Genomic DNA, 40,386 nt, shown 5'->3' with positions numbered 1-40,386 from the left:
CGCAGCCGCTCCCCTCGCCGCGCCACCACACCAGCCCTCCCCCTACCCCCCGCGCCCTCGCCGCGCCGCCGCCCCGCCCCCCCCCGCCCCCCCACCCCCCCCCCCCCCCCCCCCCCGCCCGGCTGCGGTCAATTCACGGCCGGCTTGGCCTGCTTCCCGCAGAACGCCGACTCCAGCGCGCCGCCCAGCGCCTTCAGCACCCCGCTGCTGTTCGACGCGTTGGCGACGGCCGTGAGGCTGCGCCCGCCGTCCTTCGTGGCGAACGCGTAGGTGTAGTAGCCCTGCACCGCCCCCGTGTGCCCGTACACCGACAGCCCGCAGGACAGATCGCGCCGGCGCAGTCCGAGCCCGTACGACGTCGTGCTGTCCACCCTGTTGAACCGCTCCATCTCGGCGAGCCGCGCGGCGGACAGCAGCCGGCCGCCGAGCAGCGCGCTGTAGAACGTGTCGAGGTCCTGCGCGCTGGAGATGATGGCCCCCGCGCTCTGCGCCCAGGACACGGTCTGCCGGGTGGCGTCGATCAGCCGGGCGCCCGAGCCGTTGTTGGTGAGGTAGCCGCGCGTGTACCGGCCGGGGATCGCGGTGTCCGGGTGGACGTAGAAGGTGTCCTTCAGCTTCAGCGGCTGGAAGATGCGCTGTTCGTACGCGGTCCGCACCGGCTGCCCCGTGAGCTTCTCGATGAGCATGCCCGCGACGACGAAGTTGGTGTTGGAGTACGAGTACGCGGCGCCCGGCGCGTTGGTGCGCGGCCGCTTCAGCGACAGGGCGACCAGATCGCGGTAGCTGAAGACCTTGTTCCGCACCGCCTCGAAGCCGGAGACGCTGTCGGCGAAGAGGTCGTTGGTGTAGTCGTACAGCCCGCTGCGGTGGCTGAGCACCTGGCGGACCGTGATGCGGTCGTCGGGCAGCAGCTTGGGCAGATAGCGGTTGACCGGGGCGTCGAGGTCGAGCCGGTGCTCGTCGGCGAGTTGCAGCAGGACGACGGCCGAGAAGGTCTTGGTCACGCTGCCGATGCGGAACCGGTCGGCGGTGCTGATGGCCCGCCCGGTGCCGCGGTCGGCCACGCCGCGCGTCACCTTGTACACCGTGCCGTGGTCGTCGATCCGGGCCAGCGCGCCCGGCGCGCCCTGGTTCACCACCGAGCGCAGCACCGTGCCCAGGCCCGCCGTGTCGGGCGCCGGAAGCGCCGCCGCGGCCCTCGCCTGCGGCGCCCCGGTGGCGGCCCACGCCGGGGTCGCCAGGAGCGACAGCGCGACCGCTCCGAGGACCGCGCCTCTGCTCACCGTCGCTGGAACCATCCGGCACCCACTTTCCTCTGTACGTCTGTTGCTGCGACATCGGTCACATTCCGGCCTGGGAACCTAGGGCATGAGGGGCGCGTCTCCACAACCGACACACAGTTGGTCATCTCGTGATCACCCTATGGCGTGCATTTGCAAAAGATTGTCATAGAAAGACGCGAAATCGATCATTCCACCTTTACGTGGACATGACTGATCCGTAAGGGTACTCCCCGGGGCCCTACCAGCCCCCGTGGCGCGCTGAACTGCGCCATGCGTCAAGGCGGTTGGGGATCCCGGCCGCCTTTGAACGAAGGAACCCTGAATAGTGCGCAGACCGCACATACGCAGCGTGGCCGTCGCCATCGCGGTGACGACCGCTGCCACGGGCCTGGCCGGTACGGCCTTCGCGGGCCCCGCCACGGGGACGGAGCGGTCCGCCGCCGTCACGACCGACGCGACCGCGGTGGTGAACGCGGCGCGCGCCGCGGCCTTCGCCCACGCGTCGGCGACCGGCGTCACCAAGGGCGACGAACTCCACGCCCAGGACGTCATGCTGGACCCCGAGGGTGCCCGGCACGTCCGCTTCGTCCGTACGCACGAGGGAATGCCGGTCCTCGGCGGGGACCTCGTCGTCCACCTGACCCACCAGCTGGCCTACGACGGCGTGACCCGCGCCGCCGGCCACTCCGTCGCGCCGGACGCCACCCAGGCCAAGGTGACGGCGGACCAGGCCGCCGCCAAGGCCGCCAAGGCCGCGAAGGGCGAGGCGGGCGACGCCCAGCTCGTCGTCGACGCCCGCGGCGGTTCCTCGGCCCTGGCCTACCAGGTGACCGTGACCGACCAGACCGGCACCAACACCGTCGTCATCGACGCCGTCACCGGCAAGGTGCGCAGCAACACGCCCGACAGTGACGAGTTCCTGTCGCCGAAGCTGCTGAACGCGCTGCACCAGCGCGGCGAGACGGCCGACCCGGCCACCGGCACCGCCTCCGCCGCCTCGGGCCTGCTCGGCTCGGGCGCGACCACCGGCGCCACGAGCTACCCGTCGGCCGCCTACGGCACCGGCAAGACGCTCTTCGTCGGCAGCGTCGGCCTCACCACCACGCAGACCTCGCGTGGCCACTACCAGCTCAAGGACCCGCACCGGTACGGCACCGAGACCCGGGACGCCAAGGGCTCGTACACGGAGAACTTCGGCAAGGGCACGAAGTTCACCAGCACCACCAACGTGTGGGGCAACGGCACGACCGGCAACCGCACCAGCGCGGCCGCCGACGCCCAGTACGGCATCACCAAGACCCTGGACTTCTACAAGAAGACCTTCGGGCGCAAGGGCATCGCCAACAACAGCAAGGCCGCCCAGGGCATGGTCCACTGGGGCAACAAGGTCGCCAACGCCTTCTGGGACCCGACCTGCGGCTGCATGCTGTACGGCGACGGTGACGGCCAGACCTTCAAGAAGCCGCTGGTGGTCATCGACGTCACGGGTCACGAGCTGACCCACGGCGTGGTGGACGCGACCGCCAAGCTGGAGCCGACCTACGTCGACTCCGACGGCAACCAGTACGGCGAGCCCGGCGCGCTGAACGAGTCCCTCGCGGACATCTTCGGCTCCAACGTCGAGTTCTACGCCAACAACAAGAAGGACACCCCCGACTACCTGATCGGCGAGAAGCTGGGCCTCGCGCAGAAGTTCCTGCGCCGCCTGGACCACCCCTCGCTCGACAAGCTCGAGGGCACGATCGACTACTGGTCGTCGGACACGTACTACACCGAGGTGCACGCCGGTTCCGGTGTCTCCTCGCACGCGTACTACCTGCTCGCCGAGGGCAGCGGCAAGAAGACGATCAACGGGGTCGCCTACAACTCGCCGACGTACAACCACTCCACGGTGAAGGGCATCGGCCGCGCCAAGGCCACCGCCATCTTCTACCGTGCGCTCACCCGCTACATGGTCTCCACGACCGACTTCCACGACGCGCGCGTCGCGACGCTGAAGGCGGCCAAGGACCTGTACGGTGCGAACAGCACCGAGTACAAGACGGTGGACAAGGCGTGGGCCGCGGTCAACGTCACCGCCGCCAACAAGCCGGCCGCCCGCCACTGACGGACGGCAGCGCACCGGATGCCCCGCCCCGCGCGGGGCATCCCCCTTTCCGGGGCCGGCCGCACCGGGGCCGGGATGCGCCCGAGCCGCCCCGGCGCCACCATGACCTGCGTGGGACACGCAGACACGTTCCGGCCGGTCCACACCCGGCCGGGGAGAACCGCCGTACCCCGGGGCCCGGCCCCGTGACCGGCCGGCGCCTCCGCGGCCGCGCCCTCGCCGCCGCCCTGCTGACGGCCGCCGTCCTGCCCGCCCCCGCCGCCTGCGGGCCCGCACCCGCCCGGCCCGCGCCACCCCCCAGGCCCGCCGCCCCGGTTCCCGGCGTGGTCACCTGGGCGGCGAGCGCACAGCCCCTCGGCGAGGCTGCCCCCGGCCAGGCCTACCGGCTGGTCGTGCACACCAGCGTGGCCGGCCGCGCACCGCGCGTCCGCCTCTCCAACGCCTTCGGCGACCGCCCGCTGACCCTGGACAGCGTCTACGCGGGCCTGCGCGCGCGAGGTGCGGCCCTGCGCCCGGGCAGCAACCGGCGGCTGACCTTCGCCGGCGCCCGCACCGTCACCGTCCCGCCCGGCGCCTCCGTCTGGAGCGATCCGCTGCCCGCCAGCCTCCCGGCCGACGTTGACCTGGTCGTCAGCCTGCACACCCCCGGCGGGCAGGGACCGGCCACCGGCCACGCGCTGGCCTTGCAGACCTCCTACACCGGTCCCGGCGACCCGACCGCAGAGGAGAGCGGCGCGCACTGGACGCACACCACCCGGTCCTGGTGGTACCTCGACGCGGTGGCCGTACGACCGTCCCGGCCGGGCACCGGTGCCGTGGCCGTGCTCGGCGACTCCCTCACCGACGGCCGCCGCTCCACCCCCGGCACCAACCGCCGCTGGCCCGACCTGCTCGCCCGGCGCCTCGCCGCCTCCCGCACCGCCGTCCAGGGCGTGGCCGACGAGGGCATCTCCGGCAACCAGGTGCTCGCCGACGGCGCCGCGCCCAGCGCCCTGCACCGGCTGGACCAGGACGTCCTCGCCCTGCCCGGGGTGCGCACCCTCGTACTCTTCGAGGGCGTGAACGACATCAAGGCGCACACCGGGGTCACCGCCTCCCGCCTGATCGCCGGCTATCTGCGGATCCTGCGGCGGGCGCACGCGGCCGGCCTGTGCGTGGCCGTCGCCACCCTCAGTCCCTTCCAGGGCTGGCCCGAATGGGACCCGGCGGCCGAGGCCGTACGCCGCCAGGTCAACCGCTATCTGCGCGGCACCCGCGCCTTCGACGCCGTCCTCGACCTCGACCGCGCGCTGCGCGACCCGCACGACCCCGCGCGGCTGCGGCCCGCGTACGACAGCGGCGACCATCTGCACCCCGGCGACCGCGGCATGCGGGCGCTGGCCGACGCCGTGGCCCCGCACCGCCTGGACTGCGCCCGCTGAGCGGGCCGCCGGTCAGCGCCGCAGGATCTCGGCCCAGTCGGCGGGCACTCTTCCCGCCGGGCCCGGCGCCGGCTGGTCCACCGGCCGGCTGGCCGGCGGGGCGAGTTCGGGCCCCGAGCCGTACAGCTCCTCGGTGGCGAAGTTCCAGAACCAGTCCTCGCCCGGCTCGAAGCTGCGGATCACGGGATGCCCGGTGTCCCGGTAGTGCGCCGTGGCATGCCGCGCAGGCGAGTCGTCGCAGCAGCCGATGTGCCCGCACAGCGCGCACCGGCGCAGATGGAACCACCAGCCGCCCGCCCGCTCGCACTCCACGCAGCCGGTGCCGCTGGGCGGCACGCCGGGGTCGATGCCGTCGACGGGGTTCATACTGCTTCCTCCACGGGTGTCTCGGCCTCCAGCGGCAGCAGCACCTGGAAGCGGGTGTCACCGGGCACCGACTCGACCCGCAGGGTGCCGTGGTGCTTGTTGACGACGATCCGCCAGGAGATGTCCAGCCCCAGCCCGGTGCCCTCACCGACCGGCTTGGTGGTGAAGAACGGGTCGAAGATCCGGTCCCTGATCTCCGCGGGCACCCCCGGCCCGGTGTCCCGGAACTCCACCAGCAGCCGCTCGTGGTCCAGCGCGGTCCGCACGGTCAGCGTGCCCTCGCCGCCCGCGCTCCGGATGGCGGCGGCCGCGTTGTCGACCAGGTTGGTCCACACCTGGTTCAGCTCCGCCGGGTAGGCGGGCACCGGCGGCAGCGAACGGTCGTACTCCTTCACCACCGTGATGCCGGAGCCGAGCTTCCCGGACAGCATCAGCAGGGTGCTGTCGAGGAGTTCGTGCACGTCCACCACCCGGTAAGGGGCCCGGTCCAGCTGCGCGTACTGCTTGGCCGCGTCGACCAGGTGCGAGATCCGCGAGGTGGAGTCCTCGATCTCGTTCATCAGCAGCTCGGTCTCGATGGTGTAGTTGAGCCAGGCCACCGCGCCGGGCAGGATCTCCGCGTCCACGGCCGCCGCGACCTGCTCCAGCCAGTCGGTGTCCAGGCCCGCCTGTACGAAGACGGGAGCCAGCTGCCAGCCGTGGTCGATGCCGTGGTCCGCCAGCCAGTCGCCGAGCAGGTCCTCCCGGTCGGCGGCCTCCAGCGGGCTGAGCACCGGCGCCTTCGCGACGCGCTCGGCGGTGCGCTCCTGGATCTCGATCAGCCCGGCCAGCGCATCGCGCGAGAAGGGGCCTTCGGCGATCACGGCCAGCTTGTGCCGCATCTTCGCCACCCGCTCCCGCAGCGTCGAGGTGGCCCGCACCGCCGCTGCCGCCGGGTTGTTCAGCTCGTGCGTCAGCCCGGCCGACAGCGAGCCCAGCGCCAGCAGCCGCTCCCGCTGCCCGATCGCCGCCTGCGTGCTCTTCGACCCGAAGAACAGCCCCTCCAGCAGATGCACCGCCATCGGGAACCACTCGCGCATGACCTCCGCGAACACATCCGCCGGCAGCACGAAGAACCGGGTGGGCCGGGTCACCCGCAGCGAGTTGTTGTAGACCTGGGGCACCCGGTCGCCGAGATACGCCTGCATCGCGCCCGCGTACACCCCGGGCCGGTCGGTCCTGGTCACCTCGACGTCGTCACCGCCGACCCGGCGGGACAGCACCACCGTGCCCTCGATCAGCACGAAGAAACAGGTGGCCGGGGCGCCTTCGCCATACACCGGGCCGGGCTCGAACAGCTCCACCCGGCCCTCGCCGCACAGCCGGCCCAGCTGCTCGGGGGTCAGCTTCTCGAACAGGAACAGGGAGCCGATCTCCCCGGGGCTGCACGGCATCACCCGCCCGCTCACGACTGCTCCAGATACCGGTGGACGAGCATGACGGCCATGGCTCCCTCTCCGACGGCGGACGCGACGCGTTTGGCGGACTCGGCGCGCGCGTCGCCCGCGACGAACACGCCGGGAATGCTGGTCTCCAGGTGGTACGGCGGCCGGTCCAGCTCCCAGCCGGCCGGCGGCCGTCCCTCGGCGCCCAGGTCGGGCCCGGCCAGGATGAACCCGCGGTCGTCGCGCAGCACGGTGTCGCCCAGCCAGTCGGTCAGCGGGGCGGCCCCGATGAACACGAACATCCAGTGCGTGTCGACCCGTTCGGTCTCCCCGGTCACCGTGTCCCGCAGCGTGAGCTGTTCCAGCCGGTCCGTCCCGTGGGCCGCGTCCACCACGGTGTGGGCGCGCACCCGGATGTTCGGCGCCTCGGCGATCTGCTGGATCAGGTAGTGCGACATCGACGCCGCCAGATCCGGACCCCGCACCAGCAGCGTCACCGACTTCGCGCCCCGGGCGAGGTACATGGCCGCCTGTCCGGCCGAGTTGGCGCCGCCCACGATGTACACGTCCTGGCCCTGGCAGGAGGCCGCCTCGGTCAGCGCCGAGCCGTAGAACACCCCGCACCCGGTCAGGCCGGTGCAGCCGGTGGCGTCCAGCTGCCGGTACTGCACCCCGGTCGCGAGGATCACCGTGTGCGCGGCGATCGCCGAGCCGTCCGAGAACCGGACCACCCGCGCGGACCCGTTGACCTCCAGGCCCGTCACCTCCCGCGCGGTCAGCAGCTCGGCACCGAACTTGGCCGCCTGCCGCCGCGCCCGGTCGGTGAGCTGGGCGCCCGAGACACCGTCGGGAAAGCCGAGGTAGTTCTCGATCCGTGAGCTCTGCCCGGCCTGGCCGCCGGTCGCCGACCGCTCCACGAGGACGGTCCGCAGCCCCTCCGAGGCGCCGTAGACGGCGGCACCGAGCCCGGCCGGTCCGCCGCCGATCACGATCAGGTCGTAGAAGTCGGCCGTCGGGTTCGTCGCCAGGCCCACCCGGGCGGCCAGCTCGGGCGCCTCCGGCTCGACCAGCGCGGTGCCGTCCGGCGCGATCACCAGCGGCAGCCGCTGTCCGTCCTGCCCGGCCGCCGCCAGCAGCCGCCGGCCCTCCGGCTCGTCCACCGAGTACCAGCGGTACGGCACCTGGTTGCGGGCCAGGAACTCGCGGACGTCCGAGGACCGCGCCGACCAGCGGTGCCCCACCACCTTGGTGCTGGACACCGGCCGGTGGCCGCCGGCCCGCCACGCCTGGAGCAGGTCGTCCACGACCGGGTAGAGCTTCTCCTCCGGCGGGTCCCAGGGCTTGAGCAGATAGTGGTCGAGGTCGACGACGTTGATCGCGTCGATCGCCGCGTTGGTGTCCGCATACGCGGTCAGCAGCACCCGCCGCGCGCTCGGGTAGATGTCGAGCGCCTGCTCCAGGAACTCGATGCCGTTCATCTGCGGCATCCGGTAGTCGGCCAGGATGACCGCCACCGGCTCGCCGCGCAGCTTCAGCTCGCGCAGTGCCTCGAGCGCGGACTCGCCGGACTCCGCGCGCACGATCCGGTGCGCCGCGCCGTAGCGCCGCCGCAGATCGCGGGCGACGGCCCGGGAGACCCCGGGGTCGTCGTCCACGGTCAGGATGACGGTCCGCGCTGCTTCGGCAGCCTGAGCCATATAACGTCCCACCCCGTTGGTCGGTGCCCCGGGCGGGTGTCGTGGGGACCACCGCACCCATACGCGCCCCATCGTATGTTCGATGGCGCCGTTTCGCTCCGGATCACGGCAGCGCTCCCGGCGGCCCGCCTGACCGTGCCCGATAGTGGGCACCAGCAGCAGCACAGGAACGCGGCGACGAGAAGGAGGCCCGCAGATGACGCGCCCGGTCACGGCAGGGGTGGACGGTACCGAGGAGAGTCTGGCCGCGCTGGAGTGGGCGGCGCGGGAGGCCGTGCGCCGGCGGCTGCCGCTGCGGGTGGTGCACGCCTGGCGGTACGCGGACTCGCTCGCCGCGGCTGACCGCACCACCCAGCACGGGTGGGTGTCGGACGGGGTGGCGCAGGCCGTACGTGCCGTCACCGAGCACCATCCGGAGCCGGCGGTGAGCGTCGACGTGGTCGAGGGCGCCGCCCCGGAGGTGCTGGCCCGGGCGGGCGCCGACGCGGAGCTGCTGGTGCTGGGATCGCGCGGGCACGGACCGGTCGTCGGGTTCCTGCTGGGCTCGGTCGGGCAGCAAGTGATCGCCGAGGCGACGCGGCCGGTGGTCCTGGTGCGGGCCGGCGACCGGGCGGCGGCGGAGGCGGCCGGCCGGCCCGTCGTGGTCGGCCAGCACGGCGGCCCCGAGGACAGCGCGGAGACGCTGCGGTTCGCTTTCGAGACGGCCGCCGCCCGGGGCGCCACCGTCCGCGCCGTCCGCGCCTGGACCCTGCCGCCCGTCTTCGCCTACAGCCCCGGCTCGCTCCAGCTGCTGGACGACGCGGGCGGCCTGGAGCCGTACGAGAGGACGGCGCTCGCCGAGGCACTCAAGCCCTGGCAGGAGCGGTTCCCGCAGGTGCCGGTCGCCGAGCACATCGAGATGGGCAGTGCGGGTCAGGTGCTGCTGTCGGAGGCGGCCGGGGCCCAGCTGGTGGTCGTCGGCCGCCGCGCCCACCGCACGGCCGTCGGCGGCCGCATCGGCTCGGTCGCCCACGGGGTGCTGCACCACGCGGACTGCCCGGTGGCCGTGGTCCCGCACGAGTGAGCCGGCCGGAGCCCGGCGGCCGCTACTCGGGTGCGGTCGGCTCCAGCGGGGAGCGGGCCTTCGGCAGGACGTTCTCGATGTAGTCCGCGACGGCGGTGTCGAGGCCTATGTCGTGCTGGGCGCGCTCGGACAGATACCAGCGGTGTTCCAGGAGTTCGTGGTAGATCTGCGCCGGGTCCATCGCCCCGCGAGCCTCGGCCGGCACCGCCCGTACGGTGGGCCGGAACACCTCCCGCACCCAGCGGTGGGCGAGGACTTCCGGGCGCGCGGTATGGGGGTCCCCCCTGCTCGAGCGAAGCCGAGAGCTTGGGGGAGGATCGCCGGGCGCGTGGTCGTCCTGGGTGGCCATCCAGCTCTCCAGGTCGTTCAGCAGCCGACGCGCCTGGTTCTCCTCGGCGTCCAGGCCGGTCAGCCGCAGCAGCTGGCGCTGGTGGTGCCCGGCGTCGACGACCTTGGGCACGAAGGTGACGCTGTCGCCGGTGGAGGAGTGCTCGATCTGCATCTCGGCCACGTCGAAGCCGAGGTCGTTCAGGCGGCGTATCCGGCGTTCTATGTAGTGGTACTTGCCCGCCGGGTACACCGAGGTGCGGGTCAGCTCCTGCCAGAGCCCGCCGTAGCGGGTGCAGATCTCGTGGCCGAACTCGACCGGGTCGACCGACGGGTGCAGCGCGCCGGACGCCTCCAGGTCCAGCAGCTCGCCGCTGATGTTCACCCGGGCCAGGTCGAGGTCGTACTCCCGCTGCCCGGGGCTCAGCCGCGGGTGCAGATCGCCGGTCTCGGCGTCCACCAGGTAGGCGGCGTAGGCGCCCGCGTCGCGCCGGAACAGCGTGTTGGACAGCGAGCAGTCGCCCCAGGCGAACCCGGCCAGATGCAGCCGGACCAGCAGCACGGCCAGGGCGTCCATCAGGCGGTGCATGGTCGCCGGGCGCATGGTCGTCTCGAACATCGACCGGTACGGCAGCGAGCCGCGCAGATGCCGGGTGACCAGCACGGGCTCCAGCGCAGCGCCGGAGCGGTCGGTGCGGCCGGTGATCACGGCGAGCGGGTCGACGGCGGGGATGCCGAGCCGGTCGAGGTCGCGCAGCAGCTCGTACTCCCGCAGCGCGGGCCGCTCGGCCAGCTCCTTGACGGCGATCACCTCGTCCCCGGCGTGCGCGTACCGCACGACGTGCCGGGAGATGCCGCGGGGGAGCGGCACGAGGTACTCCTCGGGCCACTCCTCCAGTGGCACGTCCCAGGGCAGGGCGAGCAGCAGCGCGGGGTGCTCCGGGTTCGTGGCACTGATCTGCAAGGCCATGGCACGAACCCTAAGGCCTTGCCGGACCTGTCCGTCAGCCGGTGGGCAGGCCGATCCGGTCGCGTTCCAGAACGGCGCGGAGCTCCGCAAGGACCTGTACGGCGGCCGGTCCGGAGGGGCCGCCGAGGATGCCCGCGGTCAGCTCGGCCAGCGCCTCGGTGAAGGTCGCCTCCGCCGCCTCGACGAGTCGCAGGCCGTCATCGGTCAGGTCCAGCAGCGATGAGCGACGATCCGCGGGATTGGTTCGCCGTACGACCCATCCGTTCTTCTCCTGGCGGTCGATGCCCTTGCTGGTCGCACCGATCCCGATGGCGAACGCGGCGGCGAGGTCCGCCACCCGGGACCCAGGGTGGTCACGCAGGAAGCGCAGGAACTCGAACTGCGAGGTGACGATCCCGTGCCGCTCGCGCAGCCGGTCGTTCAGCGCGTTGTAGAGGCGCGTCTCACAGCGCACGAGGTCGTCGAAGAAGCCCGGGAGGTCCATCCGGCCACCGCTTGACTTAGATGCCATGGCATATATCTTAGTTCATATGCCCAGGCATATAGTTCCTGGGCATTTACTTGCCAGGGAGGCGGCCATGAGCAGGCAACAGCGCGCGGAGATCGACGCGAGGGTCCGGCAGCCCCGGCCCGAGGGTCCTCGGTCGGTGGAGGGGCTCCGTGCCGGGTTCAGGGCGATGATGGCCGAAATGATCGTCCCGGCCGGCATCCGCACCCGGAGTGCGACGCTCGGCGACCGGCGTGCGGTGCTCGTCGAGCCGGCCGGCACTCCGAAGGCCGGGACAGTCCTCTACTTCCACGGCGGCTCCTACGTGGTCGGTTCACCGGAGACGGCGATGTCGCTGACGGGGAACCTGGTGACCAGAACAGGATTCAGGGCATTCTCGCTGGACTACCGGCTTGCCCCCGAGCACCCGTTCCCGGCCGCGATCGAGGACGGGCTGAGCGCCTACCGCGCCCTTCTCGACAGCGGCGAAGACCCTTCGACGATCGCGTTCGCCGGAGACTCCGCCGGTGGCGGCCTCACGGTCACCGTCTGCCTCGCTGCTCGCGAAGCGGGCCTGCCCATGCCCGCCGCGATCGTGGCGTTCTCCCCGGGCCTCGACATGACCCGGACGGGCGGGAGCATGGACAGCAAGGCGGGCGTCGATCCGTTCTTCACGCGGGAGGGCATGGAACACACCGGGGCCATGTACCTTGCGGGACAGGACCCGCAGCAGCCCCTGCTCAGCCCCGCCGTCTGCGCCGACCTGACCGGGTTCCCCCCGATGCTCCTCCAGGCGGGCACCAACGAAATGCTCCTGGACGACTCCACCCGCATGGCCACGCGCGCGAGGGAAGCCGGAGTGGACGTCATCCTGGACGTCACCGCCGACGTTCCCCATGTCTTCCAGGCGTTCGCCGGCGTCCTGGACGAAGCCGACGAGGCACTGGAGCGCGCCGCTCTCTTCCTCCGCCAGCACATCCGCACCAAGGGCACGGCGCCCACGCCGGCAAGCTGAAGACGTGACCCCGAGGGCCGGAAAGGCCCTAGGCGGCCCGCTCCCGGGCCTGTTCGGCGGCGGCCCGTACCGAGCCGCGGTGCAGCGGCCCGTGGCCGGGCAGCAGGGCGTCGCCCTCGAGCGCGCCGATCAGCTCCAGGGAGGCGATCGCCCGGGCGCGCTCGTGGTGGAAGAAGTCCGGCAGCAGCTGCGGGCCCTTGAGCCGGGAGGTCGCGTGCCCGCTGACCAGGGCATCACCCGAGATCACGATGCCCGCCTCGGGCAGGTGGTAGACGCAGTGGCCGTCGGTGTGCCCTGGGGTGTGCACGGGCACCGGCCGGCCCGGCAGATCGAGCGGGCCCTCGCCGGGGAACGGCTGGGGCTCGATGACGGGGTTGTGCTGGGTGCCGCCCACCTGGATCACATGCCGTGCCCAGGAGACCACCCCGGGCCGCCAGGCATTGCGCACCAGCTCGCCGATGGTGACCTGCTGAAGGAAGTCCCGGCGGGCGTGCGGCACTTCGGCCGGGTGCAGATAGACCGGGGTCTGGTGGGCCGTGCGCAGATACTCGGCCGAGCCCAGATGGTCGTTGTGCGCGTGGGTGATCAGCACCGCGGCCACCGCCTCCGGTGCGCTGCCCACCGCGGCGAGGGACTGGAGGAGCCCCTCGCGGTCCCCGGGGTAACCGGTGTCCACCAGCGTGACGGCGTCGCCGTCCTTGAGGATGACCCAGTTGGTGTGGTGGCCGTGCACCAGATAGGTGTGGTCGGCGACTTGGCGTACGTCGGCGGTCATGGTCTCCCCGGCACCCGAATGTGATCGTCGGGGGACAGCCAACCAGATGCGCCGGTCCGCCACCAGGCCGCCCGGGGTCAGCGCACGCCCTGCGGGCGGAACTGGATGCTGATGCGCGGTCCGGTGGCCCGGGCGGTCTTCGGGATGCAGTGCTCCCAGGTCCGCTGACAGGAGCCGCCCATGACGATGAGGTCGCCGTGCCCGAGCGGCCGCCGTACCGTCGGGCCGCCCCCGCCGGCCGGGCGGAGCAGCAGATCCCGGGGCGCGCCCACGGAGAGGATCGCGACCATGGTGTCCTCGCGCGCACCCCGCCCGATCCGGTCCCCGTGCCAGGCCACGCTGTCCCGGCCGTCCCGGTAGAAGCAGAGCCCGGCGGTGGCGAACGGCTCGCCCAGCTCCTCGGCGTAGGACCGGGACAGGGCGGCGCGCGCCTCGGCCAGCACGGGGTGGGGGAGCGGGTCGTCCGCCCCGTAGAACGCCAGCAGCCGCGGTACGGCGACCACGTTGTCGTACATCTTCCGCTGCTCCGCCCGCCAGGGCACCTCCGCCGCGAGCGTCTCGAACAGGGCGTCGGCCCCGCTCAGCCAGCCCGGCAGGACGTCGATCCAGGCGCCGGCACCCAGCTCGGTGCGGTGCAGCCCGGTGAGCGGGCCGAGCCGCAGCTCGTCGGTCTGGTCGAACAGGGAGCCCTGGAGGTGCGTGGCCATAGGCCCAGCGTACTCCGTAATCGAAAATGTGTTCCAAGGGAATTTCCGTGTCTGCGCCCCTGCGCTTTCGATACATTGATGTATCCGATACATTCACGTATCCCATGTGGAAGGCGGTGCAGATGACGGCCGAGGAGACGGCCCCGCGGGTCACCCGGCGGCGGGCCCGGACGCGCGCCCAGCTGCTCGACGCCGCCTTCACGGTGTTCGCCGCCAAGGGCTTCGGACGGGTCTCCATCGAGGAGATCTGCGACGCCGCCGGCTACAGCAGGGGCGCCTTCTACTCGAACTTCGCCACCCTCGACGAGCTGTTCTTCGCCCTCTACCAGGAGCGCGCCGACCTCATCGCGGCCCAGGTCGCCGACGCGCTCGCCCAGGACGGCCCCGGCCTCGACGTGCCCACCGCCGTGGACCGGGTCACCGAGGTGCTGCTCCTCGACGTGGACTGGCTGCTCGTCAAGACCGACTTCCTGGTGCACGCGGCCCGCGACCCGGGCGTCGCCCAGGCCCTCCTGGACCACCGGGCCCGGCTGCGCCAGGCCGTCGCCGACCGGCTCTTCCGGTCCCGGGGCCACACCGAACTGCCCGCCGTGCTCGGCGACGCGGACGGCGCCGCGCACGCCGTGGTCGCCGCGTACGACGGCGTCACCGTCCAGCTTCTGCTGGACCGGGACGTCGAGGCCGCGCGGGCCTGGCTGAAGCAACTGCTCACCGCACTTCTCACCGACGGCAGCAGCTCCCCATCGAGGATCTGAGGAAGGACACAGTCGCCATGGACGCGGACGTCATCGTCGTCGGAGCGGGCCTCGCCGGCCTGGTCGCGGCGCACGAACTCACCAGCCGGGGCCGCCGGGTGGCCCTGGTCGACCAGGAGAACGCCGCCAACCTCGGCGGCCAGGCGTTCTGGTCCTTCGGCGGGCTCTTCCTCGTGGACTCCCCGGAACAGCGCCGCCTCGGCATCAAGGACTCCTTCGCACTCGCCTGGAACGACTGGCAGGGCAGCGCCCAGTTCGACCGGCAGGACGACGAGGACTCCTGGGCCGTCCGCTGGGCCCGCTCCTACGTCGAGTTCGCGGCCGGGGAGAAGCGCTCCTGGCTCCAGGGCCACGGCATCGAGCTGCTGCCCACCGTCGGCTGGGCCGAGCGCGGCGACCTCCGGGCGAACGGCCACGGCAACTCCGTGCCGCGCTTCCACGTCGCCTGGGGCACCGGCACCGGGGTGGTCGCGCCCTTCGTCCGCTACGCCAAGCAGGCCGAACGCGACGGGCTGCTCACCTTCCACCACCGCCACCAGGTGGACGAGCTGGTCATCCAGGACGGGACGGCCCGCGGGGTGCGCGGCACCGTCCTCGCCGCCGACGACGCACCGCGCGGCGTCGCCTCCAGCCGCGAGCGGATCGGCGACTTCGAACTCACCGCCCAGGCCGTGGTCGTCACCACCGGCGGGATCGGCGCCAACCACGACATCGTCCGCCGCTACTGGCCCGAGCGGCTCGGCACCCCGCCCGCCGAGATGGTCACCGGGGTGCCCGCCTATGTCGACGGGCGGATGCTGGACATCAGCGCCGGGGCCGGCGTCCGGCTGGTCAACCGGGACCGCATGTGGCACTACACCGAGGGCTTGCAGAACTGGGACCCGGTCTGGCCCGGCCACGGCATCCGCATCCTGCCCGGCCCCTCCTCCGTCTGGCTGGACGCCCTCGGCCGCCGGCTGCCCGACCCCTGCCTGCCCGGCTACGACACCCTGAACACCCTCAAGTACCTGCGCACCACCGAGGACATCGCCGGGTACGACCACTCCTGGTTCATCCTCACCCGGAAGATCATCGAGAAGGAGTTCGCCCTCTCCGGCTCCGAGCAGAACCCCGACATCACCGCCAAGGACCGCAAGGCCGTCCTGCGCGACCGGCTGCTCGGCAAGGGCGCCCCCGGGCCCGTGCAGGCCTTCCTCGACCACGGCGCGGACTTCGTCACGGCGGGCAACCTGGAACAGCTCGTGCAGAAGATGAACGGGCTGACCGGCAAGGCGCTGCTCGACGCCGCCGAGGTGCGCCGCCAGATCGAGGCCCGCGACTTGCAGATCGCCAACCCCTTCAGCAAGGACTCCCAGGTCCAGGGCATCCGCAACGCCCGCCGCTACATCGGCGACCGGCTCGGCCGGGTCGCCGCCCCGCACCGCCTGCTGGACCCGGCCGCCGGCCCTCTCATCGGCGTCCGGATGCACGTCCTGACCCGCAAGACCCTCGGCGGCATCCAGACCGACCTCGACTCCCGCGCCCTCGGAACCGACGGCACGCCGATCGAGGGCCTGTACGCGGCGGGCGAGGTGGCCGGGTTCGGCGGCGGCGGTGTGCACGGCTACAACGCGCTGGAGGGCACCTTCCTCGGCGGCTGCCTGTTCTCCGGGCGGGCGGCCGGCCGACACGCGGCCCGGCACACGGGCTGACCTCGGCCGCCCAGCAACTCCAGCAGTACCTGCGCGTGGCTCCGCTCCGGCGTCCTGGACGCCGTCAGCAGGGTCACGCGCCCCGCGCGGGCCGACGCGCGCAGGCCGTCCGGAAGCCCGGCGGCCTCGGGAGCGGCCGGCTCCGCCTCGTACCGGGCCCGGAACCCGTCGTACGAGCCGCCACCGCGGAACCACCGTAGACTCGGCGTACGCGCACGCTCAGGGGGCGGCCCCTCTCGGGTCGCCGACGGTGCCGCGAGCGTACGGCGGCGGCCCTCGGCCATCCGGCCACGCCCCGACGCGAGTTGGCCGGAACCCGGCGGATCAGGGCCCCTCTGCGCCTACTCTGGATCATCCGCCTCCCCGCTGACAGGAGCGCCCGTGACGCCGCCCAGCAGACCGCACCGCCGCCGTACCGCGGTGCTCGCCACCCTGCCCCTCGCCCTCGCCGCGCTCGTCGGCACCGCCGTACCCGCATCGGCCGGCACGATCGGCGCGGCAGGCGCCGGCGACCCGTACTTCCCGCTGAGCGGCAACGGCGGCTACCACGTCCGGCACTACGGTCTGACGCTCCGTTACGACACCGCCGGCCGGCGGCTGGACGGCACCGCCGTCCTCAGCGCCCGCGCCACCCAGCCGCTCACCCGGTTCGACCTGGACCTCGCGGGCCTGACGGTCACCGGTGTCACCGTCGGCCGTACCGCCGCCCGCTACACCCGCAGCGGCCAGGAACTCGTCGTCACCCCGGCCCACCCGCTCCGCGCGGGCCAGGAGTTCGAGGTCACCGTCGCCTACCACGGCACCCCGAAGCCGGTCACCGACCCCGACGGCTCCGCGGACGGCTGGATCGCCACCGACGACGGCGCGTTCGTCGCGGGCGAGCCGCAGGGCGCGATGACCTGGTTCCCGGCGAACAGCCATCCCCGGGACAAGTCGTCGTACGACTTCACCCTCACCGTGCCCAAGGGCCGTACCGCCGTCGCCAACGGCGTCCTGAGGGGGACGCACACCGACCACGGCTGGACCACCTTCCGCTGGCGCGAGAGCCGGCCCATGGCCGCCTACCTCGCCACCGCCACCGTCGGAAAGTTCCAGGTCGAGCGGTACACCACCCGCGACGGCATCCAGGTGTACAACGCCGTGGACCCCCGGGAGGCGCGCGCCGCCGCTCCCGTGCTGAAGAAGCTGCCCTCCGTGCTGGCCTGGGAGAGCAAGCTCTTCGGGCCGTACCCGTACCGCGCCGCCGGCTCGATCGTCGACCACGCCCCGAACGTGGGCTACGCCCTGGAGACCCAGACCCGGCCGCTCTACGACTCCGCGCCCGACATCAGCACCCTCGTGCACGAGAGCGCCCACCAGTGGTTCGGCGACTCCGTCTCGCTGACCGCCTGGAAGGACATCTGGCTCAACGAGGGCTTCGCCACCTACGCCGAGTGGCTCTACGCCGAGCAGCACGGCGGCGACAGCGCCCAGAAGACCTTCGACGCCCTGTACGCCCGCCCCGCGAGCAACGCGCTGTGGGCCTACCCGCCCGGCGACCCCGGCAGCGGCGCGCACATCTTCGGCACCCCCGTCTACGCCCGGGGCGCCATGGCCCTGCACGAGCTGCGCAAGGCCGTCGGCGACCGGGACTTCTTCCGCATCCTGCGTGCCTGGGCCGCCGCACACCGGGACGGACACGGCACCACCGCGCAGTTCGTCCGGCTCGCCGAGAAGACGTCGGGGAAGCCGGTGGCAGGACTGCTGCACACCTGGCTGTACGACAAGGGGAAGCCGGCCGGCGCCTGAGTCCCCCCGGTGTCGCACCCCGGCCCGGCGGCTCCGGTTCCCGGACCGCCCCCGGGGTACTCCGACCGACCGGGGGACGCAAGCGGTGGGGGCGGTGCCGAGGAAGAGGTCATGCCATGAGTCCAGCGGATGACCTGCCGGTCGTGTCCACGCTCGCCGACATGGCCGGCCTGGTGCAGCGGCAGCGCGGCCTGTACGTGCGCTGGTCCACCGGGCCCGGCCCCGACCTCGACCGGGTCTCCAGCCTGGACGCGCTCACCGGCGTCCCCCTCCCCGGACTGTCCGCGAACCCGCTCGACGTCGAGGACTGGTGGGCGGGCCGCTCGGTGGAGCTGTGGGTGGCCCGCCGCCTGTACGACTACGCACACCTGCCGCACGAGAAGGGCCCCGGCGTCCGGCCCTGGGTGCTCAGGGGCCGGGAGACCGGCCGGGGCCCCGACAACGAGCCGCTGGTGGCCGATGTCGAGCCGGTGTGCTGGATCGCCGACCGGGTGATCCACGCGGCCCGCGCCGAGGTCGCCCGGCAGGAGCGGCACTGGGGGACCCTGCGCCGCAGCGGCCGCTGAGCCGGCCGGGGTGCCGCGCCCGGTGCGGGCGGAGCGTGCCGGGGATCAGCCCGAGCGCGGCCGGGACGAGGCCCGGCGGCGCAGCGCGCGCCGCTCCAGCTCGGTCTTCCCGCCCCAGACGCCGATGCCCTGACCGGTGTCCAGAGCCCAGTCCAGGCACTGCTCCCGGACCGGGCATCGCACGCACACCTCCTTGGCCCGCTGGATCTGTACCTGCGCGGGCCCGGTGGTGCCGACGGGGAAGAAGAGGTCGGGGTCCTCGTGACGGCACGCGGCATGGTCGCGCCAGTTGTCCATCGAAGTCTCCTGCTCGGAATCGAAGTCGTCCGTGCCTGTCGATTGAGTGCTGCCGATTCGGGTGACCGGTCGGGGCGGGGTGAAACGACGCGACCGGAGGGGAATCGGAGGACGACCGTCTGCGGGTCACGGCGCACGCGGTCCCGTGGTGGGCCGTACGCGCTCAACTGGGCAGGGCGGAAGGGCCTTTGGGGCACCGCGGCGACCCCGCCCGGGCGGGCACCCGGCGGCGAGCCGGGGTGCCGGCCGCTCCGCCGTCGCGGACCACCGTACTCCGCTTCCGGCCGGCCGGCGCCGCCCCGGAAGCGCAGAGGTCAACGGCGCAGCGCCCGCGCCGCGGTGGCGGTCACCGCTTCGGCCAGGGCGGCCAGCGCGGGGGAGTCGAGCTTCCACTGCTGCCAGTAGAGCGCGCAGTCCACCCACTCGCCGGCCGCGACGAGCGCCAACCGCCCCTCGGCCAGCAGCGGTCGGGCCTGGTCCTCGGGGACCAGGCCCCAGCCGAGCCCCGCGGCCACCGCGTCGACAAACCCCTCCGAGGTGGGCACATAGTGCCGGAACGGACCGGCGGGCGCATGGCCCAGCCGCCGGAGGAACACGTCCTGGAAGTCGTCCTTGCGGTCGAAGAAGACGACGGGCGCCCGGGGCAGCACCTCGGGCAGCGGCCCGTCCGACAGGTGCGCGGCGACGAACTCCGGTGCCGCCACCGGCAGATAGCGCATCCGGCCGAGCGGACGGACCGTGCAGCCCGGCACCGGATCGGCCGCGGAGGTCACCGCCGCCATCACCACGCCCTCGCGCAGCAGGGCCGCGGTGTGGTCCTCGTCCTCCCGGTGCAGCTCGAAGCAGAGCCCCGGTACCCGGGACAGCGCCGGCAGGAACCAGGTCGCCAGCGAGTCCGCGTTCACCGCCACCGACACCCGGGTCGGCTCCCCGGCGCCGCTCAGCCCCAGCTCGCCCCAGGCGTCCCGCTCCAGCCGGGCGAGCTGCCGGGCGAACCGCACCAGCACCGCGCCGGACTCGGTGGGCCGCACCGGCTTGGTGCGCTGGAGCAGCACCCGGCCGGTCCGCTGCTCCAGCGCCTTGATCCGCTGGCTCACCGCCGACGGCGTCACATGCAGGACCGCGGCAGCCGCGTCGAAGGTGCCCTCGTCCACCACGGCGAGCAGCGTTCGCACCTGCTCCACGGGAAGGTCGGTCATCACATCGGCTAAGGGTACGTAAGAATCTTTAGCTGTACTTGAGACAGTCGGCCTGCCTAGCGTCGACGGCATGAACCACACCCTGGCCGCCGCGGCCGCCGGATTCGGCACCGGCCTGTCCCTGATCGTCGCCATCGGCGCCCAGAACGCCTTCGTCCTGCGCCAGGGGGTGCGCCGCAACGCCGTCCTCGCCGTGGTCGGCATCTGCGCCCTGTCCGACGCGGTGCTCATCGCGCTCGGCGTCGGCGGGGTCGGCGCCGTCGTCGTGACCTGGCCGGGCGCGCTGCGCGCGGTCGGCATCGTCGGCGGCGCCTTCCTGCTCTGCTACGGCGCCCTCGCCGCGCGCCGGGTGCTGCGGCCCGGCACGGCCGGCCTCAGCACCGAGGGCGAGGCCGCCGGCTCCCGCCGCCGCGCGGTGCTCACCTGCCTGGCCATGACCTGGCTCAACCCGCACGTCTACCTGGACACCGTCTTCCTGCTCGGCTCGCTCGCCGCCGACCGGGGCCCGCTGCGCTGGACCTTCGGCCTGGGCGCCGCGCTCGCCAGCCTGTGCTGGTTCGCCGCGCTCGGCTTCGGTGCCCGGCTGCTCGGCCGCTTCCTGGCCCGCCCCGGCGCCTGGCGGGTGCTGGACGGGCTGGTCGCCGTCACCATGCTGGGGCTCGGCGCGGCGCTGATCGCCGGGGCCTGAGCGAAATAGCGGTGGCGTCCACAGCGGTTGCTGAGATAGTTAGGCTCTCGAAGTGAAAAAGATGGAGGGAGCAACCTTCATCGGCGGACCGGCAACAGGACACCCGTGGACACCAGCGAGAGCAGCACCAGCGAAACCGACTCCCTCACCCCGGCGGCCCCGCCCGCACCCCGGCGCGGCTGGCGCCGCTGGGCCATGGACACCCGGCCCCTGCGCATCCCCGCCTACCGGCGGCTGTGGTCCTCGACCATCGTCACGGCCGTCGGCAGCCAGCTCACCGCCGTCGCCGTGCCCAAGCAGATCTACGACATCACCCGCTCCTCGGCCTGGGTCGGCTACGCGAGCCTGGCCGGGCTGATACCCATGGTGGCGTTCGCGCTGTGGGGCGGCGCGGTGGCCGACACCGTGGACCGCCGCAAGCTGCTGCTGGTCACCAACAGCGGGATCGCGGTGACCTCCCTGCTGTTCTTCGCCCAGGCCGTCACCGGGCTGGACTCCGTGGTCGTCCTCATGGTCCTGCTCGCGCTGCAACAGGCCTTCTTCGGGCTCAACGCGCCCGCCCGCAACGCCTCCATCGCCCGCCTGGTCCCGGCGGAGGAGCTGCCCGCCGCGAACGCGCTGGGCTCCACGGTGATGCAGACCGGGCTGGTGGCCGGCCCGCTGCTCGCCGGTGTGCTCATCCCGGTCATCGGCCTGCCCGAGCTGTATCTCATCGACGCCCTCGCGCTGTGCGTGACCGTGTGGGCCGTGTTCCGGCTCCCCGCGCTGCCCCCGCTCGGCGACGGCCCCGCCCGCCGGGCCGGGGTGCGCGAGATAGCGGCCGGGTTCCGGTACATCTCCCGGCACAAGGTGCTGCTGCTGTCCTTCCTCGCCGACATCGTCGCCATGGTGCTCGGCATGCCCCGCGCCCTGTTCCCGCAGCTGGCCGCGGAGACGTACCACTCCTACGGCGAGGGTCTCGCGCTCGGTGTGCTGTTCGCGGGCATCCCGGTCGGCGCGGTGCTCGGCGGCCTGTTCTCGGGGGTGTTCTCCCGCGCCCGCCGGCACGGCGCGATGGTGATCGGCGCCGTCGTCGGCTGGGGCGTGGCCGTCGCCGGGTTCGGGCTGAGCGGCAACCTCTGGCTCGCCCTGGTCTTCCTCGCGGCGGCCGGGGTGGCCGACATGGTCTCGATGGTGTTCCGCGGCGCGATCCTGCTGTCGGCCGCGACGGACGAGATGCGGGGCCGGATGCAGGGCGTGTTCACCGTGGTGGTGGCGGGCGGCCCGCGCCTGGCCGACGTGCTGCACGGCACGGCCGGCTCCGCGGTCGGTCCGCGCGCCGCCGTCGCGGGCGGCGGCGCGCTCGTCGTCGTGGTGATGCTGATGCTGGCCGCCGCGATGCCGGCCCTGCGCCGCTACCGGATCTGACGGCCGCGCCCTACAGCGGAGGGCTGCGGCGCAGTGCGTACTGGTCCAGCAGCTTGCCTCGGGTCGCCTCCAGCCGGCTGGCGAGGACCTCCGCCACCGTCCGCACCAGGGACAGCCCGAGCAGCGGATCCTCCACGCACAGCCCGAGCACCGAGGGCCCGTCGAACTCGTAGGCCCTCACATTGCTGAAGGCGACCGCACCGAAGTCCCACTCGTACGGCGGGAACAGCCAGGACCAGCCCAGCAGGTCGCCCGCGCCGAGCGTGGCCACGGTGACCCGCTGACGGGCGGTGACCTGCTGGTCCAGGTGGACCGCGCCGGAGCGGATCACCCAGAAGCGGTCGGCGGTGCCGCCCGCCTCGAAGATGCGGGTGTCCTCCGGGAAGGACACTTCCTTGGCCAGCTCCATCAGGCGCTCGCGCTGCGTCTGGGGCAGGGCGGTGAGCAGTTTGATCGCTTTGGTCATGGGGCGGGGCTCCTCGCCGGCGGCGGTTCGGGTGCTTTCCCTCAGCCCATTTCAGCCGCTGCGGCCGCCCGGGGCACCTCGAAACGCGGGCTTTGCGCCGGTCGGCGGCGATCTCGGGCAGCAAAAAGCCCTGGCCGGACGGGGGAGGCCGGCCAGGGCCGTATGCGGTGATGCGGGGAGCACAGAAGGACGGTTCCGGTCCGCTCCGCACCACGTATGTATGAACGATAAACCACTTGGAGTGCGATCCGGTACTCGAGAACGGGTCAAGTGACCTGTTTCACTCCCGCGCCCTCCGCCGGTCCCTCAGCCGCCGCGTCGGCGCTCCTCGCGGCCCTGCCCGGGTTGACGATCTCGTCCAGCACCCGCCGCACCGCCTCGTACGCCCGCGCCCGCACCGCCGCCTCCCGCGCGCCGTCCGGATCGCTCGCCGACAGACTTCCGGCCCGCCCGTGCCAGGCCCGCTCCTCCTCGGCCGCGCAGGCCCGGGCGCGCTGGATGCGCCGCAACAACTCGTCCGCGTCCACCACATCGGTCATGTGGCTCGGGTACCCGGCCGCGGCGCGGTGATGGCATTCGTACCGAGGGTGTTTGGCTGCGCCCTGACAGGTCAGCCGAAAGGTGAGGGCTTACGTCTCAGGAGGGATCGGATGTCCATCAAGCACCGGACCATTTCCTCGACGAGCCGACGGGAACCGCGCCGGCTGCCGTGCCGGCCGGCCGACGCCCGCAGAACGGTCCAGCGCGTGGTGGCCGAGCGGTGCCGGGACCGGGCCCTGCCGTGCGCCCCGGAGACCATGGAGGACATCCTGCTGGTCACCTCGGAACTCACCACCAACGCCATCCTCCACGGCGGCGGCATCACCGGCTTCGACGTCGCCGTCGACTCCGGCGGCGTACGGGTGTCGGTGAGCGACCGCAGCGAAGAGGTGCCGGTGGCGCTCGCCGCCACGGACGAGCGCGGACTGGCCCGGCCGGGCGGCCGGGGCTGGCCCATCGTCTGCCGGCTCTCCCGGGATGTCCGGGTGGCCGAACTGCCCTGCGGCGGCAAGCGCGTCACGGCCGTGGTCCCGCTGCGCTGACGCCGTCCGGCGCGACTCACCCGTCCACCCGGTCGGTCTGCCCGTCGTGCCCTGGCCTTTCGCCGGCCGGGGCGGGCGTCTGCCTGTTGAGGCCGGGGCTCTGGTGTCCCGCCGAGGGCGTGTGGCTGGTGGGGGTGCCGGTCTTGCGCGCGTGTGGCCGGGGAGGGCTTGCCTGTCGTGGGCGGGGCTTGCGTGTGTTCGGCCGGGGACTCTGCCGCTGGGCCGGTCGGGAACTTGCCCGTGTCCGGTCTGGGGGCTGCCTGTCGGGGCGGGGCTTCTGGCCGGGGAGCGCTTTGCCCGTTGGCGCCGAGGGCTTTCGCCTGCTGGGCTGTGAGTGTCTGCCTGGCGAGGCCGCGGGTGTTGTGCGTGTCTGCCCGCGGCCTTTGCGTGCGGGGGCCGAGGACTTTTGTCCGTTCGGCTGGGAGCGTCTGGCTGCCAAGGCCGAAGGTGTTCACGTGTCTGGCCGGGGGCGTGTGCCCGCTGGGGTCGGGAAGTTCCGTGTGTCCGGCGAGGTGCGTTTGCTCGGTGGGGCCGTTGGCCTGGGAGCGTCTGGCAGGCGAGGCCGAGGGTGTTCGTGTGTCTCGTCGGCGGCGTGTGGCTGCTGGGGGCGGGGATTTCCGTGTGTCCGGTGGGGGGCGTTTGCCCGGCGGGGAGGAGAACTTTCGACCCTTCGGCCAGGGACGTTCCACCGTCGGGGACGAGGGCGTTTGCTCGTCGGGTCGGGGGGCAGACGGAGTCTCGTGCTTCGGACCGGAGGCGCGCGTCCAGCGGGAACCGTACGGTTGCCCGGGTCCCTCCCGGCGGACCGGCGGCCCACCCGCCGCGAACCCTGACACCACCGTTCGGGCCCGGAACCGGAAATCCTCTTCCGGTCGTGCCCTGAAACCACGTTCAGGAGCGAATCCGCATGCTGACCGACCTCTCGACAAGCCGTCCCGGCACGCCCGACACCGACACCGGCACCGCCGCCGCGCCCACCCGGCGCCCCCACGACGACGCCCCGGACACCGCGGCGCTCTTCGCCCGGCTGGCGGAACTGGACGACGGCCCGGAGCGGGACGCCGTACGCGACGAGCTCACCACCGCCTGGCTGCCCATGGCCCACCGGATCGCCAGCCGCTTCCGCGACCGCGGCGAGTCCGTCGAGGACCTGCGCCAGGTCGCCGCGCTCGGCCTGGTGAAGGCCATCGACCGCTTCGACCCCTCGCGCGGGGCCTTCGAGAGCTACGCCGTGCCCACCATCACCGGCGAGGTCAAGCGGCACTTCCGGGACCGGATGTGGGCTCTGCGCGTACCCCGCCGGGTGCAGGAGCTGCGCAACCGGGTCCGGGTGGCCCGCCGCGAACTCACCCAGCACCCGGGCAGCCCGGAACCCACCGTCGCCGCCCTCGCCGAGCACACCGGCCTCACCGAGGACGAGGTCACGGCCGGCCTGGAGGCGCTGGAGAGCTTCAGCACCCTGTCCCTGGACGCCGAGCTGAACACCGGCGACGACGGCTACAGCCTCGCCGACACCCTGGGCTCCCCAGACACCTCCTACGACGTCGTGGTCGATCGCGAGGCCGCCAAGGAGGGGCTGCGCCGGCTGCCCGAGCGGGAGCGCGCCATCCTCTACATGCGCTTCTTCGAGGACATGACCCAGAGCCGGATCGCCGACCAACTCGGCATCTCCCAGATGCACGTCTCGCGGCTGATCAGCCGCAGCTGCGCCCGCGTCCGCGACGAGGCGCTCGGCTCGCGCCCCGGCGGCACCGGCACCTGCTGAGCCGGCGTCGCGGCCTCAGGCCCGCGCGCCCATGCCCAGCGGCCGGGCCAGACCGGAGACCGCCTCGTCCAGGCGCTGGAGATGCCTGAGGACCCGGTCGGTCACCCGGCCGTAGCGGGGCGTGTGCAGGGTGCCGGGCTCCAGCATCGAGGCGATGCTGGGCCCGGACTCCAGCTCCTCGGCGGACCGCGGATCGGCGACGTGCGCGGCGATCGCCTCGATGTTGTGCACGATCCGCGCGCAGGCGCCGCGCAGCCGGGGGTCCGCCGCGATCGAGGGGTGGGTCGGCAGCAGCTCCGCCGTCGCCGCCAGCGACCGCCCGTGATACGCGCAGGTCTCCAGCAGCGCCACCACGTACCGGGCGGTGTCCCGGCGGGAGCGCAGCGGGGTGATCGGGTGGGTCAGCGGCTGGGTGGCCGCGCGCAGGTCGGCCAGCGCCTGGTCCAGCTCCCGCGCCTGCTCCACCAGGTCGGCGCCCGCTCCGCCGCTCAACTGGTCGACGGCGCCCCGGGTGAGCCCGGCGAGCCGGTCCAGGACGGTGCCGAGGAGTTCGTTCGTACGGCGGTCGGTGCGCACCGGCAGCACCAGCGCCGCCGCGATCACCCCGCAGGCCGCGCCCAGCGCCGTCTCCTCCACCCGCAGCACCAGCACCGCCATGCTGTAGGTGTTCAGCAGCGTGTACAGCAGTCCCAGCATCGCCGTGACGAAGAACGACATCAGCGTGTACGACAGGGGAGCGCTGTAGAACATCGCGAAGATGAACACCAGCACCAGCCCGAACGCCGTCCAGGTGTGCTGCCCGACCAGACCGGCGAGCCCGATGCCGGCCACCACGCCCAGTACCGTGCCGAGCAGCCGTCGGTAGCCCTTCACCAGGATCTCGCCGGTGGAGGCGGTGTTGAGGAACACGATCCAGCAGGTCAGCACCGCCCAGTACCAGCGCTGACTGGACAGCAGTTCACCACCGACGATGGCCAGCGAGGAACCGACGGCGACCTGGACGGCGGCCCGGGTGGTGGGCCGGCGCAGCCCGGTCGCCTCCGCCTCCTCCGGCTCGCTCTCCTCGCGGGCCTCGATCGCGGCGTCCTCCGCGTCCAGCTCCTCGCGCGAGCGGGTGGTCGCCGGGCTGTCGTCCGACTCGTCCTGCGGGCCGTCCAGTGCCATCCGCAGACCGAGCGCCGCCCGGGCCGCCTCGCCGAGGCCGCGGAACACGTCCTGCACCGCCGGGGCGGCCGGCGGCAGGTTCTCCTCGTCTCGATAGCCGAGCAGCCGGTTGCGCACCTGGGCCAGCGCCGTCCCCGACGCCTCGCCGCGCGGACGCACCATCAGCTCCCGCAGCGCCCCCAGGTCCCGGCGCAGCGCGGCCGACGCCTCGTCCCGCACCGGCAGCTCGCCCCCGGAGGGCAGCGGGGCGCCCGGCAGATGCAGGGTGAGGGTGTCGGTGCGCTGGGCGCTGCGCGCGGTGAGCAGCAGCAGCCCGAGCCGCTCGGCGGCGATCTCGGCGTCCGCGATCCGGCGCTGGAGCAGCCGGGCCGCCCCCTCGTCCAAGGTGCCGTCCTCCAGCCGGCCCTGGATCAGCAGCGCCGTCTCGTGCAGCCGTGCCGTGCCGGTGCGCAGGTCGTCCAGGACCTTCTCGGCGTCGGCCGGGCCGGCGTCCAGCAGCTCCGCCTGGGTGGCGATGAGCTGCGCCAGCCGCGCGCGGAAGGCGCGCCGCAGCCGGTCCAGGGTGCCCGCAGGGGTCTGCGGCAGCAGCGCGAACCGGGCGGTGGCACTGCACGCGAACGCCACGCAGAGCACTCCGTACAGCTGCGGCAGCACGGCGGGCGTGGCGTGCACGAACAGGGACAGGAAGTAGATCTGGAAGCCGATCAGCCCGAGCGCGGTGCCGCGGTCGCCGAACCGGCGGCCGTAGACGGCACTGAAGATGAGCAGGACGAAGAACAGGTCGCCGACGACGACCCGCTGGTTCAGCAGCGCACCCAGCGACACCGAGGCCAGCGCCACCGGCAGGCCGAGCGCGAGGGTCACGGCCTGCTGCGCGCGCTGCTTCTCCCGGATGGCGAAGGTCGCTACCATCGCCGCCATCGCCCCGGCCACCAGCAGCGGCACCGGGACCCGCAGCACGGCGAGGACGGCGAGGGTGAGCGCGATCGCGGTGACCGTGCGCAGTCCGGCGGTGAGCCGCAGCAGCCCGGGATCGGACGCCGCCAGCCGGTCCCACACCCGCACCCGCCCCGACCGCCTCGCCACCCTCACGCCGCCGCGCTCTCCCGTGTCCGTGCATGCCGTGCCAGAAACCGATCAACCCCAGCATCGCACGAGCCGCCGCACCACCGGCCCTCGGCCAGGGGTGCGGCAACCGGCCCGGTCACGTCCCCGGCTCAGGTCACGGGCTCGCGGTGGCACCGCCCTCCACCCGGGCCCGCACCTCCTCCGGCGTCAGATACGCGTCGGTGAACTCGAAGTCCTTCAGCCGGGCGGGCTTGCGCGCCTGGAAGCCGGTGCGGACGAAATCGTCGCCCGCGACCGCGTTCAGCAGCCAGTTGGTCATCACCCGGGTCTTGGCCACGTTCGTGCGCAGCGCCGACCAGTGGTAGCCGCGGGCCACCGCCTGCGCGGGCACCCCGCGCAGCTCCACCCCGAGCGGCTTGGACACCGCGTCCTTGCCGCCGAGGTCCACGACCAGACCCAGGTCCTTGTGCACGTACGGCTGGCGCGGCTGCCCCCGCAGCGTCGCGATGACGTTGTCCGCGACCGTCCGGCCCTGCCGCATCGCGTGCTGCGCCGTGGGCGGGCAGACCGCCCCGTCCTCGCCCTTGGCCAGATCCGGCACCGCCGCCGAGTCGCCGAGCGCGAACACCCCGTCGTGGCCGGGCAGGCACATCTCGGCGGTGACCGCCAGCCGGCCGCGGACCGTCTCCGCGCCGAGCGTGGCGATCAGCGGACTCGCGACCACACCCGCCGTCCAGATCAGCGTGTGCGTCGGCACCACCCGGCCGTCGGTGAAGGTGACCTCCTCCGGCCCGGCCTTCTCGATCGACACCCCCAGCGACACCTCGATGCCACGCCGCCCCAGGATCTCCCGCGCACTGCGGCCGAGCTTGTCGCCCAGCTCCGGCATGAGCTTGGGCGCGATGTCGATCAGATGCCACTTGATCAGGCCCGGGTCCAGCCGCGGGTACCGGGTCACGGCCGCGTGCGTCAGCCGCTGGAGACAGGCCGCGGTCTCGGTGCCGGCATAGCCGCCGCCGACCACCACGAACTGGAGCCGGGCCGCCCGCTCGGCGGGATCGTCGCTGGCGTCCGCGAGATCGAGCTGGGAGATGACGTGGTCGCGGATGTAGGCCGCCTCGGCCAGGGTCTTCATGCCGAAGGCGTGCTCGGTCAGCCCCGGGATGTCGAAGGTCCGGGTCACACTGCCCGGTGCCAGCACGATGTAGTCGTAACGTTCGTTGACCAGCTTGTCGGTGATGGTGCGTACGACGCACACCTTGGCCTTCAGGTCCACCCCGATCGCCCCGCCCGGGATGATCCGGGTGCGGTACTTCTTGCTGCGCCGCAGCGACAGGGCGATGGACTGCGGGGTGAGGACGCCGGAGGCCACCTGCGGCAGCAGAGGCAGATAGAGCTGGTAGGCGAACGGCGTCACCAAGGTGACGTCGGCCTCGTCGGGGCCGAGTTTCCGCTCCAGGCGGCGGACACACTCGACTCCGGCGAAGCCTGCGCCCACCACCAGGATCCTGGGTCGTGTCACGGTGTTCATCCCTTTCTGCGCGGCACCTTCGATCCCACAGCCGGCCGAGCCGTTCCGCCAGCTGGGTACGGCTACCCGTGCGGCTACCCCGCTGCCCCGCGGTCACCAGGGCAGGAACACATGGATGTCCTTGCCGGTGTCATGGACGACGACGCTCACCTGGGTGCACAGCGTGTGCACCAGATGCCAGCCGATGCCGCCGCCGCCCGTGTGCGGCCGGAAGGGCCGCGGCTCCGGCTTCACCGTGCTGCTGTCGCGCATCGTCACGTGCACACCGTCGAAGGTCCGGCGCATCCGCAGCCCGAACGGGCCGGGCGCGTACTGGATCACGTTGGCGGCAAGCTCGGTCACCACCAGCAGGATGTCGTCCCAGTACTCGTGCGCGCCCGGCGGCGTGTCCCGGGCGAGGGCACCGAGGAACTCCTCGGCGGCCCAGTGCCGCACGATCGCGTCCCGGCGCAGTTTCAGAGACGGCGTCAGCAGGCCGTTGTCCGCGGCGAACGGTTCCTGGAGCACACGGTAGACCCTGATGGACTCCGCGCGGGACACCGTGGTGTTGGCGGCCGCCACCGCCCGCGCGATCTCCTCGCGCAGCGCGTTCTCCTCGCGGGCCTCCCGGCCCGGGGCGTCGCGCGGCAGCGCCAGCGCCGCCCGCCAGTGCGCGAGGAACTCCGGGTCCAGGGTGATCAGCGCCCCCACACAGGGCCGGTTGTCGCCGATCACCACCGCCTGGTGGACGAGCGGATGCTGCCGCAGCCGCTGCTCCAGCGGGGCCGGCGCCACGCTGGTGCCGCCGCTGGTGACGATGATGTCCTTCTTCCGGCCGGTGATCGTCAGATAGCCCTCCGCGTCCAGATGCCCGATGTCCCCGGTGGCCAGCCAGCCGCCGCGCAGCGCCGCCCGGGTCGCCGCCTCGTCGCCGGCGTACCCCTGGAACACCGACGGGCCGTTCACCAGGATCTCCCCGTCGTCGGCCACCCGGACCTCGGTACCGGGCAGCGGCCGGCCCACCGTCCCGGACTTCTCCCGGCCGAGCGGCTGCATGGTGATCCCGCCGGAGGTCTCGGTGAGCCCGTAGCCGTCGTGCACGTACACCCCGATGCCCGCGAAGAACAGCGACAGTTCACGGCTGAGCGGGGAACCGCCGGACGTGCCGCGCAGCACCCGGCCGCCGAGCGCCGCCCGCAGTCTGCGGTACACCGTGCGCTCGTACAGGGCGTGCTGGACCCTGAGTTCGAGGCCGGGACCCGTCCCGGTGCCGAGCCGCCGCCGCTCCTCGGCCGCCGCGAAGTCCCGCGCGGTCTGCGCGGCCCGCTCGAACAGGGCGCCCCGGCCGGACTGCTGGGCGGCGCGCAGGACCTTCTTGTACAGCTTCTCGAACAGCGACGGCACGCCGTACAGATAGGTGGGCCGGAAGGTGGCCAGCGCCGACCCCAGCGCCTCCTCGGTCAGCTCCGGCTCGTGCGCCATCAGGACCCCGCCGCGCACACAGGTCAGCATGATCATGATGCCGTAGACGTGCGAGAACGGCAGGAAGGCCAGGACCGAGGGCTGCTCGCCCGGCGGTGCCGCGGTGTGCAGCCAGCCGGTCAGCAGGGTGTCACAGGGATAGGCCAGGCCGCGGTGGCTGAGCGCGCAGCCCAGCGGGTGGCCCGAGGTGCCGGAGGTGTAGACGACGGCCGCCGTGGCGTCCGGCAGCACGAGCCGGCGCAGGGACTCCAACGTCGCGTCGGGCACGGCCGCGCCCCGCTCCACCAGCTCGGCCACCGCGCCCGCGTCCAGCTGCCACACATGCCGCAGCCGGGGCAGCCGGGCGCACACGGTGCCGACGGTCATCACGCCCTGCTCGTCCTCGACGACCACCGCCTCGCAGTCGGCGTCCCGCAGGATCCACTCGGCCTGGTCCCGGGAGGACGCCGGATGGATCGGTACGACCTCGGCGCCCACCGCCCACAGGGCCAGGGCGAACAGCGTCCACTCGTAGCGGGTGCGCGCCATCAGGGCCACCCGCCGTCCCGGGGCGACACCGGCCGCGATCAGCCCCTTGGCCAGGTCGGCCACCGCGTCCCGCAGCTCCACCGCCGTCACCTCCTCCCACCGGCTCGCGGTCCGGTCCGCGCGGTGCGCGAGCACGGGCAGGGTGGGCCGGCGGTCGGCCCTCTCGAAGACACTGTCGGCGAGACCGCCGGTCAGCACGGAGGGGCCGGCCGGAGCGAGGGCGACGTCCCGCATGCGCTGCTCCCGGAGTACGGAGGGTCACTCCGCCGATCGGCTCTGTCGTCGGCGGTGCTCGAATGTAGCCCAGCGGACCGCCTCCGGGGTCTGGAATGCGGAAGTCGTGATCGGCTGATGATGTCGGCGTGTCCTGGGGACTCGGCAGACATGAGCCATGTGAACCCCAATCCCGAACCCGAGCGCACCACGGGCCTGGAGCCCGGAGGCGGCGTCCCGCCCGGCGAGACCCCGCCCGCCGAGAGCAGCATGCCCCAGGCCGGGCCGCGGGAGCCGGACGCCACGAGCAGAGGCTGGGCCAAGGCGCCGCTGACGGTGATCCTCGTCCTCGTCGTCCTGATCGCGGCCTTCTTCCTGGTGTACGCCCTGGTGCTGATGCTCTGACCGGCCCGGCCCTCAGTCGAGGGTGCGCCGCACGCACGCGGTGACCACACCGCGCAGGCTGTCCGTGTGCTCCATCAGCCGGCGCTGCTCCTGCGCGCCGTTGCCACGCCGCAGCAGCTCCGCCACACCCTCCTCGGCGCGCTCCGTGTCACCGCTCTCGCGCAGCGCGTCCTTGGTGTAGTCGAGCAGCGAGCGCAGCACGTCCGCGGCGGGCCGGGGCCGCATGGCCACCGGATCGAGCAGCTCCCGCTGAAGCCCCCAGCGGGCCGCCTGCCAGGCGGCCAGCCGCAGCAGGCTCACACTGTGCCCGCACGGCGGCCGGCCGGCCCGCCAGTCCCGGGCGGCCGTCTCCACCAGGCCGCGGGTCAGCGTGGCGATCAGTACGGCGGTCTCCGCGCGCAGGCACACATCGGCCACCCGGATCTCCACCGTCGGATAGTGGGCGCACAGCCGCGCGTCGAAGTACGCCATCGCCTCGTCCAGGATGACGCCGGTGGCCACCATGTCCGCCACCCGCCCGTGGTACCGCTCCGGCGACCCGAACGGCTCGGTCGGCCCGGCCGACGGCCAGCGCTCCCACACCCGGGTTCGGTAGCTGGCGTACCCCGTGTCCCGGCCCTGCCAGAACGGCGAGTTGGCGCTCATCGCGGACAGCACCGGCAACCACGGCCGGATCCGGTCCAGGACAGCCACACCCTCCTCGTCCGACTCGATGCACACATGCACATGGCAGCCGCAGACCAGCTGGTCCCGGGTGCCGATCCCGTAATGCTCGGCCAGCCACTGATACCGCTCGTTCACGGTGAGGCTGGGGCTGACCGGCAGCGGGGAGGAGGCCAGCGCGGCGACCGAGCAGCCGAACTGCCCGGCGTGCCGGGCCGCCTCCTTCCGGCAGCGCACGATCTCGGCACCCAGTGCCGCCATGTCCGACTGCGGGTGCGTGGCGAACTCCAGCATCTGCCGGAACAGCTCCTTGTCGAAGACCTCCTGTCCGGGATCGTCCTGCGCGGCCTGCGCGAGCACGGCCGCCGCCAGCGCCTTCGGGTCACCGCTGTCCGGATCGACCAGAAGGAGTTCCTCCTCCACACCGACCGTGCGCACCGAGTGCCGCCCTTCCTTCCTGTCGGGCCACGGGACGTGCTGTCCCGCTCATGCCGCCAGGGACAGTCGTGGGTCCGTACGACCCCCGAATGCCCCTGGTACGGCCGTCGACACCTGACGGTGCTCAGCGCAGCGGGGTCAGGAACACCGTGGCGAGCGGCGGCAGCGTCACCCGCAGCGACCCGTCCTCGGGCTTGAGCGCCCCCGGCGCGCCGACGACGACGCCGCTGCCGCCGTACTGGAGACCGTCGGTGTTCAGCTCCTCCTGCCAGGCGGGGATCTCCTCGGGCACCCACAGCCGGTAGTCCTCCCGGACGACCGGCGAGAAGTGGGAGACCGCGAGCAGCGGGGTGCCCGTGCTGTCGTAGCGCAGGAACGCGAAGACGTTGTCGTCCGCCGCGTCGCACAGCACCCACCGGAAGCCGCCCGGGTCGGTGTCCCGCTGCCACAGCGCCGGGGTCGCCCGGTACAGCGCGTTCAGGTCCCGGACCAGCTGCTGCACGCCCCGGTGATCGCCCGCCGAGTGGTAGTCGTCACCGAGCAGCCACCACTCCGGGCCGTGCGCCTCCGACCACTCGGCGCCCTGCGCGAACTCCTGCCCCATGAACAGCAGCTGCTTGCCCGGGTGGGCCCACATGAAGCCGAGGTAGGCGCGGTGGTTCGCGCGCCGCTGCCACCAGTCGCCGGGCATCTTCGACACCAGCGCCTGCTTGCCGTGCACCACCTCGTCGTGGGAGATCGGCAGCACGTAGTTCTCGCTGTAGGCGTACACCATCGAGAAGGTCATCTCGTGGTGGTGGTACTTGCGGTGCACCGGCTCCTTCTGCACGTACTCCAGCGAGTCGTGCATCCAGCCCATGTTCCACTTCAGCCCGAACCCGAGCCCCCCGCCGTCCGTCGGCCGGGTCACCCCGTCCCACGCGGTGGACTCCTCGGCGATGGTCACCACGCCGGGGCAGCGCCGGTACACCGTGGCGTTCATCTCCTGGAGGAAGGCGACCGCGTCCAGGTCCTCCCGCCCGCCGAACACGTTCGGCTCCCACTGCCCGGAGTCCCGCGAGTAGTCGAGATAGAGCATCGAGGCGACCGCGTCCACCCGCAACCCGTCGACATGGAACTCCTCGCACCAGTAGACGGCGTTGGCGACCAGGAAGTTGCGCACCTCGGTCCGCCCGTAGTCGAACTCGTAGGTGCCCCAGTCCGGATGCTCCGCCCGACGCCAGTCCCCGGGTTCGTACAGCGGGTCCCCGTCGAACCGGGCCAGCGCCCAGTCGTCCTTCGGGAAGTGCGCCGGCACCCAGTCCATGATCACGCCGATTCCGGCCCGGTGGCAGGCGTCCACGAAGTACCGGAAGTCGTCCGGCGAGCCGAGCCGGGGAGTGGGCGCGTAGTAGGAGGTGACCTGGTAGCCCCAGGAGCCGCTGAACGGATGCCCGGCCACCGGCATCAGCTCCACATGGGTGAAGCCCATCTCCTTGACGTACGCCGGGAGTTCCTCCGCCAGCGAGCGATAGGTCGAGCCCGGCCGCCACGAGGGCAGATGCACCTCGTACACGGAGAACGGCGCCTCGTGGACCGGGGTGTCGCCGCGGTGCGCCATCCACTGGGCGTCGCCCCACTCGTACCGCGAGACCGTGACGACCGACGCCGTGTCCGGCGGCACCTCCGTCGCCCGTGCCATCGGGTCGGCCTTCAGGAACCGGTGGCCGTACCGGGAGGTGATCTCGAACTTGTACCGGGCGCCCTCGCCGATCCCGGGCAGGAACAGCTCCCACACCCCGGACGCGCCGAGCGACCGCATCGGGTACTGGGTGCCGTCCCAGTAGGTGAACTCCCCGGCCACCCGCACGCCCTGGGCGTTCGGCGCCCACACGGTGAAGCGGGTGCCGGCCACGCCCTGGTGGGTCATCGGCTCGGCGCCGAGCGCCCGCCACAGCTGCTCGTGCCGGCCCTCCCGGATCAGATGCAGGTCCAGCTCGCCCAGGGCGGGCAGGAAGCGGTACGGGTCGTCTGTCTCCACCTCGGTGTCGTCGTACGCCACCAGCAGGGTGTACGACGGGATCTCCGCCCAGGGAAGGACGGCGGCGAAGAGGCCGTCGCCCTCCGAGGCGAGCGGGGTGCGCACGCCGTCGGCGACGACGCTCACCTCGCGGGCGTTCGGGCGCAGGGCCCGCACACACATGCCGCCGGGCACCGGATGCGCGCCCAGCAGGGCGTGCGGGTCGTGGTGGGCGCCGGCCAGCAGCCGGCCCCGGTCGTCCGGGTCGAGCGGCGGGGCCGCGGCCGGTGCGGGGCCGGCCGCCTCGGGACGTGCGGTGTCGCGCAGTGCCATGACCTCAGCCTCCCCACACGGCGAGCCGCTTGATCGCCGCCATCGGTACCGGCAGCCAGTCCGGCCGGTGTCTCGCCTCGTACAGCACCTCGTAGACCGCCCTGTCCGTCTCGTGCGCGCGCAGCAGCGCGTGCTTCTTGCGTGGATCCCAGCCGGCACGGGCCGCGTAGCCCGCGCAGAACGCCTCCCGGCAGCGGCGCGCCCACTCGGGTCGCCAGGGGCGGCGCTGCCGGGCCGCGTAGTCGAAGGAGCGCAGCATCCCGGCCACGTCCCGCACCGGGGACTGCGGGGCCCGCCGCTCGGCGAGCGGCCGGGACGGCTCGCCCTCGAAGTCGATGACGAACCAGTCGCGTCCGGCCCGCAGTACCTGTCCGAGGTGCAGATCGCCGTGCACGCGCTGCGCCGGGGGACCGGCGTCGCACGTGGCGAGCGCCCCGAACGCCGCCCGCAGCCCCGGCACGAACGGCCGTAGCCCCGGCACGGCGTGCGCGGCCGCCTCCAGCCGGGCGCACATCTCCTGCGCCGTACGGCCCGTCTCGCCCGGCCCGGCCGGCGGGAACGCACCGGCCAGCGCCAGATGCACCTCGGCCATCGCCCGGCCCAGCTCCCGGGCCTCGGCGGTGAAGTCGTCGCCGGCGGCGAGCGCGCGCAGCGCCAGCGTCCAGCCGTCGGTGGCGTCCGGCAGGAAGGGCTGGAGCACCCCGAGCGTCGCCGGCCGCGGCGCGCTGGTGGTGAACCAGGCCACCGGCGCCGGGACCCGGGTGCAGCCCTGTGCGGCGAGTGCCGCCGAGACCTCCAGGTCCGGGTTGACGCCCGGCTGGATCCGGCGGAACAGCTTCAGGATGAAGGCGTCGCCGTACACGATCGACGTGTTGGACTGCTCGGCGTCCAGCAGCCGCGGGGGAAGACCTCCGGGCAGCAGGACGGCCGGGTCGGCCTCGAAGCGCAGCGGACCCGCCGTGCCCGGCCGGCGCAGCCGCTCCAGCAGCAGGTTCGCCGAGCGCGGGTCGTGCAGCGCGTCGTAGACCGCGAAGCCGGCCAGCGGACCCTCCTCGGCGCGTCCGATGAACGCCCGCTCCAGGCGCGGCGCGAGATGCTGCCGCAGCCCCAGCAGCAGCTGGTAGCAGTCACCGGGCGGGGGAGTGCCGCCGGGGGTGGGCACCGGCGCGTGCGAGGCGTGCACCAGCAGATGCAGACACCCGGGGAACAGCTCGGTCACGGAGAGCACCGAAAGATCGGTGACGGGCCGGTCCTTGCCCGCGAACCAGCGTTGCCGGGGCAGCCAGTCGCGCAACAGCCCGCCGAGCGAGGCCAGCGGCCCGTCGGCGCCGGCCGCGGTTCTCGGCCGGAGCGTGATGGTCTTCGGCATGGTGACGCGTCCTTTCCTCGGCGCCGCGGTCAGCGGCGGCGGCCGATGCGGGATGCGACTCGGGTGAGCCGGAACCAGTAGAAACCGTGGCCTTGCAGGGTCAGCAGATACGGCAGTTCACCGATGGCGGGGAAGCGCACCCCGCCGATCAGCTCGACCGGGTGGCGTCCGTCGTAGGTCCGCAGGTCGAGCTCGGTGGGCTGGGCGAAGCGGGAGAAGTTGTTGACGCACAGCACCAGGTCGTCGCCGTACTCGCGCAGGAAGGCGAGCACCGCCGGGTTGGAGGACGGCAGTTCCGTGAAGGAGCCGAGTCCGAAGGCGGGGTTCTGCTTGCGGATCTCGATCATGCGGCGGGTCCAGTGCAGCAGGCTGGACGGGGAGGACATGGCGGCCTCGACGTTGGTGACCTGGTAGCCGTAGACCGGGTCCATGATCGTGGGCAGGAAGAGGCGTCCCGGGTCGCACGTCGAGAAGCCCGCGTTGCGGTCGGGGGTCCACTGCATCGGGGTGCGTACGGCGTCGCGGTCGCCGAGCCAGATGTTGTCGCCCATCCCGATCTCGTCGCCGTAGTAGAGGATCGGCGAGCCGGGCAGGGACAGCAGGAGCGCGGTGAACAGCTCGATCTGGTTGCGGTCGTTGTCGAGCAGGGGCGCGAGGCGGCGGCGGATGCCGATGTTGGCGCGCATCCGCGGGTCCTTGGCGTACTCGGCCCACATGTAGTCGCGTTCCTCGTCGGTGACCATCTCCAGGGTCAGCTCGTCGTGGTTGCGCAGGAAGATGCCCCACTGGCAGCCGGAGGGGATGGCCGGGGTCTTGGCGAGGATCTCGGAGACGGGGTAGCGGGACTCCCGCCGTACGGCCATGAAGATGCGCGGCATGACCGGGAAGTGGAAGGCCATGTGACACTCGTCGCCGCCGGAGCCGTAGTCCCCGAAGTAGTCGACCACGTCCTCCGGCCACTGGTTGGCCTCCGCCAGCAGCACGGTGTCCGGATAGAGCGCGTCGATCTCCTTGCGCACCCGCCGCAGGAAGGCGTGCGTCGCCGGCAGGTTCTCGCAGTTGGTCCCCTCCTCGGCGTAGAGATAGGGCACCGCGTCGAGGCGGTAGCCGTCGATGCCGAGATCCAGCCAGAAGCGCAGCGCGGCCAGGATCTCCTCCTGCACCGCCGGGTTCTCGTAGTTGAGGTCGGGCTGGTGCGAGAAGAACCGGTGGAAGTAGTACTGGCCGCGTACCGGGTCGAAGGTCCAGTTGGAGGCCTCGGTGTCGACGAAGATGATCCGGGCGTCCGGGTACTGCTTGTCGTCGTCGGCCCACATGTAGTAGTCCCCGTAGGGGCCCTCGGGGTTGCGGCGGGACTCCTGGAACCACGGGTGCTGGTCACTGGTGTGGTTCATGACGAAGTCGATGATCACCCGCATGCCGCGCTGGTGGGCCGCGTCCACGAACTCCACGAAGTCGGCGAGGTCACCGAACTCCGGCAGTACGGCGGTGTAGTCGGCGACGTCGTAACCGCCGTCCCGCAGGGGCGACTTGAAGAAGGGGGGCAGCCACAGACAGTCGACCCCGAGCCACTGGAGATAGTCCAGCTTGGCCGTCAGGCCCTTCAGGTCACCGATGCCGTCGCCGTCGCTGTCCTGGAAGGAACGGACCAGGACCTCGTAGAAGACGGCGCGTTTGAACCACTCCGGGTCCCGGTCCTTGGCCGGGGTGTCCTCGAAGGTGTCCAGTACGGGTTCGTTGACGGTCATGACGCTGCGGGCCCTCCGATCGGGTGCGTCGCTCGCCCGACGTGGAGCAGGTGCGCCGGCGTCCGGCCGGGCGTGAGACACACGTAGTTGGTCCTGCCCCAGTGGTACGTCTCGCCCGTCAGTTCGTCGTGCACGGACAGGGCGGCGTGCCAGTCCAGGCCGAGTTGCGGCATGTCCAACGAGACCGTGGCCTCCTGGGTGTGATGCGGGTCGAGGTTGACGACCACGATGACCGTGTCCGTCCCCGTGCTCTTGCTGTAGGCGAGCACGGCGTCGTTGTCGGTCTGATGGAAGCGGAGATTCCGCAGGCGCTGTAGCGCGGGGTGCTTCCGCCGGACGGTGTTGAGCCGGGTGATGAGGGGCGCGATGGTCCGTCCCTCGCGCTCGGCGGCCGTCCAGTCGCGCGGTCGCAGCTGGTACTTCTCGGAGTCGAGGTACTCCTCGCTGCCGGGGCGCAGCGGGGTGTTCTCGCACAGTTCGTAGCCGCTGTAGATGCCCCAGGTGGGGGAGAGGGTCGCGGCGAGGACGGCGCGGACCTCGAAGGCGGGCCGGCCGCCCTGCTGGAGGAAGGCGTGCAGGATGTCCGGGGTGTTGGCGAAGAAGTTGGGCCGCATGTAGGCGGCCGCCTCGCCGGACAGCTCGGTGAGGTACTCGGTGAGTTCCTGCTTGCTGTTGCGCCAGGTGAAGTAGGTGTACGACTGCTGGAAGCCGATCTGCGCCAGGGTGTGCATCATCGCGGGCCGGGTGAAGGCCTCGGCCAGGAAGATCACGTCCGGGTCCTTGCGGTTGATCTCGCCGATCACCCGCTCCCAGAACACCACGGGCTTGGTGTGCGGGTTGTCCACCCGGAAGATCCGCACCCCGTGCCCCATCCAGTGCCGCAGCACCCGGACGGTCTCGGCGACCAGGCCGTCCATGTCGGCGTCGAAGGCGATCGGGTAGATGTCCTGGTACTTCTTCGGCGGGTTCTCGGCGTAGGCGATGGTGCCGTCCGGCCGGTGGTGGAACCACTCCGGGTACTTGTGCACCCAGGGGTGGTCGGGGGAGCACTGGAGGGCGAAGTCGAGCGCGATCTCCAGACCCAGGCGCTGCGCCTCGCGCACGAAGAAGTCGAAGTCCTCCAGGGTGCCCAGCTGCGGGTGCACGGCGTCGTGCCCGCCCTCGGGCGACCCGATCGCCCAGGGCACCCCCACGTCCTGCGGGCCGGCGGTCAGGGTGTTGTTGGGGCCCTTGCGGAAGGTCGTGCCGATCGGGTGGATCGGCGGGAGGTAGACGACGTCGAAGCCCATGTCGGCGATCGGCTTCAGCCGCCGGGCCGCCGTACGGAACGTGCCGTGCGGCTGCTCGGCGGTGCCCTCCGAGCGCGGGAAGAACTCGTACCAGGAGCCGAACAGGGCCCGTTCGCGCTCCACCAGCAGCGGCATCGCAGCGGAAGCGGTGACCAGGTCGCGCAGCGGATACCGGGTCAGCAGCGCCTGAACGTTCGGCGCCAGCGCGGCCTTGAGGCGCTCGTGCACCGACAGGGAGTCGTCGCCGAGGGCGCGCGCGGCGGCCTGGACCAACTGCCGCTCCGGTCCCTTGGGCACCCCGCCGGCCGCGCGCTCGTACAGCTCGGCACCCTCCTCCAGCACCAGCCCGATATCGATCCCGGCCGGGATCTTCACGGAGGCGGTGTGCCGCCAGGTCGCCAGGGGGTGACTCCAGGCCTCCACCCGGAAGGTCCAGCGGCCGGTCACCTCCGGGGTGACCTCCGCGCCCCACAGATCGGTGCCGGGGGCCAGCTCTCGCATCGGGGTCCAGGGGCCGCGCCGGCCCTTCGGATCACGCAGGACCACATTGGCACCCACGGCGTCATGGCCTTCCCGGAACACGGTGGCCGTGACCTGGAAGGTCTCCCCGACCACCGCTTTCGCCGGGCGCCTGCCGCACTCCACGGCCGGCCGGACATCACGTACCGGTACGCGGCCGATGGCCGGGGTCCTGCGCATGTATCTCACCTCCGCCGTGGGGGGGGGGGGGGGGGGGGGGGGCCGCGGCGCGCCCCCCCCCCCCGCGGGCCGCCGGCGCCCGCGCGCGCGCGGGGAGCCGCGTGGTGCGCGCGCGTGACCGAGTGGCGGGCG

Annotated in this window: 34 protein-coding genes; 13 read left to right on the top strand and 21 right to left on the bottom strand. The window is 72.7% G+C overall.

All coding sequences use genetic code 11. The features are described 5' to 3' along the window. Window positions 1-128: 128 nt before the first annotated feature. Window positions 129-1,298: a serine hydrolase domain-containing protein gene (locus tag ACFVIU_RS06625; RefSeq protein ID WP_385841046.1), complete on the bottom strand. Its 1,170-nt coding sequence runs from the start codon at window positions 1,296-1,298 to the stop codon at window positions 129-131. 310 nt (window positions 1,299-1,608) lie between these two features. Between ACFVIU_RS06625 and ACFVIU_RS06620 the strand changes: the two genes are divergently transcribed. Next, window positions 1,609-3,390: a M4 family metallopeptidase gene (locus ACFVIU_RS06620; RefSeq protein WP_385841044.1), complete on the top strand. Its 1,782-nt coding sequence runs from the start codon at window positions 1,609-1,611 to the stop codon at window positions 3,388-3,390. Window positions 3,391-3,575: 185 nt separating this feature from the next. After that, window positions 3,576-4,811 carry an SGNH/GDSL hydrolase family protein gene (locus ACFVIU_RS06615; RefSeq protein ID WP_385841043.1) on the top strand — a complete coding sequence of 412 codons (1,236 nt, stop codon included), beginning with the start codon at window positions 3,576-3,578 and terminating at the stop codon, window positions 4,809-4,811. 12 nt (window positions 4,812-4,823) lie between these two features. Here ACFVIU_RS06615 and ACFVIU_RS06610 read toward each other — a convergent pair whose 3' ends face one another. Genes ACFVIU_RS06610 through ACFVIU_RS06600 form a run of 3 tightly spaced genes read right to left on the bottom strand, consistent with a single transcriptional unit; the run spans window position 4,824 to window position 8,298 of the window. Continuing rightward, window positions 4,824-5,177, bottom strand: coding sequence for a UBP-type zinc finger domain-containing protein (locus ACFVIU_RS06610; RefSeq protein ID WP_385841042.1), 354 nt, complete (start codon window positions 5,175-5,177; stop codon window positions 4,824-4,826). Further along, the gene (locus ACFVIU_RS06605) at window positions 5,174-6,625 is read right to left on the bottom strand and encodes an ATP-binding protein (protein WP_385841041.1); all 1,452 of its coding nucleotides are present in this window, start codon (window positions 6,623-6,625) and stop codon (window positions 5,174-5,176) included. The genes ACFVIU_RS06610 and ACFVIU_RS06605 overlap by 4 nt, the downstream gene beginning before the upstream one ends. After that, a complete protein-coding gene (locus ACFVIU_RS06600) occupies window positions 6,622-8,298 on the bottom strand; it encodes an FAD-dependent oxidoreductase (RefSeq protein WP_385841039.1) in 1,677 nt (558 codons plus the stop codon). The genes ACFVIU_RS06605 and ACFVIU_RS06600 overlap by 4 nt, the downstream gene beginning before the upstream one ends. 196 nt (window positions 8,299-8,494) lie before the next feature. Here ACFVIU_RS06600 and ACFVIU_RS06595 point away from each other — a divergent pair, with 196 nt between their 5' ends. Then, window positions 8,495-9,361 carry a universal stress protein gene (locus ACFVIU_RS06595; protein ID WP_385841038.1) on the top strand — a complete coding sequence of 289 codons (867 nt, stop codon included), beginning with the start codon at window positions 8,495-8,497 and terminating at the stop codon, window positions 9,359-9,361. A gap of 22 nt (window positions 9,362-9,383) precedes the next feature. Here ACFVIU_RS06595 and ACFVIU_RS06590 read toward each other — a convergent pair whose 3' ends face one another. Together ACFVIU_RS06590 and ACFVIU_RS06585 are read right to left on the bottom strand one after the other, a co-directional pair. After that, window positions 9,384-10,658, bottom strand: coding sequence for a DUF4032 domain-containing protein (locus ACFVIU_RS06590; RefSeq protein ID WP_385841037.1), 1,275 nt, complete (start codon window positions 10,656-10,658; stop codon window positions 9,384-9,386). A gap of 34 nt (window positions 10,659-10,692) precedes the next feature. Then, a complete protein-coding gene (locus tag ACFVIU_RS06585; protein ID WP_385841035.1) occupies window positions 10,693-11,169 on the bottom strand; it encodes a MarR family winged helix-turn-helix transcriptional regulator in 477 nt (158 codons plus the stop codon). Between the two features lie 67 nt (window positions 11,170-11,236). On the opposite strand from ACFVIU_RS06585, the gene ACFVIU_RS06580 reads away from it, so the two are divergent. Then, window positions 11,237-12,160: an alpha/beta hydrolase gene (locus tag ACFVIU_RS06580; protein ID WP_385841034.1), complete on the top strand. Its 924-nt coding sequence runs from the start codon at window positions 11,237-11,239 to the stop codon at window positions 12,158-12,160. A 28-nt stretch (window positions 12,161-12,188) separates the two neighbouring features. On the opposite strand, the gene ACFVIU_RS06575 is transcribed toward ACFVIU_RS06580, so the two are convergent. Together ACFVIU_RS06575 and ACFVIU_RS06570 are read right to left on the bottom strand one after the other, a co-directional pair. After that, the gene (locus tag ACFVIU_RS06575) at window positions 12,189-12,935 is read right to left on the bottom strand and encodes an MBL fold metallo-hydrolase (protein WP_385841033.1); all 747 of its coding nucleotides are present in this window, start codon (window positions 12,933-12,935) and stop codon (window positions 12,189-12,191) included. A gap of 77 nt (window positions 12,936-13,012) precedes the next feature. Next, window positions 13,013-13,642: an alpha-ketoglutarate-dependent dioxygenase AlkB family protein gene (locus ACFVIU_RS06570; protein ID WP_385841032.1), complete on the bottom strand. Its 630-nt coding sequence runs from the start codon at window positions 13,640-13,642 to the stop codon at window positions 13,013-13,015. Between the two features lie 122 nt (window positions 13,643-13,764). Between ACFVIU_RS06570 and ACFVIU_RS06565 the strand changes: the two genes are divergently transcribed. Then, window positions 13,765-14,397 (top strand): TetR/AcrR family transcriptional regulator, encoded by a 633-nt coding sequence (locus ACFVIU_RS06565; protein WP_385841345.1) that lies wholly within the window; start codon window positions 13,765-13,767, stop codon window positions 14,395-14,397. A 17-nt stretch (window positions 14,398-14,414) separates the two neighbouring features. After that, complete coding sequence (locus ACFVIU_RS06560; RefSeq protein ID WP_385841031.1) at window positions 14,415-16,088, top strand: FAD-binding dehydrogenase; 1,674 nt, start codon at window positions 14,415-14,417, stop codon at window positions 16,086-16,088. Here the strand turns inward: ACFVIU_RS06560 and ACFVIU_RS06555 are convergent. After that, window positions 16,001-16,372, bottom strand: a complete 372-nt coding sequence (locus tag ACFVIU_RS06555; RefSeq protein ID WP_385841030.1) for a DUF488 family protein — start codon at window positions 16,370-16,372, stop codon at window positions 16,001-16,003. The genes ACFVIU_RS06560 and ACFVIU_RS06555 overlap by 88 nt on opposite strands. A gap of 97 nt (window positions 16,373-16,469) precedes the next feature. On the opposite strand from ACFVIU_RS06555, the gene ACFVIU_RS06550 reads away from it, so the two are divergent. Together ACFVIU_RS06550 and ACFVIU_RS06545 are read left to right on the top strand one after the other, a co-directional pair. Further along, window positions 16,470-17,876: a M1 family metallopeptidase gene (locus ACFVIU_RS06550; RefSeq protein ID WP_385841029.1), complete on the top strand. Its 1,407-nt coding sequence runs from the start codon at window positions 16,470-16,472 to the stop codon at window positions 17,874-17,876. A 116-nt stretch (window positions 17,877-17,992) separates the two neighbouring features. Continuing rightward, complete coding sequence (locus ACFVIU_RS06545) at window positions 17,993-18,442, top strand: DUF6098 family protein (RefSeq protein ID WP_385841028.1); 450 nt, start codon at window positions 17,993-17,995, stop codon at window positions 18,440-18,442. Window positions 18,443-18,487: 45 nt separating this feature from the next. Here the strand turns inward: ACFVIU_RS06545 and ACFVIU_RS06540 are convergent, their stop codons facing one another. Both ACFVIU_RS06540 and ACFVIU_RS06535 read right to left on the bottom strand, forming a co-directional pair. Then, window positions 18,488-18,739, bottom strand: a complete 252-nt coding sequence (locus tag ACFVIU_RS06540; protein WP_385841026.1) for a WhiB family transcriptional regulator — start codon at window positions 18,737-18,739, stop codon at window positions 18,488-18,490. 314 nt (window positions 18,740-19,053) lie between these two features. Beyond that, a complete protein-coding gene (locus ACFVIU_RS06535; protein ID WP_385841025.1) occupies window positions 19,054-19,938 on the bottom strand; it encodes a LysR family transcriptional regulator ArgP in 885 nt (294 codons plus the stop codon). A 70-nt stretch (window positions 19,939-20,008) separates the two neighbouring features. On the opposite strand from ACFVIU_RS06535, the gene ACFVIU_RS06530 reads away from it, so the two are divergent. Further along, on the top strand, window positions 20,009-20,626 hold the full coding sequence (locus ACFVIU_RS06530) for a LysE/ArgO family amino acid transporter (RefSeq protein WP_385841024.1): 618 nt from the start codon (window positions 20,009-20,011) through the stop codon (window positions 20,624-20,626). A 105-nt stretch (window positions 20,627-20,731) separates the two neighbouring features. Beyond that, entirely contained in the window at window positions 20,732-22,033 is a 1,302-nt protein-coding gene (locus ACFVIU_RS06525; RefSeq protein ID WP_385841023.1) for an MFS transporter, read from the top strand. A 10-nt stretch (window positions 22,034-22,043) separates the two neighbouring features. Here ACFVIU_RS06525 and ACFVIU_RS06520 read toward each other — a convergent pair whose 3' ends face one another. Continuing rightward, window positions 22,044-22,499: a cyclic nucleotide-binding domain-containing protein gene (locus tag ACFVIU_RS06520; RefSeq protein ID WP_385841022.1), complete on the bottom strand. Its 456-nt coding sequence runs from the start codon at window positions 22,497-22,499 to the stop codon at window positions 22,044-22,046. 266 nt (window positions 22,500-22,765) lie between these two features. Beyond that, complete coding sequence (locus ACFVIU_RS06515) at window positions 22,766-23,038, bottom strand: hypothetical protein (RefSeq protein ID WP_385841021.1); 273 nt, start codon at window positions 23,036-23,038, stop codon at window positions 22,766-22,768. Window positions 23,039-23,149: 111 nt separating this feature from the next. Between ACFVIU_RS06515 and ACFVIU_RS06510 the strand changes: the two genes are divergently transcribed. Together ACFVIU_RS06510 and ACFVIU_RS06505 are read left to right on the top strand one after the other, a co-directional pair. Then, window positions 23,150-23,581, top strand: coding sequence for an ATP-binding protein (locus tag ACFVIU_RS06510; protein WP_385841020.1), 432 nt, complete (start codon window positions 23,150-23,152; stop codon window positions 23,579-23,581). Between the two features lie 907 nt (window positions 23,582-24,488). Beyond that, on the top strand, window positions 24,489-25,346 hold the full coding sequence (locus ACFVIU_RS06505) for an RNA polymerase sigma factor SigF (protein ID WP_385841018.1): 858 nt from the start codon (window positions 24,489-24,491) through the stop codon (window positions 25,344-25,346). Between the two features lie 15 nt (window positions 25,347-25,361). Here ACFVIU_RS06505 and ACFVIU_RS06500 read toward each other — a convergent pair whose 3' ends face one another. The 3 genes from ACFVIU_RS06500 to ACFVIU_RS06490 all read right to left on the bottom strand — a co-directional run bounded on the left by ACFVIU_RS06500 (window position 25,362) and on the right by ACFVIU_RS06490 (window position 31,332). Then, the gene (locus ACFVIU_RS06500) at window positions 25,362-27,602 is read right to left on the bottom strand and encodes an FUSC family protein (protein ID WP_385841017.1); all 2,241 of its coding nucleotides are present in this window, start codon (window positions 27,600-27,602) and stop codon (window positions 25,362-25,364) included. Window positions 27,603-27,732: 130 nt separating this feature from the next. Continuing rightward, complete coding sequence (locus ACFVIU_RS06495) at window positions 27,733-29,109, bottom strand: NAD(P)/FAD-dependent oxidoreductase (protein WP_385841016.1); 1,377 nt, start codon at window positions 29,107-29,109, stop codon at window positions 27,733-27,735. Window positions 29,110-29,202: 93 nt separating this feature from the next. After that, complete coding sequence (locus ACFVIU_RS06490) at window positions 29,203-31,332, bottom strand: AMP-binding protein (RefSeq protein WP_385841014.1); 2,130 nt, start codon at window positions 31,330-31,332, stop codon at window positions 29,203-29,205. Window positions 31,333-31,482: 150 nt separating this feature from the next. Between ACFVIU_RS06490 and ACFVIU_RS06485 the strand changes: the two genes are divergently transcribed. Then, entirely contained in the window at window positions 31,483-31,716 is a 234-nt protein-coding gene (locus ACFVIU_RS06485) for a DUF6480 family protein (RefSeq protein ID WP_385841012.1), read from the top strand. A gap of 12 nt (window positions 31,717-31,728) precedes the next feature. Here the strand turns inward: ACFVIU_RS06485 and ACFVIU_RS06480 are convergent, their stop codons facing one another. From ACFVIU_RS06480 to ACFVIU_RS06460, 5 genes are all read right to left on the bottom strand, one after another. Next, window positions 31,729-32,817 carry a glutamate--cysteine ligase gene (locus ACFVIU_RS06480; protein WP_385841011.1) on the bottom strand — a complete coding sequence of 363 codons (1,089 nt, stop codon included), beginning with the start codon at window positions 32,815-32,817 and terminating at the stop codon, window positions 31,729-31,731. Between the two features lie 124 nt (window positions 32,818-32,941). After that, a complete protein-coding gene (gene glgB / locus ACFVIU_RS06475; RefSeq protein WP_385841010.1) occupies window positions 32,942-35,149 on the bottom strand; it encodes a 1,4-alpha-glucan branching enzyme in 2,208 nt (735 codons plus the stop codon). 4 nt (window positions 35,150-35,153) lie between these two features. Next, complete coding sequence (locus ACFVIU_RS06470) at window positions 35,154-36,518, bottom strand: maltokinase (RefSeq protein WP_385841009.1); 1,365 nt, start codon at window positions 36,516-36,518, stop codon at window positions 35,154-35,156. A 29-nt stretch (window positions 36,519-36,547) separates the two neighbouring features. Continuing rightward, window positions 36,548-38,266, bottom strand: a complete 1,719-nt coding sequence (gene treS, locus ACFVIU_RS06465) for a maltose alpha-D-glucosyltransferase (RefSeq protein ID WP_385841008.1) — start codon at window positions 38,264-38,266, stop codon at window positions 36,548-36,550. After that, a complete protein-coding gene (locus ACFVIU_RS06460; protein WP_385841007.1) occupies window positions 38,263-40,254 on the bottom strand; it encodes an alpha-1,4-glucan--maltose-1-phosphate maltosyltransferase in 1,992 nt (663 codons plus the stop codon). Before ACFVIU_RS06460 ends, treS begins: the two co-directional genes overlap by 4 nt. Window positions 40,255-40,386: the final 132 nt, after the last annotated feature.

Source organism: Streptomyces sp. NPDC127190 (assembly GCF_042672505.1).
Classification (GTDB): domain Bacteria; phylum Actinomycetota; class Actinomycetes; order Streptomycetales; family Streptomycetaceae; genus Streptomyces.
Note: the sequence above shows the minus strand (reverse complement) of the source record. Positions and strands in the feature narration are given on the sequence as shown.

Coding starts and splice junctions, on each gene's coding strand:
- ACFVIU_RS06625 (WP_385841046.1), bottom strand. CDS start 1,298: ATGGTTCCAGCGACGGTGAGCAGAGGCGCGGTCCTCGGAGCGGTCGCG.
- ACFVIU_RS06610 (WP_385841042.1), bottom strand. CDS start 5,177: ATGAACCCCGTCGACGGCATCGACCCCGGCGTGCCGCCCAGCGGCACC.
- ACFVIU_RS06600 (WP_385841039.1), bottom strand. CDS start 8,298: ATGGCTCAGGCTGCCGAAGCAGCGCGGACCGTCATCCTGACCGTGGAC.
- ACFVIU_RS06595 (WP_385841038.1), top strand. CDS start 8,495: ATGACGCGCCCGGTCACGGCAGGGGTGGACGGTACCGAGGAGAGTCTG.
- ACFVIU_RS06590 (WP_385841037.1), bottom strand. CDS start 10,658: ATGGCCTTGCAGATCAGTGCCACGAACCCGGAGCACCCCGCGCTGCTG.
- ACFVIU_RS06585 (WP_385841035.1), bottom strand. CDS start 11,169: ATGGCATCTAAGTCAAGCGGTGGCCGGATGGACCTCCCGGGCTTCTTC.
- ACFVIU_RS06580 (WP_385841034.1), top strand. CDS start 11,237: ATGAGCAGGCAACAGCGCGCGGAGATCGACGCGAGGGTCCGGCAGCCC.
- ACFVIU_RS06575 (WP_385841033.1), bottom strand. CDS start 12,935: ATGACCGCCGACGTACGCCAAGTCGCCGACCACACCTATCTGGTGCAC.
- ACFVIU_RS06570 (WP_385841032.1), bottom strand. CDS start 13,642: ATGGCCACGCACCTCCAGGGCTCCCTGTTCGACCAGACCGACGAGCTG.
- ACFVIU_RS06565 (WP_385841345.1), top strand. CDS start 13,765: ATGACGGCCGAGGAGACGGCCCCGCGGGTCACCCGGCGGCGGGCCCGG.
- ACFVIU_RS06560 (WP_385841031.1), top strand. CDS start 14,415: ATGGACGCGGACGTCATCGTCGTCGGAGCGGGCCTCGCCGGCCTGGTC.
- ACFVIU_RS06555 (WP_385841030.1), bottom strand. CDS start 16,372: ATGGCCGAGGGCCGCCGCCGTACGCTCGCGGCACCGTCGGCGACCCGA.
- ACFVIU_RS06545 (WP_385841028.1), top strand. CDS start 17,993: ATGAGTCCAGCGGATGACCTGCCGGTCGTGTCCACGCTCGCCGACATG.
- ACFVIU_RS06540 (WP_385841026.1), bottom strand. CDS start 18,739: ATGGACAACTGGCGCGACCATGCCGCGTGCCGTCACGAGGACCCCGAC.
- ACFVIU_RS06535 (WP_385841025.1), bottom strand. CDS start 19,938: ATGACCGACCTTCCCGTGGAGCAGGTGCGAACGCTGCTCGCCGTGGTG.
- ACFVIU_RS06530 (WP_385841024.1), top strand. CDS start 20,009: ATGAACCACACCCTGGCCGCCGCGGCCGCCGGATTCGGCACCGGCCTG.
- ACFVIU_RS06520 (WP_385841022.1), bottom strand. CDS start 22,499: ATGACCAAAGCGATCAAACTGCTCACCGCCCTGCCCCAGACGCAGCGC.
- ACFVIU_RS06515 (WP_385841021.1), bottom strand. CDS start 23,038: ATGACCGATGTGGTGGACGCGGACGAGTTGTTGCGGCGCATCCAGCGC.
- ACFVIU_RS06510 (WP_385841020.1), top strand. CDS start 23,150: ATGTCCATCAAGCACCGGACCATTTCCTCGACGAGCCGACGGGAACCG.
- ACFVIU_RS06505 (WP_385841018.1), top strand. CDS start 24,489: ATGCTGACCGACCTCTCGACAAGCCGTCCCGGCACGCCCGACACCGAC.
- ACFVIU_RS06495 (WP_385841016.1), bottom strand. CDS start 29,109: ATGAACACCGTGACACGACCCAGGATCCTGGTGGTGGGCGCAGGCTTC.
- ACFVIU_RS06490 (WP_385841014.1), bottom strand. CDS start 31,332: ATGCGGGACGTCGCCCTCGCTCCGGCCGGCCCCTCCGTGCTGACCGGC.
- ACFVIU_RS06485 (WP_385841012.1), top strand. CDS start 31,483: ATGAGCCATGTGAACCCCAATCCCGAACCCGAGCGCACCACGGGCCTG.
- glgB (WP_385841010.1), bottom strand. CDS start 35,149: ATGGCACTGCGCGACACCGCACGTCCCGAGGCGGCCGGCCCCGCACCG.
- ACFVIU_RS06470 (WP_385841009.1), bottom strand. CDS start 36,518: ATGCCGAAGACCATCACGCTCCGGCCGAGAACCGCGGCCGGCGCCGAC.
- treS (WP_385841008.1), bottom strand. CDS start 38,266: ATGACCGTCAACGAACCCGTACTGGACACCTTCGAGGACACCCCGGCC.
- ACFVIU_RS06460 (WP_385841007.1), bottom strand. CDS start 40,254: ATGCGCAGGACCCCGGCCATCGGCCGCGTACCGGTACGTGATGTCCGG.